Consider the following 54,749-nt stretch of genomic DNA (forward strand, 5'->3'; position numbering starts at 1 on the left):
TGAACCGGCACTTCCTGACCTACCCGCACACCCTGAACCTGGGCTTCGTGGAGTACAAGAACCTGCCGGTGGGGCTGATGCTGCTGGCCGCCATGCTGATTCCCATGCTGGTGTTCTACTTCTGGGCCAGCGTCACGAAACTGCGGGCCGAGGCCGACACCGCCAGGCTGCTGCGCGATATGGAGTCGCTGCGCACCAGCCTGGACAGCCAGGAAGGCAGCCGCTTCCAGCAGCTTCAGGCCCACCTCGATCGCCAGTTCACCGAAATGCAGAGCCGTGAAGCGGGCCGCGCCCTGCCCAGCAGCGCCAGCGAGGTGGCCTCCCTGGCCGCGAAACTGGACGCCATGAAACGCGACCTCGACCTGCAATTCGACCAGATAGACGACTACCTGAAACGCAAACTGGGGTAATTCGCGCCACGTGCCGTTCGTGCGGTAGCCCCATCGCAGCGCCACTTTGCCGGCACTCTTCTGGCCTTCGAGCGCTTCGCTCTTGAAGGTCAACTCGACTCGTTGAACTGCGTCCCATGTCTTGCACCGTGTCCAATGGTTTCGGCGGTGCGCGACTAGAATGCAGCTTAAGGAGATGAGTTCAATGGCCCTAGATCGTTTCTTTCGGCGGCGTCGCCCGCAGCAGCAGCAGACGCAGGTGGACACCCCGGACTTGTGGACGCAGTGCCCCGCCTGCAAAGAAGGCCTGTACAACCGCGAACTGGAGGCGAACGCCTTCGTGTGCCCGAAATGCGGGCATCACCTGCGCCTGAACGCCCAGCAGCGCATGGATGTGCTGGTCGACCCCGGCACCTTCCAGCAGCGCTCGGGGCGCATTCGCCCGACCGACCCGCTGGAATTCAACGATACCGAAGCGTATACCGAGCGCCTGAGCCGTGCCCAGCAGAAAACAGGCCGCCCGGACGCCATTCTGACCGGAACGGCGGAAATCGGCGGCATTCCCGTGACGCTGGCGGTCATGGATTTCGCGTTTTCCGGCGGCAGCATGGGCAGTGTGGTGGGCGAGGAAATCTCGCGGGCGGCCGAGCACGCTGCGCAGGCCGGAACGCCGCTGATCATCGTGTCGGCCAGCGGCGGGGCCAGAATGCAGGAAAGTGCGCTGTCCCTGATGCAGATGGCCAAAACCACGGTGGCGCTGGAACACCTGGCGCAAAAGGGCCTGCCGTACATCAGCATCCTGACCGACCCCACGACGGGCGGCGTGACCGCCAGTTTCGCCACCATCGCCGACGTGATCATCGCCGAACCCGGCGCCCTGATCGGCTTCGCCGGGCCGAGGGTCATTCAGCAGACCATTCGCCAGAACCTCCCGGAAGGCTTCCAGCGCGCCGAGTTCCTGCTGGAGCACGGCATGGTGGACGACGTGCTCGACCGCCGCGAGCACCGCAGCTACCTGGCGAGCCTGCTGGGCCTCCTGACGCGCCGCGAGGCGGCCAGCGCATGAGTGGGCCGTTCATTTCGCGGCTGATGCGGAAGCCCACCAAACCAGCCACTCCATTCCCGGGCCGCTCTTTTCTCCTTCTCACTTCGTTCGGATTGAACCGCCACTTCACAGTTCAACCGGAGGCTTTATGAGCACCTTCAGCGAAGCCCTGCGGGAACTGGAAGCCCGCCTGAAAGACCTGGAAGCCACCGCCCGCAAGACCGGGCAGAACCTGGACGCCATCATTCACCCGCTGCGGGCTGAAGTGGAACGCCAGAAAGAGCAGGAGAACCAGCCGCGCCTGCCGCGGTGGGAGCGGGTGCAGTTGGCCCGTACCAGTGGCCGGCCCACCGCGCTGGATTACGTGGATAGGCTCTGCACCGAGTTCCACGAGTTGCACGGCGACCGCAAGTTCGGGGACGACCCGGCGCTGATCGGCGGCCCGGCCCGCTGGCAGGGGCGGCCCGTCATGCTGCTGCTTCAGCAGAAGGGACGCGACACCAAAAGCCGCCTGAAACGCCGTTTCGGCAGTGCCAACCCCGAAGGTTACCGCAAGGCCATTCGCCTGATGGATCTGGCCGACCGCTTCGGCCTGCCGGTCGTGACCCTGATCGACACGCAGGGCGCGTACCCTGGCCTGGAAGCCGAGGAACGCGGGCAGGGCTGGGCCATCGCCGAGAGCATTCAGCGCATGGTGCGCCTGAAAGTGCCGGCCGTGTGCGTCGTGATCGGTGAGGGCGGGTCGGGCGGCGCGCTGGCCATTGGCGTGGGCAACCGCGTGCTGATTCAGGAAAACGCCTGGTACTCCGTCATTTCCCCCGAGGGGGCCGCCAGCATCATCTGGAAGGACGCCAGCAAAGCCCCGCTGGCCGCCGAGGCCCTGAAACTCACCGCGCCGGATCTGCTCGACATGAAGGTCGTCGAGGAGATGATTCCCGAACCCCCAGGCGGCGCCCACAGAAATATGGACGAGGCCGCCGAACTCCTTGGCCCGGTGGTCAGCCGGCACCTGGACGAACTGAGCCGCCTTGGCCCGGACGAACTGAAAGAGCAGCGAGCAAAACGCTTCAGGGCCCTGGGCGCCTTCACGGAGCAGTAACTGAAGAGCAGTCACTGGGCAGACATTCAAATTCTGCCCAGTTTCTTTATCTGCGGCCCATCCCCAGCGCGTGTGGGCTGAAGCCTACGATGGTGCGGTCTTGTTCCAGCAGGCGGGCGGCAATACGCCATTTGAATCACGCGCCCTGAGCGAAGTGCGCTTAAGCTGGGGCATGAGTGAACCTCGACAAGGTGAGCAGCATTACCTGGATGGCCTGCTGGACATTCTGCGGGAAGCCCTGGAAGGTGGAAGACCGGGTGAGGGAACCTCCTTCGTGGAGAACACGCGTAGCGGCGCGGCGCACGGGCTTTTGCCCACGCTGAGCCGCCTGAGTGCCGCGCAGGCCAGCCGGGATGTTCAGGGCACCAGCATCGCCGGACAGGCGCGGCACGCGGCCTTTCACCTGGAAGTGGCGGTGCGCTGGGATCGGGACGGTGAGCAGGGGCCGTTCGACTGGCCGGGCAGTTTCCTGCCGGAGCAGGTGAACGAGCAGGAGTGGCTTGCTGTTCAGGCCCGCCTGCAACACGCTTATCAGGAGTTCACTGCGTTTGTCGGCACGCAGAAAGACAAGCCTGCCGATAGCGATATTGCCGGCGGCGTGGCGGGCGCACTGGCCCACGCGGCCTACCACCTGGGCGCGGTACGGCAGATGGCGAAAGCGGTGTAGGTTGGCCCGTTCGCGCTGATGAGCCTCAGTGCTTTTGCACGGCGTCGCGCAGCCAGTCCTGGAATTCCGGCGAGGCACGGTCGAATTGCATGGCGATGATTTCCGGCACTTCGTAGGGGTGCAGGGCTTTGATGCGGGCTTCCAGCGCGGGGTACTCTTCGCCGGTGGTTTTAATGAGCAGCAGCGTTTCGGGGTCTTCGGCCACGTCACCCTGCCAGCGGTACACGCTTTGCAGGCCGGGCAACAGGTTCACACTTCCGGCCAGGCGTTCACTGACCAGCGTGCGGGCCAGTTCATGGGCGCGTTCGGGCGGGACGGTGACCATCACAACCAGTGACATACCCGTTCAGGATACCCCGTCAGCGGGGGTGAAGGGGGCTGCCCCAGAAGAAGCCGCAATTCAGGGAAGGCGGATGACCTGGCAGTTCTCGCTGGGCGTGGTGGGGGCGTTCGGCGCGACGATCACCTGTTCTTTCTGGCCCACGAACCCCTGGCAGCGGGCGAGTTGCTCCAGGTAGGCAGGATCGCTGGCGGCCTTCTCGGCGTCGTGCAGCATGTTCACGTCGCGCTGCAGCGCCTGAACGCGGGCGCTGGTCTGGCGGGTGTCCTGCAGCCAGGTGAAGCTGCGGTACACGGTGTGCCCCAGGTGAAAGGTCAGTTGCACGATACCCAGCCCCAGCAACACGCTGGCGATCATCAGGGTCACGGGCAGGCGGCTGAGGGTGCGCCAGCGGCCCGCCCAGGTGCCCCGCACGCCGGGCCAGTCGGTCAGGGCGTGGCCGGTGTCGGGGGTGGGCCTGGCCGCTTCCCCGCTGACCGGGTCATCTGCGCGCGCTGTTTCTTCTGCAACTCCGGTCGCCTCTGCAAGTCCAGTCCTTTCCTGGCTGCCCTGCACCGTACCGCCCTGCGCCGTGCCTCCCTGCACCGTGCCTGACGGGGTTTCTTCCAGGGGGTCAGGGGGAAAAGAAGGGCGGCGCATCAGGGATCAAGGATACGGCACCTACACTGATAGGGATGAGTGAAGCTCCCACCCCCAAACGCCTGCAACACGAGTTCGCCCCGCTCGACTGGTCCAGAGCGCACCGAACCCCCATTCAGATGCGCTACAGCGACACCGACGCGCTGGGGCACGTGAACAACGCCGCTTACGTGCAGTACCTGGAAACGTCGCGGGTGGTGATGCTGGCCGAGCTGCAGGGCGGGTACACCGAGCTGCGTTCGGTGGTGGCGCGGCTGGAGCTGGATTACGTGCGTGAACTGCGGCTGGGGCAGGAGGTGGTGGTGGAGACGCTTATCGGTCACCTGGGCACCAGGTCGATGAGTTTCCTGTCGCGTATCGTGGCGGACGGAGTGCCGTGCGCCTTCGCGCGGGTGATCGGGGTGGGCGTGGACGAGCACAACGCGCCGGTGCCGCTGCCCGCTTCCCTGCGCACCCTGATGGCGCCGTTCCTGGCCGGGGAAAGCGCATGAAGGACGCCAGTTTTGACGACCGGGTGATGTATCAGGGAGACATCTGGGTGCGGATCGACACGCTGCCGCGCCTGCTGGCCGAAGGCTGGCGGCGCACCCTGCGCGAAGGCGGCGTGGTCAGCGTGGTTCGCACGCCGTTTCAATGGGTCATGGCCAGCCCCGTCATCGAGATCGAGACGGGCGGCTACCTGGGCGACGTGGGCCTGTACGTTCCCGAAGTGCAGCTGGAGGAAGCCGTCGCCATTCTGGACGGCCCGGACGGGGAGTAGGGTGGTTCTAAAGTAGCCTGGCCTGAACGCCACAGCAGCGAGCAAACCTCCGTCCATTCTTCTGTACCACGCGCTTTTCCCCACCACCCGCATTTCACAACCCCTACACTGCAGGGCGAGGTTTTCATGACGACAACATCCATGACGGAACCGGTCAGTATCGGCGTTGACGTGGGCGGCACGAAGATTGCGTGCGGGGTGCTGCGCGGGGATCAACTGATTGAAAGGCACCTTCAACCCACGCCCGAGACCGGCTGGGAAGCGGTACTGGACGTCATTGCGGCGCAGGTGCAGGGCTTACAGGAGCGGCACCCGCACGCCCGGCTGGTGGGTGTGGGCGTGCCGGGGCCGCTGAACGCCGACCGGACGCGGGTGAAGTTCGCGCCGAACATCTACGGCTTTACGGATGTGCCGCTGGTCGATGGCCTGCGCGAGCGCCTGGGGCAGCGCATCATCCTGGAGAACGACGCGAAGGCCGCCGCGCTGGCCGAGGCTCACCTGGGCGCGGCGCGCGGCACCGAGAGCAGCATTTACGTGACCGTCAGCACCGGCATCGGCGCGGGCCTGGTTCTGAACGGCCGGATCTGGCGCGGGCGGCACGGCATTGCCGGGGAACTGGGGCACGTGACGGTCATGCCCGGCGGCCCGGTCAGCGGCGCGGGCCTGGACGGTGCCCTCGAAGCCGTGGCGAGCGGCACCGCCATCGCGCGGGACGCCAGTTACGCCCTGAACCGCGACGTGTCGACCGCCGAGGCCTTTGAACTGGCCGAGCAGGGCCACCCGGCCGCGCGGCGCATCGTGGAGCAGGCCCTGAAGCACATCGGCGTCGCCCTGGCGGACTTGCAGAAGGTCATCGACCCCGAAGTGTTCGTGATTGGCGGCGGCGTGGCCAGCGTCGGGGACTTCTTCTTCCGGGGAATCCAGAAAGCCGCCAACGAGTACTCGCAGGGGTTCGCGCCTGTCTCCATTCGCCGCGCCCAGCTCGGCACAGACGCGGGCGTGATCGGCGCGGCGCTGGCCGCCCGGCACGGGTGAGCGATCAGGAGAGCAAGAGGAATGGGCTTTCGGTGAATTCCCAGCAAGTTGAGGGGATCTGTTGAAAGTGGCCATGTTTTTGCCGTTGGTCTTTTTTGCTTAAGGTCAAGCCAATGTCCGTTTAAGGCCGATCAAGGTGAAGGGCATCACCTGACCCAGGAACAGGCATCACACTGCGGGGCAAATGGCAGACCTGAATGGAGTCAAGAACCTGGGCCAGCAGGCCGAGGCCAAGCTGGAAGGGGCGGCGCGGGCCGCCACCCACCGGGCCGCGCCGCAACTGGAGGCGCTGGCACGCTTCGGGTACGCCAGCAAGGGCGTGGTGTACGGCACTATTGGCCTGCTGGCACTGAGCCTGGTTCTGGGGCGCCAGGGCGCGGCCACCGACGCGCAGGGGGCGCTGCTGCGCCTGCAAGACCTGCCGGGCGGGGGCTGGCTGATGTGGCTGCTGGTGCTGGGCCTGATCGGCTACGCGCTGTGGCAACTGATCCGGGCCACGCTCGACCCGGAGCGGCAGGGCACCGGCGGAAAAGGCCTGGTCAAACGCCTGGGTTACCTCGTGAGCGGCCTGGGCAACATGGGCGTGGCGCTGTTCGCGGCGCGGCTGGCGCGGGAAGGCACGGCGGCCCGCGACGCCAACAACGAGCAGGACACCGTGCGCCAGATTCTGGAATGGCCGGGCGGGCAACTGCTGCTGGGTATCGCGGGCCTGGCCCTGCTGGCGGTGGGCGCCAACTCGATTTACAGCGCTTACGGCGCGAAATTCATGAAGCGCATCGCCTTGACCGACCTTGGGGCGCAGTTCAGCGACACCCTCAAGAAAATCGGGCAGGTAGGCCTCAGCGCGCGCGGCCTGGTTCTGGGGATCATCGGCGTGTCGCTGCTGGTCGCCGCTTTCCGTGACCGGAGTGCCAGCGTGCTGGGCAGCGGCGAGGTTCTCACGTGGCTGGGCTACCAGCCCGCCGGGAAAATCTTGCTGGGTCTGGTGGCGCTGGGCACCCTGTGTTACGGCGTGTGGTGCTTCGTACAGGCCCGTTACCGCCGCATTCGTATCGAAGGGTAAACCTGGGAAGCTGAAAAAGGCCGCCCGTGCGCAGGCGGCCCTTTTACATTACTTTTCTCAAGTGGCCCTTTACAGCCAGGGTTTCTTGCCGATCAGGTACTCGCGCTCGAAATCCGTGTCGGACTTCGTGAGGTAAAGGATGCCCTCGATCAGCCCCAAGAGCCCCAGGGCGCTGCTGATCATGGCCGCCAGAGGCAGGGTCAGGCCCAGCCCCACGATGAACATCAGGAAGCCCAGCACGAACGCCACGATCCACGACCCCACGTTGACCCCCAGCATGATGATGCCGGGATTGTTCATGCCCAGGTAGAACTTGTGAACGCCGAAGCTGCCCAGGAAAATCGCCAGCAGGCCCGCGATCAGTTTCTTCTGGGACACGTCTCCACTGCGGTAAGCCTGCTGGGGCGGCGAGTAAGGCACGGGTTGCTGGGCCGGGTCACCCCAGGCGTCCACCGGCCGTGCCTGCGTCTGTACCTGTGTGTGCGTGGGTGGCGGCGCGGCGGTCTGCACCTGGGCCGCTTCCTGGTGGGGGGCTGGCCTGTGCGGCTGGGCCGGCGAGGCGCGGTGGCTGTTCATTTCATTCACGATGGGCCGCATGAAATCCGACAGCACCTCGGAGGTGCTTTGGGTGGGCCGAGGGGCCACGTCCGGCCCGCTGGGCATGGAAGGGGTTTTCGCCGTATTGCCGGTGGCCCGCGCCACCCAGTCGTCACCGGAGGTGGGCACAGTGTATGCGGGCGGGGGTGGAGGCGCAGCTGGACGCGGGTTCGTTTCCGGCAGTTTCAGATCCTGCGGGCCGCTCAGGGGCGCGTGGCCGGGCGCCTGTGTCGGTGCCGGGGCGGCGCGTGATGTATTCAAGACCTCATCCACCCACGAGGGTTCATTTCCCGGCGGTGTCGGGTCGGGTTTCTTGGGATCAGTCATGACTTACATTACGCGCCCAACCCTGAGAAAGTTGCGTCCGCCAAAATTCAGCCCCGCGCACGGAGCCGCCCTTAGCCCGGCTTCACGCCCGACGCCACGATGACCGGCAGGGGAACCTGCATGGGCCAGGGCAGCGTACGTAGGCGCTCCAGGTGCCGGGCCTCCACCTCGGCGCGCCGCCGCAGCGTCAAGTCCCGCAGCGGCAGGCCCTCCAGCCCGGCGGCGATGTCGGCCCAGCGTTCCTGCACACTGCCCAGCACGTAAGGCACCTCGGTGAGGTCGACCTGCACCTGCCCGAATCCCGCCTGTTCCAGCAGTTCCCGCGCCGCGACCAGCGTGGGAATGCGGCCCAGCGGCGGCGATCCCGGTTTCACGCCCTCTGTCGAGAGTTCCTCGCGCCACAGGCCCGGCAAGGCGCCCATAAGGCCCCGGCCGAACGACGAGAACACCGCCCGTCCGCCCGGTTTCAGCACGCGCCGCCACTCCTGGAGGGCCGCGCCCATGTCCGGCATGAAGAACAGCCCCGCCGCGCACACCACCACGTCGAAGTGGCCGTCCTCGAAAGGCAGGGCCGTGCCGTCGGCCACCTGAAAATCGGCTCCGGCCAGGCCATGCGCCTTGTGGCGGGCCAGGGCAATCATCTCCGGCGCAATGTCCACGCCTGTTACCCGCGCGCCCGTTCGCGCCAGCGCCAGCGCCACCACGCCAGTGCCCGTGCCCACGTCCAGCACCCGCTCGCCGGGCTGCACCACCACCTGACGGGTAAAAAAACGCGCCGCGAGGCTCAGGAATCCCAACTGGTCGTACGTGCCGGCCACCCTGCCAAAGACCGCCGCGTTCTCCAGCGAGAAATTGCGCACCGGAGGGTCAGAAGCCATACGCCAGCGTACCCCAAGCCCACGGGCAGGATTCTTTACACTGGCCCACGACGCATGCCCAGGCCGCACCGGAACAAACTCCCCAGAGGGTGCAACTTCTTGTTTCTCCTGTTCATCACGGCCGTTCTGGCGTTCTGGCGTTCTGGTGCTTCCTGGCATCAGGTCAAGCTGGGCGGGCCTGACGCAGCCCAGAATGGTGGTTACCGTAACCCGCAACGAGTTCGTGAATGTCAGCGTGAAACGGGATCAGGAGTAAGAGGCAGGAGCCTCCTTTCGCCTGCGCCGAGGTGAAGAACAAGTTATACACACTGGGTTCAATTCCAGAGGATCGCGGGAAAACGCCGCCATCCTCTTCCATTTCCCGTAGCGCGTCTTTTCTGCTGCTCACTCCGTTCGGGAAATACCGCTCTAAACAGCGCGATTTCCGCAGTTGATCTCATTCGGCAGAAAGTCGACTCCGGGCGCTGCACCGAGCGCACCCAGGCCAGAGAATTTGTGCCCGGACAGCAAATCAGGGTTGACCGGGACGACTGGGACAGTGATCGCCCGAGTTCTGCGGCGTTTGCGGGTATGGAGATGTTGCTTTGGCGGCTGCCCCTGCTGCTGGTTTATTCTCTTGCCGCAGAGGTGAGGCGGCACTGAACCTGCCCCCTTCAGAACAACTCCAGACCGTCGCTGTTGCCTGCCAGCCACGGCGCGTTCAGGCGGGCCAGGGTCACCAACTGCCGCGCCAGCGGGGAAAGGCGCCACGCCTCTCCCCCGTTCGCCCCCATCAGCAGCCCCTGTTGCCCTAACCCCAGCAGGGTCGCGCCCGCCTCGTCGCGTGACCACCCCGGCAAGCGTGCCCCGGCGGGCAGGATGTCGGCGTAAGGGTCAAGTGGATCGAGGGCGCCCACCACCGCCAGCAGCACCCCGAACTCGCGTTCGGAGAGCCCTTCCAGCACACGCATGGTCTGGAATTTATCGACCTGGGGCGCAGGAAAAGTGAGCAGGCACCCCGTCAGCGAACGCGCGATCAGGCGCAGTTTGCCGTCCGACTCGGCCACTTCTGCCGCCCGCACCGCCTGCACCACGTTGGCCCGGAAGGCGTCGGAGCGCAGGTAAGCGTGATCGACCTGCGCCGCGCCCTCCTGCGCCAGCAAGGCCAGTTCGTGCTGGAAGTGTCCGGCCAGCCGCTGGGCTTGCTGCGCGTTCGCGTAAGCGAACCAGCCCGACAGGGACGCGGCGGGCAGCCCCAGCGGTTCCAGTGACCGCAACGCGGGAAACAGGGGCTCCAGGGCATTAACCACACCACAGATCGTCGGTGAAAAGCGCCTCACGGTCAACAGGTAACATCCAGGGACATGAGCCGCCCTGCCTTCCCCGTCACGCTTCTCGCCTTGCTGGGCTTGGCCCAGGCCACACCCGCCCCTACCATCGACACCAGCCAGATGCTGCGCATGACGCCCCAGCGCACCCAACTGACGCTGGAGTACATCCGGCAGCATTACGACGCCAAAGCCAGCAGCATTCAAATTACGCCGCTGATGATCGTCATTCACTGGACGGCCACGGGCAGCCTGAAATCGACGCTGAACACCTTCAAACCCGAGGTGCTGAGCGGCAGAACGGACATTCAGAAAGGCGGAAAACTGAACACGGGGGCGCACTATGTCGTCGACCGGGACGGCACCATCTACCAGCTGATGAACGAAACGGACATGGCGCGGCATGTCATCGGCCTGAACCGCTTCGCCATCGGCATCGAGAACGTCGGGAACAACGACCTGACGCCCGCCCAGTTGAAAGCGAACACGCAACTGGTGAACCACCTGCACGAGAAATACGGCGTGCAGTACCTGATCGGCCACCACGAGTACGGCCAGTTTCGTGGAACGCCCCTGTGGGAAGAAAAAGACCCCACTTACTTCACCGTGAAAAGCGACCCCGGCGCGGCCTTCATGGCGCAACTGCGGGCGGCCCTGAAAAGCGGGGGCGTGACGTTCAGGGCACTGCCGAAGTAAGGCTCCGGGCCACCTGCTGCAGGCGTTCCGGCACACGGCCCCGCACCCACTGGAAGGGCACGCCCCGCGTTTCCAGGTCTTGCAGAATGAACCCCTGCTGCACCGTGCGAACCTCGGTATTGGCACGCCAGCCGTCCTGCTCGTGTGGCAAGTCCGTGTTGCACAGGAACGTGTGCGCGTAGCGGGTCTTGCAGGCGTCCGCCAGGGCGTGCAATTCGTGCAGGGCGGTACCAGTCAGCAGGTAAGACCACATCAGGGTGGTCGCGGCGTTCGTGTCACTGAAGACCCAGCGGTTCACGCCAGCGGAACGGGCGGCCTCGTCCTCCAGCGCCCGGTGACCCAGCGCGATCTCCAGAAAATGCTCCGGGGTTAACGCGCCGTTCTCACGCTCGTACACGTCCCGCCCGTACTCCCGCACCCAGGTCGTCCTGAACGCCTCCCCGAGCGCCTGTGTCAGCGTACTTTTCCCGGTGCTTTCCGCCCCCAGAACGACTATTCGCTGCACGAAATGCGCGTACACGGCGGGGTCAAGGAACTCACGGTACTGGTGAATGTCAGACCGAAGTTGCGTGCCACTGATCGGCACCCCCTCACGCGCCACGTCCACCATCACGTGCGCCGCGCCCAGTTCTGCCGCCAGCGCCTCTCCGTACGCTTCAGAAGTCAGCACCACATCCGGCCACACGCCCCAGCCCCCCAGTACCGAGCGCACATACGCCCGGTGAACCGCGTCCGGCTCTGTGTTCAAGGGCGGGTTGGGAGCGTCCGGCAACAACGCCAACTGCGGAAACAATCGAACCGGGTAGATTTCCCGCACCCAGTTTCGCCGCAAGGGCGATGGCATGGTCGGAAAATCCGGGCGGCTGTACACCCACACACTCACCTGTTCGCAGCGTGCCAGCGCACGGTCGATCAGAAGCTGATGACCCTGATGAAAGGGCGCGAACTTCCCGATGATCAGGCCGTGGCGGAATTCAGGCATACGCCACAGCCCGCGCCTCGTCGCGCCGCCACTCGCGCCAGCCATACACGCTCATGCCTGCCAGGATGAACTGCAAGGCAAACAGCACCCAGTACCCCGTGTGCCAGAAATAAACGGCCTGAACAGCATTCACGACGATCCACACCGGCCATGACCACGACCACTTGCGCGTCGTGCCGAAATTGGCGATCAGCGCCAGCGTGACCGCCGCGAACTGCACCCAGTTCCAAGCCTGCGAGAAATCCGTGACCGCCACCGTGTAAGCGAAAATGGCCAGGCTGGCCACCCAGGTCACGCCGTACCAGGCAGGCTCGTTGAACCTGATTTCGCCCTTTGCCCGCCGCTTCTCCAGGTGCCACAGGTACAGGCCGTGAATACCGAACAGCAGGTAAGTGACCTGCAAGCCCGCCAGCATCCACTGCTTTCCAGACAGAAACAGCAGACAGTAAGGCAGCAGCGACAGGTTCGACCAGTGCCAGTACGTGCTTGACTTCGACCACAGGTAATACAGGCTGACCAGCACGCAGATGCCGCCTGCAAGGTCAAGAGCTAAAGGCGGAATGTTCAGGCCAAACAGGTTCATGGGATGCCCTCCGGTAAGTGCGTGATCGGGTCAATCCGCCCGGTGAATCCCTCGCCCGCGTAATGAGCCATCACGCGAATCTGGCCCACTATCGCGTCGCTGAAAGCCTCCAAGTCCTCCGCCGGAACCCACAATTCCTGATGCCTTTCCCGGGCGCCCACCACCTGAATCTCGTACTTTGTCGCCATATCCGAGCGAACCTCGAACGCGGTCACGAAACCGACGGGCGGGTCGTTACGTTTCGCTTTCCAGTCCCGGGCGATTTTCTCGGCGTACTCGAAGTTCAGCACGGGGTAAAAGAGCGGCTGATCCGGCAAACGCGGCGGCCACAAGCGCCAGCCGGAACCCGCCACCAATTTCAATTCCTGCAAGCCAGTAGGGCGGTACAGCGTGACGGTCTCCTCCACCGCAGGCCAGGGCAGGGTGCGCGCGGCATGGTCTGGAAAAAGAGTTTGGAGCCAGTCGGAACGGGTCATTTCAACTCCAGTGCAGGCTGCTCAGTTTGTCGCCTGTAGCCAGCCAGTACAGTGCAGCGGCTGTCGCCTGAGCTTTTGTCACGGTGCGGTGAAGATCCTCCTGAAAACTGTTGCCTTTAAAACCGTTTTCTGGTGGATTCACGAACGTTTCCGGGAGCTGGGTAATGTCATAAGACACGTGCGGATCGGTAGCGTAATGCTCGCAGTGTTCATCCAGACGCACAAGAGCTCTTTCAGCATTCAGCCAAAGCATCAATGCACCAAGAGATAACGGCCCTCTCTCCCAGGAAGCCTCAATGTAAACAGCGTGTTCCAGTCTCAGGGTCAGAAACGCTTTGGCTTCTTCCGCCCTACAGAGGCCAGTTTGCTCAATACCTGAAGGTCTGTGGACAAAAACGCCGTATTCTTTCGCGTTCGGTTCTTGCTTGAGCTTCCACCCATTCACGCCCGTCCCCTCACCTCTTCCAGCGAATCCCTGACCACCAGTTCGCCGTCTTTGAACACGGTTCGCATCAGTGAGCCGGGGAAGTCGGTGTCGAAGGTGTAATAGGCGCGGGTGGTCATGCGGCCGTCTTCCATCACCAGATCCAACACGCCGTCTTTGCTGCGTTTGCCGGGATCGGTCACGGGGTCTTTGTAGATGCCCCGGTACGCGCCGTCGATGAGACCCGCACTGGCCTTGTAGGCGAAGCGTTGGGTATCGCGGTCTACTTTTTGCAGCAGGGCGCCGCCCATGCCGAACGCGACATTCTCGGCGGAGAAGCCGTCGATCAGGAGGTTTTGCAGAATCTGGCGGATGGTGTCCTCGTTGATGCCGTCGCCCTGGATGACGCGGACGTGGTTGAGAACCTGATAGCCCTTGCTGTTCACGGTGGTGCCGTACTTGGCGGCCAGGGCCTTCACGGCCAGGCGCACCATGGCGGGGGGATCGCCACTGTCGGGGCGGACGACCAGGGTGGCGCCGCTCTCGATGACTTCCTTTTTCAGGGTTTCGCCCCAGTGAACGTTGATGGCGTGTTTCAGGTCGTAACTGTCGCTCACCACGGCGTAGATGCCGCCCTTCTTGCCGAACATCCGGACCATGTTGCGGTACGCTTCGACTTCGTTTTCCTTGCCCCAGCTGGTGATGGTGCTGTGTTCGGCGGCGGGGATGGAGTAACCGGCGATGTCGGCGCCGTAGTGGTTGCGGGCGACGCGCAGGGCTTCGAGGGTGTCGCTGCCCTGGAAGTTCACGAGGTGCGCCAGGCCGCCCAGGCCGGCACTTTCGCGGCTGCTGACGCCGCGGCTGCCGAAGTCGTGGAGCTTGAACGGCAGTTCCTCGGCGGCGCGGTCGCTGGTCTTCTCCAGGGCTTCTTTGATGATCTCGCGGATGGCGTGGCTCTGGGTGCAGACGGTGGTGGGGTACCACACGCGCATCAGCATGGTCTCAAACCAGCCGACCAGCCAGGGCAACTCGGGGTCGGTGTTCGTGCAGCTCATCAGGATGTTGTGGATGGGGACGCTTACGCCTTCGGGGACGGCGCGGATTTCCAGGGGGAGTTTCCCGCCGTGCACGTTCACCACGCGCATCCAGCCCTCATAGGGAAAGGGTTCGCCGTGCGCTTCGATCAGGTCGCGGGCTTCCTCGACCATCTCGGCGGTGACGCGCCGCGTCAGATACCGGTCGAGGATGTACTGCAACCCGAAAAAGCGCGTGGTGGGGTACTTGCCGCCGCGGGATTCCAGGTAGCTGAAGAGGCGCGTGGTGCCCTGGGGGTACTGGAGGTAATGGCTGCTCTTGTAACTGTCGGTGTCGAGGATCAGGTTGTCGTCGCTGAGTTTGACCGGGGTGGCAGGTACGGGCATGGTTCATTCTCCTTTAGCAGGTATGGGTGCGGGCGTAGGTTTCGACGTAGCGGGGCTGATCGGCCTCCACAGCCCTGGGGCTGCGGCAGTGGCGCACGAGGGCTATGGCGTCGTGGGCGTTCAGGCCGCTTTGCACCAGGAGGCATGCGGCGAGCATTCCGCTGCGGCCCAGGCCGCCGAGGCAGTGAATGACGATGGTTTCCCCGTGGCGCAGGCGATCCCTCAGGTCTTGCACCAGCGCGTGAAAGGCCGCGTCGTCGGTGGGGGTCTTCACGTCGGGGATGGGGTGATGACGGACATTCAGGCCAAGGCGGGCAGCCTCGGCGTGGTAGTCGTCCATGTGCCAGCGCTGCATTTCGTCCTGTTCCATCAGGTTGACCAGCAGGGTGACGCCTTTCTCCTTCAGGTGCCCGAGGTCGGTCGTGAGATCGCGGTCATGGCGCAGCTCGTGGCCCTGGCCTTTCTTGCCGGGGGCGATGGTCAGGCCAAGCCGGCCGGGCCAGCGTGGGGGCCCATCTTCTATCCAGGCGATGCGGAGGGGATTCTGGGTACTATTCATCTCAACTCCTTTCTCATAATTTACATTCTTCTTTATTAGTAAAATGAGTCAATAATCCAGTTGGGCAGTCTGATGCAGGAACCAATGCCTGACTCCCCACGTAGTGCCTTACAGTGACCCTACTGTGATGACCAAACCCCCTGAAACGAACGCTTTTCAGTACGCCTGGAAAAGCCCCTGGGTACGCCTGGCGGTGTTTCTGCTGGCCTTCTACCTGCTCTACAGGGTGTTTGGTTCCATCACCAGCGTCGTGGTGGACTTCACGGTGGCGTTCCTGATCGCCTACCTGGCCAACCCGCTGCTGAACTGGCTGGAGAAAGGCCGGGTCAAGCGCGGGCTGGGCGTGGTGTTCGTGCTGCTGCTGTTTCTGGGATTGCTGGCGCTGACCGTCACCCTGATCGTCACGGTCTCGGGGCAATTCGCCCAGCTCATCAAGAACCTGCCCAACCTGGTCAACAACCTGGGCGGCCTCATCGACAACGTGGCAGTGCGCCTCAACAACCTGGGTATTCCCGGCATGGAGAACGTGCAGGAACGCATGACCACCGCCGCGCAGACCTGGGTGCAGAACCTCGACCAGAACCTCGGCCCGATTCTTCAGAACGCCCTGAACTCCACTGGCACGCTGCTGAATTACGTGCTGTCGGTGGGCGGCATCATCGGGCAGATCGTGCTGATCCTGCTGCTGAGCGTGTACCTTATGCTGGATTACAACCGTGTGAACGCCGCCCTGCTGCGGGCTTTCCCGCGCCCATGGCAGCCGCGCGTGCTGGAACTGTCGGCCCTGACCGGGCAGGCGGTGGGCGGGTACGTGCGCGGGCAACTCATCATCGCGTCGTTCATTGGCCTGTTCGTGTGGATCGGTCTGACGCTGGTGGGCATTCCCAGCGCCGCCGCCATTGGCTTTCTGGCAGGTGCTTTCAACATCGTGCCGTACCTGGGGCCGATCATCGGCGCGACCCCGGCGCTGCTGCTGGCGCTGACCATGCCGAACGTGCTGCTGAAAATGATCCTGGTGATCGTGGTGTTTGTGGCCGCCAACCAGATCGAGAGCAACTTCCTGAGTCCATACATCCTGAGCAAGAACACCGACCTGCACCCGGTCACCATTCTGGTCGCCATTCTGGTGGGCGTGGCTTTGATGGGTTTCGCGGGAGCGCTGCTGGCCGTGCCCACGGTGGCCCTGGCAAAATTGCTTCTGGAGAAGTACTACTACCCCAGCCGCGTGTACACCGAGGGGCCATAGCGCAGAAGCTTTCCGCTTGCCGCGTCTGCTGGCGATAACCAGCCAAACACGCTCCTGAGAATAAATAAGCGTTCCATGGTCAACCAGACAGGAAGAAGAAGGCCCGAGTCATAGCCGTTTGCAATGGATCACCATGTCTGCCACCCTCCTCAGGGAAGATAAGAACAGCGCTCCATCTTATCCAGACCATCCAAAAGCGGCTTGAAAGAAAAGCCGCTTTATTTCTCTCTGTGTTTCCTCGATTCCCTGGAAGATGAAGGCCAATGTGCTCCCAGGATATTGAACTCAGGAGGCTGCCTCGTGTCTGACCCGCCCTCCCTACTGTCCCGTGCGCAACTGTTTTGCTTCTTTCTTCCCGTCGTAGGCGTATTGTTCGGCCCACTGTGCAGCGGCCTCCATGTCGTATGCGACACGCCGGAAAGTCACGTTCCAGACACCCTTCTCTCCTTCCAGCAGCGTCCAGCGGGCCAGGGGTGAACCGTCTTTCTGACGGCTGACCGCACCGCAGTTCACGACCGTCAGGTGGCCGAGTTGCCGCACGTGCTCCAGGTGAGAGTGGCCCACAATGACCACGCGGGCGTTTTCGGTGTTTCCCAGGCGTTTGTGCACCTGTTCGTCAGTGGCCCACTGCTTCCCTTCACGCAGCAGGTATTCCCACGGGTCACTGGGCGTGCCGTGCGCGGCGATGACCTCGCCGTGAGCAAGAGTGACGCTGGTGGGCAGACTCGCCACGTATTCGCCGGCGCTGGCGGGCAACACGGCATGCAGCCACTCCAGCATCTCGCGTTTCTCCGTGTCGGGCGTCAGTTGCTCACCCAGGCGCTCGTCGGTGTTGCCACGAATCTCGTGAACGCCATGCTGAGCCTTGAGTTGCTGCTGCAGGTGCCACGCCCCCAGCGGGTCAGCGCCGCCGAAGAGTTGATCTCCCAGGTTGACCCACACGTCCGGCTGCTGGGCTTCAATGTCCTGCACCACCGCTTTCAGCGCGAACTGGTTTCCATGAACATCCCCGAATACCGCTATCTTCATGCTTCAGTCTGCACCTGATTCTTCAATTTCCTGTCAAGTGGCGGCTTCACGCTTCGGCCACCGCCGTCAGAAACGCCTGCCAGCTGGGCCTGGTCGCTGGGTGTATTCGCCAGAGATCCGTTCGGCGTGATGCGGTACAAAGGAGTTCTGCTCATCATCCTCTGCCCCGGTCGCGGGTGAAGTTGTCCAGCCGCACTCCCGGCGCTGCTGGTTGCGGTGGGTTCAGCAGGCTCTCCAGGAGACCCACGCGGCACAGCGCCAGGGGCATTGCTCGACCACGGTTGAGGGCTACAGACCCAACAACAGGAAAGCCCGCCCAACCCATCACTGGGGGGCGGGCATCCGGGATGAAAATTACTCGACGGTCACCGATTTGGCCAGGTTGCGGGGTTTGTCCACGTCCTTGCCCAGAACCGTGGCGGTGTAGTAGGCGAGGAGCTGCATGGCGACCGCGTTCACCACCGGGCTGACCATCTCGTGGGCGCGGGGCACGTAAATCACGTCGTCGGCGTGCTGCGCGTTCTCGGTGTCGCCGTCCGACAGCACCAGGATGACCTTACCGCCGCGTGCCCGAACTTCCTGCACGTTGGAAATGGTTTTCTCCAGCAGGCGGCTCTCGGTGGCGACCACCACCACGGGCAGTTTCTCGTCGATCAGGGCAATCGGGCCGTGCTTCATTTCGCCTGCGGCGTAAGCCTCGGCGTGGATGTAACTGATTTCCTTCAGTTTCAGGGCGCCTTCAAAAGCGGTGGGGCTGTTCACGCCGCGCCCCAGGAACAGGTAATCGCGCGCCTGGGCGTACTTCTCGGCCACCTGCTTGATCTGCTGAACGCGCTCCGGTTGCAGGGCTTCCTCGACCAGGCGCGGCAACTCGCGGGCGGAGGACAGCAGTTCTGCCCCCTCCTGCCCGCTGAGGGTGCCGCGGGCGCGGCCCAGCCACAGGGCCAGCATCAGGAACGCGCTGACCATGCTGGTATACGCCTTGGTGCTGGCCACGCCGATTTCCGGCCCGGCGTGAATGTACAGGGTGTCGTCCAGCTCGCGGGTCATGGAGCTGCCCTTGGCGTTGATGACGCCCAGCGTCTTCGCACCGCCCTTCTTCGCCTCGCGCAGGGCTTCCAGCGTGTCGATGGTCTCGCCGGACTGACTGACGACTATAGCCAGGGTGTTCTCGCTGACCAGCGGATCGCGGTAACGGTACTCGCTGGCCACATCGACCTCAACGGGAATGCGGGCCAGTTGCTCGATCAGGTATTCACCGACCAGACCCGCGTAGAAGGCCGTGCCGCAGGCGATGATGCTGATGCGTTTGAAGCTGGCCGGGTCGAGGTCGATGTCCAGATTCACCTCGCCTGTCTCATCGTGCAGGCGGCCAATCAGGGTGTTGGTGAGGGCCTGCGGCTGCTCGTAGATTTCCTTGAGCATGTACGTGTCGAAGCCGCCTTTTTCGGCAGACTCGGCGTCCCAGTCGATGGTTTCGATATCGCGCTTCAGCTCGTTGCCCTGCAGGTCGGTGACGCGGAAGCCGTCGTCATGCAGCACCACCATGTCGCCGTCGTGCAGGAACACCATCTGGCGAGTGTACGGCAGCAGCGCGGGCACGTCGGACGCCAGGAACATCTCGCCCTCGCCCACACCCATGACCAGCGGGGACACCGTGCGGGCGGCCACGATCTCACGGTGATCGACATGCGTCACCACGATTCCGTAAGCGCCGCGCACTTGCCCCAGTGCTGTGCGGACGGCTTCATACAGGTCACCTTTGTAGGCCTCCTCGATCAGGTGGGCCAGCACCTCGCTGTCTGTCTCCGACTTGAAGGCGTGCCCGCGCTGAAGCAGCCCTTCTTTCAGGTTCAGGTAGTTCTCGATGATGCCGTTGTGAACGATAACAATCCGGCCGTCCTCGGTCGCGTGCGGGTGTGAATTGGTGTCGTTCGGCAGGCCGTGCGTGGCCCAGCGAGTATGCCCGATGCCCAGCGTGCCGGGCAGCGGCTGGGCTTCCAGTTCACCGCTCAGGTTCGCCAGTTTCCCGGCCTTCTTGCGCACGTTGATGCAGGCGCCGTCCCCGATGGCCACACCCGCGCTGTCATAGCCCCGGTACTCCAGCTTCGAGAGACCGGAAATAAGAACGTCCTGCGCCTGCTTCGGGCCAATGTAACCAACGATTCCGCACATAATGCTCCTTCAGGACGCGAACGGCTGAGAGCTCATGGCTTCTGGCACAGACCAGGCCAGAAGTCAAGGCAAAGGCCAGAGAAAGGCCTGGGCCATCCGCATCCAGGTGTCCAGAGAAGTTGTGTGCATCGTACTCCGCTTTATATCCGTGTTGCCACGGGGGTTATGGCGGGGTTTCACGTCAATCGCTTGACGTCGGGTAGGCCCTGCATGCTGGCCTGGAAGCATCCGCAGAACGTCGCTCACTTCCACCTCGTATCCCCAACCTTCAAGGCTGGGGCCTTGCGCTGCCCTGTTTTGTGTGAACCGGACACCAACGGTTCGGGAAGGAAGATAGCATTAAAAGCCCCTCAGGTGAGTACGCTACTCAACCGTTAAGGGACTGGAGCCAGCGGGCCGCTTCCCCCGGGCTTTTCAGGCGCACCAGCCTCAGATGGGGAAACCCCGCCACAAGTTCCGGAATTTCACGCCGCCTTTTCCAGTGCGTGCGCCAGAACCAGCGCAGCGGCGCTTCCGGGTCGAGCAGGGCACCCCGCCACGTTTCACGGTTCCCGTTCCAGAGTTCCTGCCGCGTGACCACGCGCCGCAAGGTGCGCCGCACAATGCGCGGGTACACCACCCACGCCGGGTAATCCAGCCACACCAGCGTCTGTGCCCGCGCCCAGCCGATGTCGCGGGCCTTGCTGTAATTGCCGTCCATCACCCACGACTCCTGCGCCGTGAACAGGCTGACCTGCGCACGAAACTGCGCCAGCGGGGCCACCTGCCAGTCCGGCTGATGGTTCCAGGCATCCTGCTCGCCGTGCGGCACACCCAGCCGGTGCGCCAGTGCCCGGGCAAAGGTTGTTTTCCCACTTCCCGTCGTGCCGATGACAATGACGCGCTGCATTCGCGCAAGTGAAGCACAAAGTGACACAAACAGGCATCGGCCAGAACGCCTACGGGCCATCTTGACAAGTCCAACCCGAAGAAGGGTTTCTCTTTTTTACTATCCCACCCAGCAAATTCACCGTTCAATCAGACCGAGGCCGTCGGGCGCGGAGCGCACGGGCCTGGGAAAAGCAACTGGACGATCAGCACACCCAGCCCTGCCGGATGAAAATCTCTCCCAGAGCCAATAAAAGCTCATTTTCCCGACTTGCCTGGTGCTAACGAAAGCTCCCCTGCCCTCTGAGTAGGGGGCGGGGGGGGTGGGCTACTTCACCCTTCATTCAGTACAAGTCAAATCTTTCCTAGCGCCTGCCTCACGTCCGCGATCAGGTCGGCGCTGTCCTCGATGCCCACGCTGAGGCGCACCAGTCCGGGCGTGATGCCCTGGCGCGCCAGGGTTTCCTCGCCGAGAAGCTGGTGGGTGGTGCTGGCGGGGTGGCTGGAGAGGCTTTCCACGTCGCCAAGGCTGACCGCCTGAGTGAACAGCTTCAGCGCGTTCAGGAAAGTGAAGGCGTTGTCCTGCGTGCCCAGGTCGAGGCTGACCAGCCCGCCGAATTTGCCGTTCATCTGGCGGGCGGCGAAGGTGTGGCCGGGGTGGTCGCTCAGGCCGGGGTAATACAGGTGCTTGACGGCAGGATGGCCTTGCAAGGCTTCGGCCAGGGCAGCGGCGTTCTGGCAGTGCTTCTCCATGCGCAGGGGCAGGGTTTTCACGCCGCGAATGAGCAGGTACGCCTCGAACGGCCCCAGGGCGGCGCCAATGTGCCGCAGGCCATGACCGCGCAGGGGTTCGGTGAGTTCGGCGCGGGTAGCGACCACGCCCGCGATAACGTCTCCGTGGCCGCTGAGGTACTTGGTGGCCGAGTGCATCACGATGTCCACGCCGTGCTCGGTGGGGCGCGTGAGGTAGGGGGTGGCGAAGGTGTTGTCGACCACCATCAGGGCACCGACGCTGTGGGCCAGCTCGCTGGCAGCTTGCAGGTCGATGATGCCCAGCGTGGGGTTCATGGGCGTTTCCAGCCACACGAGCTTTGTTCTTTCGCTCAGCAGACCGCGCAGTGCGTCCAGATCGTGCGCTTCGCGGATGGTCACGCCGAACTGCGTCATCACTTCGTTCAGCAGCCCCTCGGTACCGCCGTACAGCGGGCCGACGAAGGCCACTTCATCCCCACTTTTCAGGAAGGTCAGGGCGATGGCGCTGGCAGCCCCCATGCCACTGGCGAAGGCGACGGCATCCTCGGTGCCTTCCAGATTGGCGACTTTTTCCTCGAAGGCGCGGACGGTGGGGTTCAGGACGCGGGAATAGAAGAAGCCGGGTTCCTCACCGGCAAAGAGCCGGGCGCCGCGCTGGGCGTCGAAGTAGCCGAAGGTGGAGGTGGCGTAGATGGGAACGGCGTGAGCCCCGGTCTGCGGGTCGACCCGGTGTCCGGCGTGAACGGCGCGGGTACCGAATTCAGCCTGCTGATTTTGAGTGGACATGCCGCAGTTTAACGCCATAGGGCCGCCAGTGCGGCGTTTCCTGAGCACGGCTCCGCGACATCGGGCATGAACAGGCGCACGCAACGAACCGCCCCAGCAGAGCACCCCAGTGGGGCGGTGCCAGCAGCGACGCTCTGCGCGCGGACAGAAGGAACCAGGACTCCTGTCTCCCCTGGCGGCACCCCGGAGCATGACCGCAGCTCCGCTTCATCTCCAGAATTCGGGATGAGCAGCGCGGTAAGGGATGTTCAGTTTGCCGGGCGGATTTGTGGGCTAGGATGAGGCGAGGAGAAGCTTTTCACAGGGTGTCCTGCGGCATTCTTCTCTTTTTTCTTCTGGAGACCCCTGCTTTCATGCCCACTTACCTTTACAAGAACCTGGAAACCGGCGAAATTTACGAACTCGTGCAGAGCATGCGCGACGACCCTTACACCACCCACCCCGAGACGGGTGTGCCCGTCAAGCGTATTCTGGCGCGGCCCGCCATCGCTTTTAAAGGCGGTGGGTTTCATGCCAACGACTACCGCCCACCCGAGTCAAAGGCCAGGGAGCCGAAAGCCAAGGAGCCGAAATCGGGGGGCGGCAGCGAGTGAACGCCCTGCGCGTCCTGGGTCTCACGGCCCTGCTGCTGGGAACCGGGGCCGTGCTCTACGCGGCAGGTCGGGCCGACGCCCAGCCGGCGCTGGTCACGAACGACGAGGTGAACACCGTCCAGGTGAGCCAGGGGGCGCTGCCGGCGGTGGTGCGCATCGACAACCGCCTGCGTCAGGAGGTGCTGCAGCAGGGTGACGATCCGCTGGAAGTCGGCACCGGGTTTTTCATCAAGAAAGACCTGATCGTCACGAACTATCACGTGATCCGGGACGCCAGCTCGCTGACGGTCACGCTGTTCAACGGGCGGCGGGCCTCGGTGAAGGTCGAGGGAATCGATCCAGGCATCGACATCGCGCTGCTGCGCGTGTCCGGCGTGACCGCCCCGAAGACCCTGAGTTTCGGCAACAGTGCCCGGCTGATTCCAGGGCAGAAGATGATCGTGATCGGTACGCCGCTGCGCTTCCAGAACTTCATCAGCACCGGCGTCTACAGTGCGGCGGCCAGCCCACGTGACGTGCCGCGCAACGACGGGGTGGGCCAGGAGATCGGGCAGTACTTCATGACCACCGCCAGCATTCAGGGCGGCAACAGTGGCGGCCCCATCCTAGACTCGCGCGGGCTGGTGGTGGCGGTCGCGGACGCCAACGCGGCGGCCAGCATGCTCTCTGCGGCAGTGATCGGGGTGGCCATTCCGGGCGATATCGTCAGGCAGAGCGTGGACGACCTGATCAAGATCGGGGTGCCTCAACGCGGCACGCTGGGCGTCACGCTGCATGATCTGGACAACCTCGACCCGGCGCTGCGGCAACTGGCGGGCCTGAGCAGCAGCGAGGGTGCCCTGGTGTGGGACGTGCCCGCCGGGAGTGCGGGGGCGCGCGCGGGCCTGCGCGGCAGCCTGCGCAACAGCAAGGATCAGCTCCTCTCGCCACTAGGCGACGTGATCGTGGCCGTCGACAACCAGCGCGTGCAGAACTCCTTCGATGTGGCGCGGCTGGTCGCCACCCGGCGCCCCGGCGACACGGTGAACCTGAAGGTGTGGCGCAACAAGAAGGCTGTCAACGTGAAGGTCACGATTCTGAAACGCACCGTGAGGTGAAATTTACGCGTACTGCCTGCACCAGAAAAGGGAGACCCGCTGAGCCAGTCTCCCCTTTTTGTGGTGCTCTGCGCCGGGTCAGATGACGCGGCGTTGCGTGATCTCGTTCGCGGCCCGCAGGCCAGCCAGCATGCTGCTCAGGCGCTGCATCTCGGCCCGGGTCAGGTGCAGGCCGTGGCGCATCAGCAGCGAGTGAATTTCATTTGGGGCACTGACCACGTCCTGAAAAATAGCGGGCGGCGCGAGCAAGCGGCGCAGCCAGCTTCCGCGAATAGGGGTGGCACGGTAATAAGTGACACGCCAGCCCTGGCGGCCCGCGTGAATGACGATGCGGTCTTGATTGGCACGGTGAAAGGTGTGTTCGTTCATGAGGGGCACCTGTAGTCTGGTCAGAGGCTCGTAAGGGGACAGCCGCCAGGTTGAAATGTAATGGTCACAGTGTATACACACGCAGGCAGTTAGCGTTGTAAGAAACCTGATAGTACCCCCGGCGTGGGGGAGCCCCCTCCACTTTGGTAAAGATGACCACCATAAGGAACAACACCTGAGCAGATATTCAGATATACTGGGGTATGTCGAGACCCGGCTCACCGGCTACCCCCCCGCATGGCGAAACGCTGACTTACTTTGTGGACGGCATGGACTGCGCCTCCTGCGTGCAGAAGGTCGAGAAAATGGTGGACACCCTGCCCGGCACCGGGGCGGTGAAAACCAGTTTCACGAAGCAGACGCTACAACTGACGCTGGACGAATCGCAAACGCCAAGGGGCACGCTGGAGGGCAACCTGCGGGCGCTGGGGTATACGCCCGCCCTGCGGGGGGACGCGGACGGACAGGTTCAGGGTGCGGCGAACACGCAGGGTCACACGCACGAACCCAGGGGCGCGAACCCCTGGTACACCACGAACATCGGTCGACTGGTGCTGCTGACGGGCAGCCTGCTGGCCGCGGCCTACCTGCTGGGGTTCCTGGCCCCGGCGTTCGCCCAGTCTTTCTACATGGTCGCCGCCTTGATCGGCGTAGCTCCTTTCGCGCGCAAGGCGTGGGTGGGGGCGCGGCTGGGCGATCCGTTCAGCATCAATATGCTGGTCACCCTGGCGGCCCTCGGGGCGCTCCTGATCGGCGAGGCCCCGGAAGGTGCGGTCGTCGTGTTCTTCTTCGCTATCGGCGAGTTGCTGGAGGGCGTGGCGGCCGGCAGGGCGCGGCAGGGCATTCAGGCGCTGGTGGCGCTGACGCCGAAAACCGCTTTACTCGTGCATGAAAGTCATGCCCACGAAGTGCCCGCCGACTCCTTGAAAGTCGGTCAGGTGGTGCAGGTGAATCCTGGCGCGCGCGTGCCCACCGACGGCACGATTCTGACTGGAACGTCCGACCTGGACGACAGTCCTGTGACCGGGGAGAGCATCCCCGTCATGAAAACCGTGGGCGACAGCGTGTATGCCGGGAGCATCAATGCAGGCGGCGTGCTGACCGTGCGCGTGGAGAAAACTGCTGCGGACAACACCATTGCCCGGATGATTCACCTGGTGGAGGAGGCCGAGGGCAGCAAAGCGCAGGCCGCCCGGTTCATCGACCGCTTCAGCCGCGTTTACACGCCGCTGGTGGTGCTGGTGGCCGCGCTGGTGGCCGTGGTGCCGCCTCTGCTGTTCGGGCAGGCGTGGCACGAGTGGCTGTACAAGGGCCTGGCGCTGCTGCTGATCGGCTGCCCGTGCGCCCTGGTGCTCAGCGTACCCGCCGCCATCACGTCCGGCATCAGCGCAGGCACCAGGCGCGGCCTGCTGATCAAGGGCGGCGCGGCGCTGGAAACCATCGGCTCAGTCAGCACCATCGCCTTCGATAAGACAGGAACGCTGACCGCCGGCAAACCCCGCGTGACGGACGTACAACCCGTGAACGGTACGCGCCAGGAGGTGCTGCGCCTCTCGGCGGCGGTGGAGTCCGGCAGCAGTCACCCGCTGGCCAGGGCCATTCTGAAAGCCGCGCAGGACGAGCAACTGAGCGTGCCCTCAGCACAGGATGCACAGGCCCTCGCCGGGCAGGGCGTGAGCGCCAGCGTGGAAGGCCGCACGCTGCTGGTCAGTTCACCGAGGCACGCCGCCGGGCAGTTTGCCCTGAACGCTGAGCAGGCTACACAAATTGCCGCTTTCGAGGCGCAGGGCAAAACCGCTGTGATCCTGCACGACGGTCAGGTGCCGCTGGGGTTCCTGGCCATTCGCGACGAACCGCGTGACGACGCCCGCGCTGCCCTGGCAGAACTGCGCGCGTTGGGCATCAGCACCGTGATGCTCACCGGGGACAACGCCCGCACTGGACAGGCCATCGCGCAGGGCCTGGGCATTGACGTGCAGGCCGAACTGCTTCCCGAAGACAAACTCCGCGTTATTGACCAGCTGAAGACTCGCGGCGCGGTGGCGATGGTCGGAGACGGCATCAACGACGCGCCCGCGCTGGCCCGCTCGGACGTGGGCATCGCCATGGGCGGCGGCACCGACGTGGCGTTGGAAACTGCCGACGCCGCCCTGCTGCGCGAGAAGGTCACGGGCGTCAGTGAACTGGTACAACTTTCCCGCGCCACCATGAACAACATCAGACAGAACATTTTCTTTGCCTTGAGCCTGAAAAGCGTGTTCCTGGTCACGACCCTGCTGGGGTACACCAACCTGTGGATGGCGATTCTGGCCGACACGGGCGCCACCGCCATCGTGACCGCCAACGCCCTGCGCCTGCTGGGCTGGGGCCGTCACCTGAAACCCCGAACCGCTGACCCCCAGGCCGCCTCTCAGGCGCAGGTGGCCCGATGATCCGCGCGACCACGCCAACCACGCTGGACGATACCTGCGAAATCACGTGCGTTCACCCACAGGCCGTGCAGACGGCCCGCGCTGCCCTGCCCGACGACGACTGCGTGACGCGCAGCACGGCTTTCCTGAAACTGGTGGCCGACCCCACCCGCCTGAAAATCCTGAGTGCCCTGAACGCCACCGAGCTGTGCGTGTGCGACCTGGCCGCCGTGGTCGGCATCAGCGAGAGCGCCGTCAGTCACCAGTTGCGCCTGCTGCGCACCGGGCGCGTCGTGACGTACCGCAAGGAAGGCCGCGTCGCCTACTACCGCCTGCTGGATGGACACGTGACCACCCTGATCGAGAACGCGCTGGAACACGCACGCGAGTAGCTGGCCGCGCCCGACACGATTGCTGGACAGAATGCCTTTCATTTTGAAGCCCGGCGTTAAGCTGGCCTGATGAAGAATGTTGCTTTGATCGCTGCGCTGCTCGCGTCTGGCGCCTCTGCGGCCGGGACGCTGGTGGTCGCCGGCAGTGGTGAGCCGGTGACGCTGGAATCCGGGAACGCGCACGATTCCGTTTCGATGCTGGTGCAGCGCCAGATTTATGACCGCCTGATTACGGTGAAACCCGGCACCACGGAACTTGCGCCGGGGCTGGCCCTCAGCTGGAAGCCCAACCGGGACGCCACCAGCTGGACGTTCAACCTGCGCCGGGGCGTGAAGTTTCACGACGGCACGCCGTTCAACGCGGACGCCGCTGTCTTCAACCTGCGCCGCTGGTGGGACAAGAGCGACCCCAACGGCCTGCGTGAATTCGGGCGCGTGTTCACGGTGGTGCCGGACTTCCTGGGTGGCTACAAGGGCGAGAAAAACGCCGTTGTCAAGGACATCGTGAAGGTGAACGACTACACCGTTCGCGTCGACCTGACCCGCCCGAACACCGTGTTCCCGGTGCAGATGAGCGCCTCTTACTGGGGTATGGCCAGCCCCGCCGCCGTGAAGGCGCAGGGCGCGAAGTACGGCACCCCCGCCGGCACCGCCGTGGGAACCGGCCCCTTCGTCTTTGGTCGCTGGGTGGGCGGAGACCGCGTGAACCTCAGCGCGAACAGGACCTACTGGGGCGTCAAGCCCAAAGTGGACGCGCTGGTTATCCGCAACATCAAAGACCCCAGCCAGCGACTGAACGAGCTGAAAGCCGGAACAGTGGACATTGCCAGCGACCTGCAACCCGACGACCTGAAAGCCATTCAGGCCGACAAGAACCTGGTGCTGTACAAGCGCCCCAGTTTCAACCTGGGATACATCGGCCTGAATAACCGCAACGAGTACCTCAGAAGCCAGAAGGTTCGGCAGGCCATCAGCCTGGCGATCAACCGCCGGGCCATCGTGGACAGCTTCTGGTATGGCCTGGGCGTCACGGACACCAGCATCGTGCCCCCGCCCCTGAAGTGGGCCACCAGCGCTGACGTTCCCGCCGATTACCGGTTCGACCCAGCCGCCGCAAAGAAACTGCTGGCGGAAGCGGGTTACCCGAACGGGTTCTCGATTGACCTGTGGTACATGCCCATCACGCGCAGCTACTTTCCGAACCCCAAGGCCAGCGCCGAGGCCATGGCCGCCGACCTCGCGGACGTGGGCATTAAAGTCAACCTGAAAACCGAGGACTGGGCCAAGTACCTGGAAGACCTGTTCGGCGGCAAACTTTCGATGTACCAGATTGGCCTGATCGGTGATTACGGCGACCCGGACTACTTTTACGGCGCGCTGTACAACCCCACCAGCACCAACGACATCGGCTGGAACGCCCCCGAAGTCGGGCAACTGCTGGAACAGGCCCGGGCCGGCCTGACCCGCGAAGCGCGCGCCCGGCTGTACGCCCAGGTTCACGAACTGACGTACAACGCTGCCTACCGCCTGCCCCTGGTGCACAGCCAGTCGGTGGCCGCCGCCCGCAGCTACGTGAAAGGCTGGGTGCTCAGCCCCTTTTCGGGCGAACCGTACAACACGGTGTCCCTGGTCGGGAAGAAGTAATAAGAATTCCGGCCCTTCAGTTATGAAATCACTGGGCAACCCGACTGGAAGGAGAAGAAAAAGCGTCCAGAAGCGCGCCGTCCCAGGCTGACTTTGCCCTGTGGGCGCCAGCGTACACTACAGGGCATGAGTGATCTGCTTGATGTCGTGCGTGGCCTCTCGAAAAAAACCGACAGCAAAATCGTGCTGGTGGTGCTGGACGGCGTGGGCGGCCTGCCGCTGGAACTGAACGGTGAAACCGAACTGGCCACCGCCAGAACCCCCAACCTCGACGCCCTGGCGGCAGAATCGCAACTGGGCCTGGTGGAACTGGTCGGCGCGGGCATCACGCCCGGCAGCGGCCCCGGTCACCTCAGCCTGTTCGGGTACGATCCCCTGAAGTACGTGGTGGGGCGGGGGGCCCTGAGCGCGGTGGGCATCGGCGTGAAGTTGAACGCGGGGGACGTGGCCGTGCGCGGGAACTTTGCCACGCTCGGCACTGACCGGATCGTGGACGACCGCCGTGCCGGGCGACCCACCGACGAGAAGAACGTGGAGATCGTGGCGAAACTGAAGGCCGCCATTCCCAGCATCGACGGCATTCCGGTGGAGATCTACACCGAGTCCGAGCACCGCTTCGTGGTGGTCTTCCGTGCCCAGAATGGCGAGGCGCTGGGCGCGAACATCGGGGACGTCGACCCGCAGGTGACCGGCGTGCAGCCCATGACCGCCACCGCGCACGACCCCGCCAGCGAGAAAACGGCGGCGCTGGTCAACGCTTTCGTGGGGCAGGCCGAGGCGACTCTGAAAGACGAACCTCAGGTGAACGGCGTGCTGTTCCGTGGCTACAGCGACGTGCCGCACTTCCCCAGTTTCGCGGACGTTTACAAGCTGAACGCCGCCTGCATCGCCAGTTACCCCATGTACAAGGGCCTGGCCAGCCTGGTGGGCATGGACGTCCTGCCAGTCGAAGGTCACGAGGACGCGCTGGAAGGCAAAATCCAGGCCCTGACCGAGAACTGGGCCAGGTACGACTTCTTCTTCCTGCATATCAAGAAAACCGACAGCACCGGCGAGGACGGCAACTTCACGGAAAAAGCCCACAAGGTCGAGCTGTTCGACGAATTGCTGCCTGCCATCCTGGCCCTCAAACCCGACGTGCTGGGCCTCGTGGGCGACCACAGCACACCCAGCAAACTGCTGAGCCACAGCTGGCACCCGGTGCCGTTCCTGATCCACGGCGGCCACGGTCGTTTCGACCCGGCTCAGCGCTTCACGGAAACCGAGGCCCTGAAAGGCACGCTGGGCCTGCGCCGGGGCACCGACGTGATGCCGCTGCTGATGGCCAACGCTCTGAAACTGAACAAGTACGGCGCTTAAGCCCAGGAGCTGGCGCCTTTCCTCAATTCTTCATGATGCCGTGTTCAGCCCCGGGTCAGCTTCGGGCGGCAGGGTGAGAGTATGCGTAAGTTCCTTCTTCTCGCCGTCCTGACGGCCGCGCCAGCCTCGGCGCAGACGCTCAGCGTGAATATCGACGCCAGTGTGCAGTTTCCGCCGGTGGTGCAATCGGCGGCCAACCTGGTGAACCTGCTGTCGCAGGGGGTGCAGGTGTCTTTCCTGACGCCCACCGCGCAGCCCGCCGCCACCCTGAACCAGACGGGCGGAATCCGTATTACGGGCGTGTCCCCGCAGGCGGCCCCCCTGACTCAGGTGCAGGTCGCGACGCCCATTCCCGGCACCACGCAGTACGTCAAGGAAATTTACCCGCTGGCCCAGCCGCTCAACACCGCTCAGCCCCTCGCGGCGCAAAGTATCGTGGTGAAAGCCGCCGATGGGCAGAAGGTGCCGCTGGTGAACGTCATGGGCCGGCAGGCCGCGTGGGCCAAAGCGCCCGGCCTTCAGAAAAAACTGGGCGGCATGCCCCCGGGGCAGTTGAAGCAACTGTGCAAAAAAGAGCCCCGGAATGCCCTGTGCCGGCAGCATCCCGACCCGCACCAGAACCACGGCAAGGGAAAAGGCAAACACTGAACACTGCGTCGTGAAAGCCCCGCTCTAAGCGGGGTTTTTTCATGGCTGAAGTTCCAGTTCTCGTGCCTGCCCTGCTCTACACTTCCCGCCATGCTGCCCACGGATCTCGCCGCCTTTCGCACGGCCCTCCTGAACTGGTTCGGCGCCGCCGGGCGTGACCTGCCGTGGCGGGCCGGCGCAGAGGGCGCGCGTGACCCCTACCGCGTGTGGGTGTCGGAAATTCTGTTGCAGCAGACCCAGGTGGCGCGCGGGCTGCTGTACTACGAACGTTTTCTGACCGCCTTCCCGACGGTGCAGGCCCTGGCCGCCGCGCCTGTCGAGGACGTGCTGAAAGCCTGGGAGGGCTGCGGCTATTACACCCGCGCCCGCAACCTGCACCGCGCCGCAAAACAGGTGGCGCAGCAGGGTTTCCCCACCACTTACGAAGGCTGGCTGGCCTTGCCGGGTGTGGGGCCTTACACGGCCGCGGCCATCAGCAGCCTGTCATGCGGGGAAAAAAGAGCCGTGAACGACGGCAACGTCCGGCGCGTCCTGGCCCGCCTGTATGGCGAGAAGACCCCGACGGAAGCCTGGGTGCAGCAGAGGGCCGACGAGCTGCTCGACCCGGATCGGCCCGGCGCGTGGAACGAAGCGGTCATGGATCTGGGCGCGACCACCTGCACACCGAAGAAACCGCGCTGCCCCGAGTGTCCAGTGAGCGCTTTGTGTACGGCGTTTCAGTCGGGTGAACCCACCGCCTACCCCGCCCCGAAAGCCCGGGCCGCCGTTAAGGAACTCCGGGCGGTGGCCCTCTTGATCGGTGATGACCAGGAAGCGGTGCTGGAGCAGCGCAGCGGAACCCTGCTGGGCGGCCTGTTCGGGCTGCCGCTGGAGGAAGTGAAGGGCAGCGAACAACCGGAGGCGGCCCTGTCGCGCCTGCTGACACGGCTTCATGCTCAGGAACCTGCGCTCCTGGGCACCGTGACGCACACCATGACGCACCGCCACATCCGTATGGACGTGTACCGCGCCCGGGCCCAGTCGCCCCGCGTGTGCGTGCAGGACGCCGCCCTGTCGCGCCTGGATCACAAGGCACTGGCACTCATGAAGGCACGGCAGGAAAGCCTGTTCAACTTCGACTCCTGAAGGCCGTGGTCAACACGCATAGCCTTGACCTGGCCCGCATAACGCGCTATAGTTTCTGACATCACCGCCCAAGAGGCGGATTTTTTATTGTTAGTTTCAGTCAACGTGCCTCATGCGCCTTCCGCTAGGCTGCTGGGGTGACTGTTCCCGCCACTCCCTCCGCTCCTGAGTCTGCTGGGCCGGTGCGTGACCGCTCCCCGCTGCCCGACGTGCTGCGCGGGCTGGCCCTGGCCGGCATCCTGATCGTGAACATGCAGGATTTTGCGGGCTTCCGGGTATGGCGCCAGTCCGGCCTGGACGGCATTGCGCAGACCCTCACGGACGTGCTGGCCAACGGGCGCTTCATCAGTATTTTTGCCATGCTGTTCGGGTGGGGCGCGGCGGGGTTGCTGGCGCGGCACGGCGCAGGGCTGTTCGTCAAGCGGCACCTGATCCTGCTGCTGATCGGCTCGCTGCACTTCGTGCTGGTGTGGCACGGGGACATCATCAGCAATTACGCCCTGCTCGGCCTGTCACTGCTGATGTTCGGTTCGCTCGGGGTCAGGGCGCTGCTGAGCGTCGCGGGGGTGTCGGGCGGGTGGTGGCTGGTGGAAAAATCACTGGACGCCGCCCGCTCTTTCGCCTATCAGCCCCTGCCACGTTCCGCGAACCTGCCCGACCTGGCCCCCGGCATCACCTACCCACAGGTGTTGAGCGAAAGAGCCCGTGAATTCCTGCCTGATCTGCTTGGCGGCAGCCTTTACAACGGGTTCTGGCTGCTGGCGCTGTTCTGCCTGGGGGCGGCGGCGTACAAAACTGGGCTGCTGACCCGCCCGCAGCAGCATGTACCGCTGCTCAGGAAACTGGCCGTCTGGGGCACCCTGGCTGGTGGGATCCTGGGCATGTGGCTGGCTTACCTGAACACGCGGCCAGATTTCGCCAGCGCCCTGCTGGGCATTCCCGTGCGGATGGGCGGCGGCCTGGCGGGCGCGCTGGGGTACGTGGGCATCATCGGTCTGCTGACCGTGCAGGGCCGCCTGGGGTGGCTCAAGCAGTTTGCCAACAGTGGCCGCATCGCCATGAGCAACTACCTGGCCCAGAGCCTTGTGATGACCACCCTCTTCTACCCTTACGCCGGAGCGCAGTGGGGTAGGTGGGGTGCGGCGTCCACCCTGGCCCTGGCGCTGGCCTTCAGTGCCGGGCAGGTGTGGCTGAGCGGCCTGATCGTGCAGCGGTACGGCAGCGGCCCTCTGGAGAGACTGGTGCGGCGTATCGTGTACGGGTCAAGGAAGGAACACCATGCGTAGACGATCCCTTTTCCTCCTTGCTGTGGCGAGCGTTTTGTTCTTGACCTCGTGCGATACGGCCCGTTACCTGTGGCAGGCGGCTGGTGGACAGCTTTCGCTGCTGCGGAACGCCAGGCCCATCCCGGAGGTGCTGGCGAACCCCGGAACATCTCCCGAAGTGCGCCGCAAACTGGCGCTGGCCCAGCAGGTGCGGCAATTTGCCCTGACCGAACTGGGCCTCCCGGATCACGGTTCCTTCCGTTCGTTCGTTGACCTGGGCCGCCCGCACGTGGTGTGGAACGTGTTCAGTGCCCCGGAATTCAGCCTCGAGTTGCGGACGCGCTGCTTTCCGGTGGTGGGATGCGTGGCGTACCAGGGATTCTTTCGTGAAGCCGACGCCCGTCAGGAAGAACAGAAACGCCGCGCAAACGGCGACGATGTGATGGTGGGGGGCGTGTCGGCGTACAGCACCCTGGGCTACCTGAAAGACCCGGTGCTGTCCAGCATGTTCACCAACAGTGACGCCTGGCTGGTGCGCACCATCATTCACGAGCTGTCTCACCCGGCGCTGTACGTGGCGGGCGACACGGTGTTCAGCGAGTCCTACGCCACCACCGTCGAGAACGAGGGGATGAAGCGCTGGCTGGAGCGGTACGGCACACCGGAATTGGCCGCCCAGGACGCCGCCGAACGTCAGCGCAACGAGCAGTGGCAGGCGCTGTCCCTCGGTGCCCGCCGGCAACTGGCGGAACTGTACGCGCAGTCCCTCCCCGAGGCCCAGAAACGCCAGCGAAAAGCAACCATTCTGGATGACCTGCAAAGTCGCGCCACCGCCCTGCGCCGCGAGTGGTTCGGCCCGGAGGCCAGCCCCGCCGCACGCCAGAACAACGCCTCGCTGGGGGCGGTGGCCGCCTACGCCGACCTCGTGCCTGATTTCGAGACGCTCCTGGCCCGCGTTCAGGGGGACATTCCCAACTTCATTCAGGAAGCGGAGAAGTGCGCCCGGAAACCGAAAGATGAGCGGGTGGCTTGCCTGCAAGGCAAGTAAAAAGCAGGGGCCTCACGCCCCCGCTCTTTGCACATGCCGCTTGCGGCTATCCCCTGTCCTGTTCGTCCTCGTCGAAGTACTCGAAACGGAACGTGCCGATCTCCACGGTGTCGCCTTCGCGTGCTCCGGCGCGTTTCAGGGCGTTGTACAGACCCTGGCGCTTGAACAGGTTGCCCAGGTACTCGGCAGCTTCCTCCATGTACCGCGAGAAGCGCACCAGTTTCTCCTGAAACCCGCCGCCGTGAACTTCCCACACGCGCTCGGGTTGCCCGTCGTTGATGATCCCCACGCCTTTGGCGGCCGGATCGATGCGGAAAGTGATGCTGAGCGGCGCCTCGATGACCTGATCGGGCTCCAACTCCAGCGCGTTGCGCTCGGCCCACAACTCGAATTCGGGCAGCATCTGGAAAAGGGTTTCCTTGAGTTCGGGCAGCCCGTGGCCTTCCCTGGCGCTCACCTTCAGCACAGGCAGGCCAGAGTGAACCAGGTCGTCCTCGACCATACTGGCCAGTTCCTCGTCGACCAGCTCGATCTTGTTCAGCGCGATCACGGCCACATTTTCCAGCAGCGTGGCGTCGTAGGTTCGCAGCTCGGCCTGAAGCTGGCGCAGTTCTTCCACCGGGTCGCGGGTCACGTCCAGCACGTAAATAAGCAGGCGCGTGCGGCTGATGTGCCGCAGGAATTCCAGGCCCAGCCCCTTGCCCTCGGACGCGCCCTCGATGATGCCGGGAATGTCGGCCATGGTGAAGCGTTCATCGGCGTTTTCGCGCTGCACCACCCCCAGGATGGGCGACAGGGTGGTGAACGGATAATCCGCGATGGCCGGGTTGGCGCGGGACAGGGCTGCCAGCAGGCTGCTTTTCCCGGCGTTCGGATAGCCCACCAGGCCCACGTCGGCAATCAGGCGCAGTTCCAGCCGCACGCGGCGCTTCTGCCCCGGCACGCCCAATTCAGCAAACCGCGGGGCCTGACGGGTACTGCTGGTAAAGGTGCTATTGCCACGCCCCCCCGCGCCCCCCCGCGCGATGACCTTCTCCTGGCCCACCGCCACCAGATCGGCAATGACCTTGCCGCTGTCCTCGTCGAACGCCGTGGTGCCCACCGGAACGTCGATAAACACGTCCTCGCCATCGGCCCCCTGCCGCAGACGGCCCTCGCCGTAGCCGCCGTTCGGGGCCTTGAACTTGCGCTTGCCCACCAGGCGCTCCAGCGACTCCACGCTCTGGGTGGCCCGCAGGATGATGTCGCCGCCCTTCCCGCCGTGACCGCCGTCCGGGCCGCCCTTCTCCATGTACTTCGCCCGGTGGAAACTCATGCTGCCGTCGCCACCATTCCCGGCAGCCACCTCGATATTCAGGACGTCTCTAAATGCCATAACTGGCTCCTTCTGGATTTAGGCTTGCCGCTTATGCCGGGGGTTCGTGGAAAGAAGCCCCTTCCAGATCACAAGCTACACGCTACAAGTCAATAAAAGAACGCCCCACCTTGCTGGCAGGGCGCAGGGTCACGCCGGGGTTCAGTCGGCAGCAGCTTCGGTCTGGGGGGCCTGAACGCTGATGAAGCGTCCGCTGCGGCCACGGTTCGTGAACACCACGTTGCCGTCCACCAGGGCGAACAGCGTGTGGTCACGGCCCATCCCGACGTTCGGGCCAGCCTTGAACTTGGTGCCGCGCTGGCGCACCAGGATGTTGCCGGCCAGGACTTTCTCGCCGCCGAACTTCTTCACGCCCAGGTACTTGGGTTGGCTGTCGCGTCCGTTCTTGGACGAACCTACGCCTTTCTTGTGAGCCATTTCAATTCACCTTACCCTTTGATTCCCAGAATCTTGATCGCCGTGTAGTCCTGACGGTGACCGGTGCGGCGGCGGTACTGAATGCCGCTCTTGTACTTGCGGATGTAGATTTTCTTGCCGCGGCCGTGCTCGACCACTTCGGCGTTCACGGTGAACTTACCGGCGTCGTCGCCGAAAACCACCTGGTCGCCACCCACGAAGATGGGTTTCAGGTCGAGTTTATCGCCCGCTTCGCCTTTGAGGCTCTCGACACGGATCACGTCGCCTTCGGAGACGCGGTACTGCTTCCCGCCCGTTTGAATGATTGCAAACATGATTTTGCTCCTGTTCTTGCCGCCGCGCCCCGAAACGCTGCCAGGGGGACGTGCTTTTTTCGCTGCTCGCGTTCAGCGCCCGCAGAGACGCCGATCACCAAGCGAAGAGTGTAACACATTCGGGGTGTGTTGGGAACATGCCCGAACCGGAAGAAACAGAACCGGAACGGGTCAAAAGCAGGCAACAGTCGCCCTGCCGGGCGAAGTCTGAGTTGCGTGCCTGTTCCCGTTCTCTCAACGTGTCCTTGCGGTACACGTGGACTCGATTGACGCGAGTCATATTCCCTGAACCTCCAGGCGGCTTGCCCTGAAACAGGGTGCGCCGCTGCGAACACGGATTATAGCAGGCTGACGGTCGCTGGCGGTCAAGGGAGAGCGCCGAGACTTCTAAACACAGGTCGCTGGAGGAAGTGGCGTCGTCCTTCCAGGCGAGCAGCGCGAGCCACCGGCTGGCGTTCTGAAGTGACAGGTCACGCAGCACACCAGTCTTCTCTGGCTTCGTCAGCCTGTTTCTGGCAGTTGAGGGCCGTTCCAGGCCCATCCACAACCGTATAAGACGCCGCCCTGGCCCTCGACTGGTACAGGCAGCCGAAGACCGGCTCAACGGGTACCCTCCTGCGCTGGGGCACCCGTTTGCCGGTCTGTGGAAAGCCGTGACTCAGGTTATTTCTTGCGCAGGTCCTTCCACAGCACGCCGCCCGGGGAGGTCAGCATGGGGTTGAAGTTTTCGGCAGAGATGCCCACCAGATTGTTGCGGAAATGCACGAAGCGCGTGGCGGCAGCCATGTTGATGGCGGGGGCCGTGTCGTAGGCACGCTTGCCGAGCTGCGAGTACCACTTGCTGCGCTCCACGGGGTTGCCCGTCTGGCGGGCCTGTTGCAGCAGGATGTCCATGCGTTCGTCGCGGTAGTTGGACACGCTGGAATAGAACCCGTCACTGGCGTAGTAGGTGTACAAGAAGTTGTCGGGGTCGGCGTAATCGGGAATCCAGGTGATCAGGAACAGCGATTCCTTGCCGAGTTTGCTGTCGCTGATCAGGTCGCTCCACTGCTTGGGCTGAAGGACGATCTTGAATTTCGGGTTGATCGCCTCGATGCTTTTCTTCAGCAATTCAAAGTTCGTCTGTGCCCCGACACTGCCTGCGCGGTAATTCACGACGAGCTTGAAACCCTTGTTCCACAGTTCGCCCTTGTACGCTTGCTTGAAGAAATAGGCGGCCTGCGCGGGGTTATAGGTGTACATCTTGATGCTGTCGTCGTATCCGAAGAAGGCGTCAGGCATCAGCATGGTGCGCTGTTTGCCCTTGCCGTTGAGCAGGACATTGATCGCCTCAGGGTAGTTGTATGCGTAACTGAAGGCCTTGCGGACGTTGATGTTGGCAAAGAAGTCCGCCGGGATGCCCTGTCCGTCCAGTTTGCCACTGCCGATCAGGCGCGGGTCTTTGATGCTGTTGTTCATCAGAATGGCCGCTGCGGTGACGTTCGGCAGGTCGTCGACCCAGCCCACACCCGGCTTGCCTTTGATCTGTTCCTCGTCCACAGCGCGGCTGCCACCCTCGATGAAGTCGGCGTCGCCTTTCAGGAAAGCCTGAATGCGCACAGCTTGATCCGTCACTTTGCGGCGCAGTACGCGGTCGATGGGCGCCTTACCGCCCCAGTAGGCAGGAAAGGCTTCCAGCAGGATGCTGCCGGCGTCCATGCGTAAGAAACGGTACGCGCCGGTGCCGTTGGGTGCCCTACTCAGTTTCGAGTCGGTCAGGTCTTTGCCCACCCAGTCGCGCCAGTCCTTCTCGGTGCCGCTCCATTCGCCTATTTTGGCGCTGTAGGCGCGTTCCACGATGCCGTTACCGTAGAAGGCCAGCTTGGCCAGAAAGGTACCGTCTGGTTTGGGCATGTTGAAAACCAGTTGTCCGGCCGCGTTGCACTCTACCGCCTTCTGAATCCGTGCCCAGGTAATGGTTTTGTCTTTCCAGGCGTTGTCCTGCGTACCCAGCAGGCTTTCGGAAAGGAACCAGTTGCCACTGTTGCTGTTGTTGGTCACCAGGTTGCGTTGGAAGGTGTAGCGGGCGTCCGCGCAGGTAAAGGGCGCGCCGCTATGGAATTTCACCCCTTTCCGCAGGTCGAAGGTGTAGGTCTTGTTGCCGTTGCTGATGGCCCATTTGGTGGCCAGCATCGGCTCGAACTGGCGTATGGACGACCCTTTGTACCCCACCAGCCTTTCGTACACGTTCTCGACGATGCTACCGGAGCTGTCGTCGTAGGCGGCCCCGGGATCCAGGGTAGGGATGTCGGCCCCCTGCATGATGACCAGGGTGTCCTGAGGAGCGGCGGCCTGGGCAGCGCCCAGCAGCAGCCACGAAAGCAGCAGCAACTTCTTCATGTTGAATATTCTTGCCTGGTGCTCCCTACATTCTTCTTACATCTCGTGTTCATGCTCACCCGAACTTTACCTTTATTTATACGCAGTTCAGTCTGTATAAAGATAAATCACACACTGAACTTATCCGGAAAAATAGGTGCCACTCAAGCATAAGGGGGTGTCCCAAAGCAGGAAAGCAACCAAAAAGAAGACCCGCACTCAAGGTAACATTATTCATACCGGGCTCAGCTGATACGCGGCAGTTGCGTGTATCCCAGAAGCTTGATCAAGGGTGGGTTTCCGGTGGTGGTCGGGTGGGGTGTACCCCCTTGGGGGCCGTAGTCTAAAAAACTGGCACTGTTGAGCCCGCAGTCTCCTGAGCCACTGGTAAGCCTGGTGTGCCCTCTCCTTCGTGACTTTGGAAAGATTGCTCGAATCCACCCGGCACCGCCTGGAACAGTCTTTTCTTTCCTACACCTGGGGAAATAGATTCCCCACTCTCCTTGACAGAGCCAGCTGAGGTACCCGCAGCGCAGCCCCCGCCAGCATGAACGACTTCCAGTTCATCAGGCTTCGGAAGTGCTAGGGGCGCTTGGGTTGCGTCGGCGGGTTCAGGAGGTCACCGGCCTGTGTCTGGGCCGCCTCGTCGAACCCGCCGATCACGTACACCGCTTCCATATTCGGTGTGTACAGCACCGTGGCCACGTTCTGGCGCACCAGTTCCTGAAGGGCCATGTCGGCTTCCTGCACCGTACAGCGGGTATTCAGGGCCACCTCGGCCACGCTCAGGCGGCCTCCGCTGCGGCGGGCATAGGCTAGAATTTTCTGTTCCAGACGCCGGTTGACGCCCAGGGTGGTCGGCGCACGGCGCAGACGCCGCAGCAGCGCCAACACCGCGCCCGCCGCCAGCCACAGACCCAGCGTGACCCACACGCCCGCTCGCAAGTCCTGTACGCCCGGAAACGCTTCTCCCGGATCGAACAGCACCAGGAACAGAAAGTAAAGTCCAGCCCCGCCCAGCGCCAGAAACAGCACCAACAGCAGCCACCACAGCCACTTCATTTCCGGAGTCCCAGGGCCTCTAGCGCCTCCTGCACCTCGTTCCACGGAATGGTTTCCGTAGCGCGTTCCAGCGTGTCCTCGGGGCCTTTGCCGGCCAGCAGCACCGTGTCGGCCGCTTGTGCCTGCTGAAGAATGTGCCGGATGGCCTCACGCCGATCTCCAATACTGCTGAAGTTGCGGCGGCCCGCTTCTCTCGCGCCCCGTTCCATCTCGTTCAGGATGTCCTGCAGGGGCGTGTCGCGGCTGTCTTCCTCGGTAAATACCGCCTGATCGGCCAGCCGGGTGGCGACCTCACCCAGTGGCGCGCGCTTGTAAGGATCACGCGGGCCGCCGGCCGAACCCAGCAGCACCCACAGTTTGCCGCGCGTGGTGGTGCGCAGGGTGCTCAGGGCTTTTTCCAGGCTGGGCGGTGTGTGCGCGAAATCCACGATGACACGCGGCGCATCGTCTGCACCCGGCACCAGTTCCATGCGCCCCGGCACGCCCCGGAACGAAGCCAGGCCCGCCACCAGTTGCGCCGGCGTGGCCCCCAGCTGGTGCGCCACCGCCATCCCCGCCAGGGCGTTGGCCACGTTGAAGCGCCCGATCATGGGCAGGTGCGCGTCGAATTCGGCCGTGGGCGACACCACCTGAAAATGTAGCCCTGTGGCGCGTTCCTCGATTCTGCTGGCCTGCCAGTCCGCCGCCTGGCCCTCCATGCTGTAGGTCGTTTCCGCCGGGGCAATGCCGGACAGGTGCGCCGTCCACGGATCGTCGGCGTTGAGCACCGCAAAGCGCGCCCGCTCCACCAGTTTGCGTTTGTCGGCAAAGTAGTTCTCTACCGTGCCATGAAAATCCAGGTGCTCACTGCTCAGGTGCGTCCACACCGCCACGTCCCAGTCCACGGCCCGTACGCGGTGCAGCGCCAGGGCGTGACTGCTGGCCTCCAGCACCACCGCCTGCGCCCCCGCGCCCAGCATGTCCCGTAAAGTCTCCTGCACCTGCGGGGCTTCCGGCGTGGTGAAGTGTGCCGGAAAGTGCCGCAGCGCCCCGTCCGGCAGTTCGTAGCCCACCGTGCTCAGCAGGCCCGTGGAAAGGCCCGCCTCGCGCAGCAGGTGACGGGTCAGCCAGCTGGTGGTGGTCTTTCCGTCCGTTCCGGTCACGCCTACTACCTTCAGCGCCCGGCTGGGGTGCCCGGCCAGCGCCGCCGCCGCGTCTGCCAGGGCTTCACGCGCGTTCGGCACAGTCAGGTAAGGCAAGGGCGAGGACTGACCGTCTGGAAGTCCCTCACCGATTACCGCTACCGCGCCCTTCTGCGCGGCTTTCTGCAGAAACGAATGCCCATCGAACTTCGCCCCACGAATCGCCACGAACGCTAACCCCGGCTGCACCCAGTCCGCATTGTGGGTCACACCCACCACCTCCAGCCCCTGTGGCGGCAGGTCACGGGCAGACACGTTCAGGGCGGCGGCAAGGTCGGCAAGGCGCATAGGGCGAGGGTAGCAGAACAGCAAAACCCACCGCGCAAATACGGTGGGGAGAGCGGGCCGAGGGCTTAATTCCTGTTTGAATGCAGGAAGGACTCGGCGAAATTCTTCAGCGTTTTCCCGGAAAAGCTTTGCTGGGACATTCCCCCGGCCAGATCTATAGCCACAGCGCTGGTCAGCACCCAGTTGTTCGTGGGCAAGGTGCCGCTGGTCATGGTCACTGCCGTGCTCTGGGCCACCATTTCAAAAGAGTCGTACTCAACGGTACTTTTCATGATCAGGGTGGCCTTGTTCCAGCCCTTCACATAGTTGATGTTCGTATTCAAACTCACTGTAAATGTTTTGTCTGCTGTACAGGCGAGGTTGCCGGATGTCTTGACCGCTTGATCGGCATAGACCAGTGCCCCGGTCGCCACCGTGATGGTCGCCGTCCCCGTTCCGGTTGTCTTGTTGACCTGGTCGTCGGTGATGATGGTGACGGGCGCGATAGTTCCATCTTGATTGGCATCCACGCTCACGTCCAGACCACTGATCTGCGCATTGGGGTTGCTGACCGTGATTTTTCCGGTGCACCCACTGGAAGTTTCCGGAGCCGTCACTTTTTTCAGGGCGGCCGCCGAGGGCACTGGCAGGCTGGCGGTAAAGGAACCGTTCGCGTTCAGGTCGCCCAGTTTCGTTTTCTGTCCTGCGTCGTCCGTCCCATAGATGCTGCCCGCACCGCCCGTCCAGGCTCCTGTGGTCAGCTTCAAGGTCTCATCGAGACTGGCGTCCATCACCTGACCACTGATACTGGTGAAGTCACTTCCCGAACTGGGCGGACTGGGCTGCGGGCAGGAAACCAGGGTGACCAGACCAGCGCCGAAAATCAGAGCCATTCTTCTCTTCATGGTGGTCATGCTAAACCTGGCTGGCCTCAGCGCGGCGCAGATTTGCCGGGCCGGAACCCAGGCCCCACAATGCAGGCATGCCGAACACCAGCCTGCTTCCCCTGCCCGCCCTGGGTCTGCTGTTCCTGAGCGCCTGCGTGCCCACGCCGAATGCGGCCTCCAGCAGCGCCCCAACGGCCACCTACGCCGGGCCGCTGCTGCCGCAGAACCAGACTGCCCGGCTGTACTGCGACCGCAACCTGCTGGTGAAGGCGGTGGACGGCAACCCGGCGTACCAGCGGAACCTGAACGCTTACTGCAATTTCTCGCTGAGGCCGGGGATGCACCTGATCACGCTGAGCGGCGTGCGTGGGCCGGAATTCACGTTCCCGTTCCAGGCCGAGGAAGGCAAAACGTACACCTTGCGGGCGCTTTACACCGGAAGCACCGTGACGAGTGCCGCGCTGAAGGTGCTGCCGAACGACGCGGCATTTAACAGCAACGAGGCCACCAACCCGCAACCCTGATTCCGCTACTTCAGCGCAGCAGCGGCAGCCCGAACCCCTGGGCCTGCACACGCCCGCACACCCACTCGAAAGCCTGTGGATCGTGCACGAAATCCAGCTTGTTGCCGTCGACCCGCACCACCGGACAGTCGCCAAAGCGGGCAATCCAGTCGTCGTACAGCACATTCAGGCCACTCAGGTAGGCGTCCGGGATGTCCTGCTCGTAGGCGCGGCCGCGCAAGGCGATCCGGCGCCTCAAGGTGGGCAGCGAAGCGTCGATATGAATCAGCAGATCCGGCACGCGCAGGGCCGGCAGGATGCCGCTGTACAGGCCCCAGTACGTCTCCCAGTCGCGCTTTTCCATGTTGCCCTGCTGGTACAGGTTGCGCGCGAAAATGTTGGCGTCCTCGAACACGGTTCTGTCCTGAATGACGTAGCGCGCACCCGTCACCAGGTTCAGGTGCTGCTCCAGCCGCCGGCTCAGGAAGTACACCTGAGAGTGAAACGAGAAGCGCCGCATATCGGCGTAAAAGTCTTCCAGGTAAGGGTTTTCGGCGTAAGGCTCGTACACCGGACGCAGCCCGTAGCGCTCCGAGAGCATCCGCGTCAGGGTGCTCTTGCCACTGCCGATATTGCCGGAAATGGCTAGGTACATGGGTGACCCGCTGCGCTCCTGGCGGTGTGGTGGCGGACGTGGGACGTGTGGAAAGCCCCTCCCGCACCCCATACCCCACGTTCTCCGTTCCCGACCATCAGTCGGCGGCCCTTCCGGCGTTCAGGGCCTCGTCGATGCGGGTCAGCAGGGCCTGTTCATCTTCGGGGCGTTCCACGAAATCGTACCCGGCGGCGTCGATGATCAGGTGCGGGTGGGGATAGGTACGGAAATAATCGTCGTAACGGGCGGTCAGGTCGGCCAGGTACTCGGCCTTCATGTCGTCCTCGAAGGAACGGCCCCGTTTCTCGATGCGGCGCAGCAGCTCGTCGGTGTCGGCCCGCAGGTACACCACCAGGTCCGGCACCGGCAGGCGCGGGGACAGGTGGGTGTACAGGTCCTGATACAGCGCGAACTCGGCGTCCTTGAGGTTCATGGCCGCGAAGATGAAGTCCTTGTCGAACAGGTAGTCGCTGACCACGTTGCCGCTGAAGAGTCCCGGCTGCGCGAGCGCCGAAAGCTGCTTGAAGCGCGAGAGCAGGAAAAACACCTGCACCTGAAACGAGTAGGCGTCCGGCTGCTGGTAGAAGTGGGCCAGAAAGGGGTTTTCCTCCACGATCTCCAGGTTCAGTTCAGCACCGTAACGCCGGGCCAGGCGGCCGGCCAGACTGGTTTTTCCCACCCCGATGGGGCCTTCGACGACAAGGTACATAGACGGCTCAGAGCATAGCGTTCCCGCCTGGCGGGCGGGTTAGTGCCCAGTACCCGTGCCCAGGCCCAGACATGAAAAAAGCCACCTCCAGAACGGAAGTGGCCAGTATGGAAGTGACCCCGATATGCCCCGAATCAACGCCTGTCTGAGGGCAGAGGCGGGCTGAGCTCTTCATCTGTTTCGGAGAGGTCGGTGCCTTCAAGGTGGGCCAGGCGCTCGGCTTCCTCGTCGCTCATGGCGGGTTTGCGGGTGGCCAGGAAGGAACCGATGATGGCAATGGCGGCCATGACACCCCAGAAAAGGGCGCTGGGCATGTGCCAGGTCGGCACCGAGGGATACACCTCGTGCGCGGCTTCCAGCGTTTCCACGCCCAGTTTCACGGCAATCCAGCCCACCAGCGCGTAAGCCACCGTATCGAAGGCCGGGTACTTGTTCAGCAGCTTCAGGAACAGCGTGGCGGCAATACGCATCAGGATCAGGCCGATGATCCCGCCGATAATCACGATGGTCAGACCCTGGTTGCTGGGCATGCCGCGCGGAATCAGGGCCACGCCCGCCAGGATGCTGTCCACGCTGAAGGCCAGGTCGGTCAGGTTCAGCATCACCACCGTCATCCAGAAGCCCATTTTGCGCCCGCCGCCCTCGGCGTGGTGGTCTTCTTTCTTGGTGAAGTGACTGATCGCCAGGTAAGCCAGGTACAGGGCCCCGAACGCCCTGAGCCACCAGTACTCCAGCACGAAACTGGCCAGCAGCACGCCCAGGACGCGCAGCACGACCGCCCCGCCGATGCCGTAGGCCAGGGCTTTGCGTTGCAGGTCGCCCTTCAGGTGACGCACCATGACCGCCAGCACCAGCGCGTTGTCTGCCGAGAGCAGGCCCTCCAACAGCACCAGCGTGCCCAGAATGGCCCAGAACTCCGGCGTCAGGGGCGGCATTTCCAGCCCGAACATCAACGAACCTCCGTACGGGTCGGCTTCCAGAAAACAGGTTTGTTCAAAGTGGTTCCCTCTGGCCCCACAACGTCCTCCAGGGACGTTCAAGAGGCGCGGTTGCAGGGATCAGTTTAACGGCTCGCAGTGAATCGCGCACGCCGCAGGAGTACACAATGCACGAAAAGCCCGCCGCAAAAGGCGGGAATCGCCGCTGAGGGGCAGGTAAGCCCCATTACCTCAGAATGGAGAGGTAAGCCTGCCACGGCCCCACCGCCTCGCGGTAGTTTCCGGCCAGGGTGCGCGAAATCTGCACCAGGTGCGCATGGTCGTGAACCGTCCAGGTGCTCAGCAGTTGCGCCAGCGTGACTGTTCCGAACTCCGGGTGCTGCCCGGTGCGGTTCAGGTCGGCGGGCGTGAGGTTAAGGGCCTGTAAGGCCTGCAAGTTGGCCCCGCGCACAGCCTGAAATTCACTCAGGAGCTGAACGGTGGACACGTCCGGCGACCTTTGCAGATGGGCAAAACGGTCGAACGGTGGGAAGGCCCCACCCTGCTCCAGAATGGCCCGGACGCGCGGCAGCCAGTTGTGGTGTTCGGCCAGGATCAGGTGCGCCACCACCTGATGCGGACTCCAGGTATCCGCGCCTTCGTTGGTGTGCAGCCACTCACTGCTCAGGCCTGTCAGCAGGCCGATCAGGGTGGCCGGGGTGCGGCGCAGCAGCAGCAGGGCATCGTCCAGGTTGAATTCCATGTCGGTGGTCTCCTTGGGGGAGTGCGCTGGCTTCAGGAGATGATCTGGCCCGTTTCGTCGAGGGCGGGGTAGGCTTCGCCGCGTTCGCGGTAGGCGGGGGCAAGATCAGGGTAGGCCCATTCGAAGGCCAGGGCGGCCAGGTCAGCCGGCGCGAGTTGCGGCGCGGCGTACATCCCGGCCGCCAGCCGTTGCCGCTGTGCCTCGAACAGGATGGTGGCGGCGGCCACCGACACGTTCAGGCTCTGCACCATCCCGAACATGGGAATGACGATGTTGTGATCCGCCGCCTGCGCCGCCCCGTCGCCCACGCCCCACTTCTCCGCGCCCAGCAGTACGCAGGTGGGCCGCGTGTAATCGACCTCGCGGTAATCCACGCTGCGCTGCGAGAGGTGCGTGGCGAGCACCTGAAAGCCGCGCCCCTGCAACTCGCGCACGGCCGCCAGGGCGTCAGTCTGTTTGTTCACCTTGACCCATTTGTGGGCGCTGCCGCTGGTGGCGTCGTAGGTATGCCCCTCGAACTCGGCCAGTTTCCCGCCGCTGGGCGGCACGGCGTGGGCCTCCAGCACGCCCACGGCGTCGCAGGTGCGCACGATCGCCGAGAGGTTGTGGGGCTTGTTCACCTCGTCCATCAGGACGGTCAGGGTCGGCTGGCGCTTTTGCAGCACGCGCAGGATCTTCGCAAATCGTTCAGGGGTGGGGGCCATCGCCAGGGCAGTGTAAACCCAACCCGTTCAGACGGGCGGCCTGACCGACCACGCCGGCCTGTTTCCTGGGATGCCGATGGCACCCTCTTCTGGTCAATCGACCGGGCGCGACAGGGGCGTCAGGCCCAGAATCAGGCCGTACCGTTTCGGGCCGCTGCGCCCTTCGTAGCGCTGGTAAAGGGTGTCCAGTTCAGCGGCAAGTTCCTCGGCCTCGGCGGGCGTCAGGTACAGCGCCGCCGACTGCGTGAAGTACGCGGCGGGATGTTCGGGGCGTTCGGGAAGCTCATCGGCGGTGCCCCAGATCAGCGCGCCGGCACTGTTCAGGCTCACCTGCACGGTGCGCTGCTCGTCAGTGCCCGTGAGGCGCTCCAGTTCCTCCATGAATTCCCGCAGCCACGCCTTCCCCAGCGAGAGTTCCTGAAGGGCCTCAGGGCTGAGCAGGTCGGCCGAAAAGACGAAGGCGGTGGCCACCGCCTCGTAGAGTTTCAGGGGGCGGCCCCGGCGCGGCACCTCGCCCACCACCCGCAGCAGCCCGGCGCGCCGAAGCTGCTGCACGCGGTAATGCAGGGTTTCCACACGCATATCCTGCGCCTGCGCGACTTGCGACAGGGTGCGCGGGCCGCGCATGAACGGCTTGAGCAGGCGGGCGACGTCGGGCCGGGCCAGCAGGTTCGCCGCTTCCGGGGTGGTGATGGAATAAGGCGTCATCCCAACCCCCTCTGCTTCGTGGGCCTTCCGCAAACTACCGGCGGTTCGGCTCCCGTCACCAGCCCAGGATGGCCGGTTCTGCCCCCGGTCGGGTTCGCCTTCGATTCACCTGAAGCGCCGCTCACCCTTCTACTTTAAATGGCTTATTTCCTCTGAAGTAGAGAAGCTTCACCATAAGCCCATGCCACTCTTGACTGGTCTGCGCGGTTACACCGTCATCTGGGCCGGGCAACTCGTCGGCGTGCTCGGATCGTCCATCACACGTTTCGCCATTCCGCTGTGGGTGTGGCAGGAAACGCACAGCGCCACCGCCATGGCCTACATGGGCCTGTTCGCCATGCTGCCTTTGCTGCTGTTCTCCCCGCTGGCGGGCGCGCTGGTCGACCGCTGGAGTCATCACCTCAAGCGCGTGATGATGATCTCGGATGTCACGAATTTCCTGAGCGGCCTGCTGCTGCTGTTGCTGCTCGGCACCAACCATCTGGCGTTGGGCTGGATTTACGCGCTGATGGCTTTCCAGGCCCTGGCCGAGTCGTTCCAGTGGCCCTCCTACTCGCTGGCGTCCACCGTGATGCTGCCCAAGGAGCAGTACCAGCGGGCCAGCGCCATGCAGGGCACGGTGCTGTCGGTGGCGGGCATCGCCGCGCCCATGCTGGGTGCTTTGCTGTACGCACAGGTCGGCCTGACGCGCATCGTCGAACTTGACCTGATCTGCGCCGCCATCGCCATTCTGGCCCTGCTGCCCGTGCTTGTTCCGCGCCCGCCGCGCAGTGAAACCGGGCAGCAGGCGCAGGGAAACCTCTGGAAAGAAGCAGTGTACGGGTTCCGGTTCATCGCCTCGCACCCCAGTCTGCTGGCCCTGCAGGGCGTGTTCCTGCTGGGCAACCTGCTGAGCAACCTGTTCGGCAGCCTGCACGCCCCCATGATCCTGGCCCGCACTGCCAGCAACGCGAAGGCGCTGGCGGCGGTGGAAATGGCCGGGGGGATCAGCGCCCTGGTGGCGGGCGTGCTGCTGAGCGCCTGGGGCGGCCCGAAAAAGCGGATTTACGGCGTGCTGATCGGCTGGATGATCGCCCTGAGCGGCACCCTCATTCTGGGGCTGGGGCAGAGCGTGCCGGTGTGGATTCTGGGGGCGGTCATCGCCTCTTTCTCGGCCCCGCTGACCAACAGCAGCAACCAGGCCATCTGGCAGATGAAAACCCCGCCGGACGTGCAGGGCAAGGTGTTCGCGGCGCGGCGCGTGATCGCCTGGGGGGCCACGCCCCTGGCCACGCTGATCGCCGGGCCGCTGGCGGACAGGTGGCTCAACCCCGGCATGGCGGCGGGCGGGTCGCTGGCGCCTATTTTCGGCCCGCTGGTCGGCACGGGCCCCGGCGCAGGCATCAGCCTGCTGGGCGTGTTCGTGGGCGTGTTGGGGCTGGTCATCATGGGCCTGATGTTCAGCGTGGAGCGCGTTCGGGACGTGGAAACCCTGGTGCCCGACTTCGACGAAACAGACGCGAAGGCCGCCCAGCCCGCATAGGTTTGACGTGGCCTGCATAACGCGCTATAGTTTTTGACATCACCGCCCAAGAGGCGGTTTTTTTATGGCGTGTTGTACGGACGGGCTGAACGTGCAGGCTTTGCCGCACTTCAGGCGGGAGATTCATGCGCGTTTCGCCGGGTGAGGCGGAAAAACCGCCAGACCAGGGCCGCCGCGGCGAAAGTCAGTCCAGCGGTCAGACCGAACCACAGACCGCGAGAACCAAGGCCCAGCCCAAAGGCGAGCAGACTGCCGGAACCCAGGCCGAGCAGCCAGTAGGCCACCAGCGAGACGATCAGCGGCAGGCGGGTGTCGTGCAGGCCGCGCAGGGCGCCGTTGGCGGTGACCTGCAGGCCGTCCACGGTCTGAAAGAAGGCCGCGATGGTCAGGAAGCCCGTGGCGGTGGTGATCAGCGCGGCATTGCGGGGATCGTGGACGTTCACGAACACGCCCAGGATGCTCTGCGGCGCCAGCAGTTCCAACGTGGCAAAACTGAGCATGACGGTCACGGCCAGGGCCAGCCCGATCAGCCCGGCGCGGCGTGCCCCGGCGTGGTCTCTGGCGCCGGCGTTGTGCCCGACGCGCACGCTGGTGGCCGAGGCGAGCCCCAGCGGGATCATGAACATGGCGTTAATGGCCTGCAAGGTGATGTTGTGCGCCGCCAGCGTTTCCGGGCCGAAGCGGGCCATCAGCAGGGTGGTGACGGTAAACATGCCGCCTTCTGCGCCCAGCGTCAGGCCGATGGGCCACCCGAGTCTGAACAGGGCGCGCAGTTCGGTGGACAGACCCGGGGGCACCGCGCGACCGGCGCGTTTCAGGGCGCTGGGCCACAGCACGGCGGCCATCAACCAGGCGGCGCTGACACTGGCACCTGCAGCTCCCGCCACCCCCAGCGCCGGCAGCGGCCCCCACCCGAAGGTCAGGGCCGGGCTGACCAGGCCCGCGCACGCCAGCCCCAGGAAGGCAGTCAGGGTGACGGGCCGGGGCTTTCCCGTGCCCTCCAGCGTGCCGCGCAGGGCCATGAAAGCCAGGGTGGGCAGCATCCCCAGCGAGTACACGCGCAGGTACGTGGCGGCCAGGTCGCTGCGAATATCGGCCGGGGCCAGGTGGGGCAGCAGCGCCGCCACGCCCCAGACCACCGGCAGCATCACCGCGCTGAGCAGCAGCGCCAGCCGCAGGCCCGCGTGCAGGGCGCGGGTCACGCCCGCCGTGTCCCCCGCCCCGTGCGCCTGCGAGACACGCGGCGCGACCGACAGCATGACGCCCACCAGCATCATGAATACCAGGTAGTAGGCGGCGTTCGCGTAAGCGGCGGCGGCCAGTTCCGCGGCGCCCAGCCGTCCGATCACGGCGGTGGCGATCAGGGCCAGCGCGTTCGACGCGAATTGAGACAGGATGACCGGCCCCGCCAGCCTCAGCAGCGACAGCAGTTCCGTTGTCCACACCCTATTCATTGAAGTCATCAGCATCCCGTTTATTTCGTTCCCCCTCTGGAACAACGCCAGAGGGCTTACGGCACGCCCGGGACGCTTGTTGTTCCTGTTCGCTTCGCTCGGCTGGCCAGTGATTTCATAACCGATCAACCGGAATTCTTGTCAGCGCCCCCCATCACCCGCTCGGGGCTGCCGTGACAGTGTAGGCCAGGGCTCCCCCCATCCCGTTCGCAACTCTATTGCGCAAATCCGAGAACAACACCCGAATTTGCTCCACGCCGTTCAGAACAGAATTTTTCTCTTACTCACGCCGTGCGGAAAAGAGAACGGACAATCATATAGAGCGGCTCACTCCATTCGGGTCGAAGTGGCGGGCCCGACGTACCGGGCGCGGGGCCGGATCATCTGCCCGGTCATGACGGTCTCGATGGCGTGGCCCAGCCAGCCGACGCTGCGGGCCAGGGCAAACAGCGTCAGGATGTCCCCGGCCGGGCGGCCCAGCGCGTGAATCAGGGCCGCCAGGGCGAAATCAATGTTGATGCGTTCGCCTGTCTCGGCCTGTACGGCGGCCCTGATTTCCTGCGTGACGTGCACCAGCTGGGCGTCCGGGACAGCCGTCTCCAGGGCTTCCAGCAGAACCGAGGCGCGGGGGTCGCCGTCCGGATACAGCGAGTGGCCGAAGCCGGGCGGGCGACTGTAGCGGCGCGTGGCGTCTCGCAGGGCGGATTTGGGGCCGTCCCGGCGGGCCAGCGAGATCAGGTCGTGGGCGTCCAGCGAGGCCAGGCCGTGCCTGGGGCCTTGCAGGGCGCACAGGGCCGCCAGGGTGGCGTGGTGCAGACTGGCGCCGGAACTGGCGGTCACGCGGGCCGCGAAGGTGCTGACATTGAGTTCGTGATCCGCCAGCACAATCAGCGCACGGCGCAGGAGGTCAGCCTGCGCCGGCACCCCCCAGGCGCGCGCCAGACGCTGGTGGAAAGGCAAGTCAGGCGCACCGGGAAGGCTCACGTGGCGCTCCAGCGTGGCGTACAGCAGGTTCACCACGCGGGCCGCCTGCCTGGGCAGCGCGTCCGGGCGGGCGTCGAGCGCGGTCACGTCGTGCGTTCCGGCGTGGGTCAGCGCGTACCCGAAGGCCTCGGCCGGCAGCAGGGCACGTGGGTGGGCCTGAAGGTTGAGCCGCGCCCGCAGCGGCAACTCGCGCCAGCCGTGCAGATCACCCGTCCACAGCAGCGCCGCCACTTCCTCCACGCTGGCCGTGTCCGCCAGCAGACTGACCTCCTGGCCCCGGTAACTCAGGGTGCCCTCCGAGATGTGCGTCAGGGCGCTCTCCAGAATGGGCGAACCCCAGTTCAGGGCCGTGCCGACCGCTGCCTGTACGGCATTTTCCGGGTTGCGGCGCACCGACTGCCGCCCGATCAGGGCCTGCACGTCCTGCGCGTTGTAGCGTTTCTCCCGCGTTCCCGCTGGCCCGACCTCCGAGCGAATCAGGCCGCGTGACACGTAGGCGTACAGCGTGGCGGGCTTCACACCCAGCAGGCGCGTGGCCTCCGCCGCCGTCAAGGCGATGGGTTGCCCGGTCAAGCCCCTTCACCGAACCAGTCAGCGTGTCTGTCCGGCAAGGTGGCTGGTTCAATCTTTCTCTGGGGCGTGCTGAAAAGCCAGTGCATATCCACAAGAGCAACGCCATCAAGAGTCATACTTCAATCTAACATTGATTCTTTAATCAAGATTGACGACATTGATAAACCCCCGTACCTTGCCGGTATGACCAGTGAATTTTCGGTGCGTGACGTTCCTGAACCTGACCTCTTCCCCACCGCTTTTCCCGCTGAGGCGTTCCCGCAGTTCGTGTGGCAGGGCGAGAAGCCGCCGCACCTGCCCGCGCAGGCGTGGACGACCGAAACCACGCACCGCGACGGGCAGCAGGGCGGACTGCCCCTGACGGCAGATGACGGCCTGCGCATTTACGAGCTGATGGGCGAATTCACCGGCGAGTCCGGGGCCCTGCGGCAGGCCGAGTTCTTCGTGTACCGCCCTGCCGACCGCGCCATGCTGGAAGGCGCCCTGGAACGCTGGAGGGGTGGTCACCCGGTGGAGCCGACCACCTGGATTCGCGCCACGCGCAAGGACGCCGAGCTGGTGGCGCACCTGGGCGTGCGCGAGACGGGCATGCTCGCCAGCGCCAGTGATTACCACACCTTCCATAAGTTCACGCCGGGCGGACGGGCGCAGGCGGCCCGCATGTACCTGGACGCCGTGCAGGCGGTGCTGGACGCGGGCTTAAGGCCGCGCCTGCATCTGGAGGACGCCACCCGCGCCCCGCGTGAATTCATTCTGCCGTTCGTGCAGGAGGTGCAGCGCCTGTCGCAGGCTTACCCGGAAAGCCAGGCCCCGCGCTTTCGCATCTGCGACACGATGGGCGTGGGGCTGCCGCTGGAGGGCGTGGCGTGGCCGCGCAGTGTGCCGGGCATGGTGCGCGAACTCATGGAGGCGGGCGTGCCGGGCGAGCTGCTGGAGTTCCACCCGCACAACGACACGCACCTGATCGTGGCGAACTGCCTGGCGGCGGTCATGGCGGGGTGCGCGGCCATCAACGGCACGCTGCTCGGCAAAGGCGAACGCAGCGGCAATGCCCCACTGGAGGGCGTGCTGCTGCACATGGTGGGTATGGGGCTGTCGGCCATGCCGAATTTCAAAGCACTGAACGAACTGGAAACCCTGTACGCCGGGCTGGGGCAGGGGGTTCCGGCCAAGTACCCGCTGTACGGACGGGACGCGCACCGCACCCGCGCAGGTATTCACGCCGACGGACTGAACAAATTCTGGCCCATGTACGCACCGTTCGACGTGCCGAAACTGCTGGGCCGCCCGCTGGAAGTGAGCCTGACGAAGGACAGCGGCCTGGCGGGGTTGATTTTCCTGATCAAGCAGCACACCGGCCACGAACTGCCCAAAGACCACCCTGGCCTGCAACAGTTGCACGCCGACCTGAGCGCCGAATTCGATGGCGGGCGGCAGACGGCGGTGGAATGGGAAGAAGTCGCTGGGCGGGCCGAGAAGCTGTCCCTTGCCTGACCGCTAGCCAGAGCGGAAAACACTGAAGGCCGGGAGATCAGGCGGGTTTGTTCGCCCCCATTGACCTTCCGGCTCTCGATGACGCTGTTTAGAGCAGGTATGCGAATTCCGTTGTCAATGCTCTCAAAGTGTGTCTATGCCTGCTTGCTGTTCTGGCTGATGCTGGCGCTCATGTTCTGGAAGGTGCGGGAAATCATTTTCTGTCCCTGTTCCTCGGCCATTTTTCCGGCCATGTTCGCCAGCGGGCCGCGCATGTCGGCACTTCCCTGCCAGTCGAGGGTGGTGGTGCCGTCGCCATTGTCCACCACGTTGGCGCTGGCGATCAGTTCCAGGGCGCTGCCCAGGCCGCCTCCGGTGACCTTCACGTTCACGCGGTTCTGCGTGGAGTCGGGCACCACTTCAATATTCAGTTTGATTTTGCTTTTCATGAAGCCCGAGCCCATGCTGACGTGCCCCTGCAGGTGCGTGGCATCGATCACGCGCACGTCCTCTATGCGCGGCAGGCACCGCGCCACCTGCGCGGGGTCGCTGATAAAGGCCCACACGGCGGCGGGCGGCGCTTGCACTTTTTCCTGTCCGGAGTAACTGAGGTTCACGCCCGACACTATAGGCAGCGTGCAGAAGCGCGTGCTGAGGCTGGCCTCATGGAAAATACGGTTCACGTTGATTTCAGGCTGCTTTCCAGCGTGATGAGGCGCTCCTGCACGAATGTCAGCAGATCCTCTTCCTGATTCCAGTCCTGCATTTGCTACAGCGGGAACGGCTGCGCTTGAGGACGCGTGGCGTGACGCTGCACGGTTTCCTCGAAAGGCAGCCGCAACCTCCGCGCCGTGCCTTATCCTCACCGCTTTTGCCGTCGGACTTGACGCACAGAACAGCCAGAATGGGTTATCAGCCATTTCTAAAGTGTCCTTCTTAAACCCTGGGAGCCTCAGGCCCTTAGACTCGTGCTCATGAAAACTGACCAGTACCGCGTGAAAAAAGGCAAGAAAGCCAGACTGAGCGACTGGAACACCGACGACAACGGCGGACTCACCAAAGAGGAGGCGCCCGCCCTGGACGCCGAACTCAGCGAGGAGCTGTTCGAGTGGCAAGAACGCCTGTTCGCCGAGGGGAAACAGGCCCTGCTGATCATCTTGCAGGCGCGGGACGCTGCCGGGAAGGATGGCGTGGTGAAAAAAGTCATCGGGGATTTCAACCCGAACGGCATTCACATCGCCAACTTCAAGGTGCCCAGCGAGGAAGAGCGCGCCCATGACTTCCTGTGGCGCATTCACGCGCAGGTGCCGAAAAAGGGCATGGTGGGCGTCTTCAACCGCAGCCACTATGAAGATGTGCTGGTCACGCGCGTGTACGACATGATCGACGACAAGACCGCGCACAGCCACCTGGAGCACATCGTGAACTTCGAGAAACTGCTGACCGATACGGGCACCCGCATCCTGAAGTTCTATCTGCACATCAGCCCCGATGAGCAGAAGGAACGCCTGCAGGCCCGGCTGGACGAACCCGGCAAGAACTGGAAATTCAACCCCGGTGACCTGAAAGACCGCGAGCACTGGGACAGCTTCACGGACGCCTACCAAGACGCCCTGACCACCAGCACCGACGCCGCCCCCTGGTACGTGATTCCCGCCGACCGCAAGTGGTTCCGCGACCTGGTGATCAGCCAGGTCATCCTGGACACCCTGAAGGACATGAACCCGCAGTACCCCGAGATCGATTACGACCCGAAAAGCGTGGTGATCAAGGACTTGAAGTAGACGGTAAGCCGTCCCCGGCTGGCGTCAAGTCCAGCAGCGTGATTT

General features: G+C 64.2%; 58 protein-coding genes (2 of these 58 only partly in view). 24 read left to right on the plus strand and 34 right to left on the minus strand.

The window, feature by feature from the left end; all coding sequences use genetic code 11:
• The 4 genes from E5Z01_RS07655 to E5Z01_RS07670 all read left to right on the plus strand — a co-directional run.
• On the plus strand, positions 1-410 hold the 3' portion of the coding sequence (locus E5Z01_RS07655; RefSeq protein WP_119764453.1) for a LapA family protein. The gene continues 55 nt to the left of window position 1, outside the view; the window shows 410 of its 465 coding nt (coding positions 56-465); its start codon lies beyond the left edge, outside the window; the stop codon is at positions 408-410.
• A 184-nt stretch (positions 411-594) separates the two neighbouring features.
• Complete coding sequence (gene accD / locus E5Z01_RS07660; protein ID WP_135228831.1) at positions 595-1,455, plus strand: acetyl-CoA carboxylase, carboxyltransferase subunit beta; 861 nt, start codon at positions 595-597, stop codon at positions 1,453-1,455.
• 127 nt (positions 1,456-1,582) lie between these two features.
• On the plus strand, positions 1,583-2,533 hold the full coding sequence (locus E5Z01_RS07665) for an acetyl-CoA carboxylase carboxyltransferase subunit alpha (protein WP_135228832.1): 951 nt from the start codon (positions 1,583-1,585) through the stop codon (positions 2,531-2,533).
• Between the two features lie 172 nt (positions 2,534-2,705).
• Positions 2,706-3,200, plus strand: coding sequence for a DinB family protein (locus E5Z01_RS07670; protein ID WP_135228833.1), 495 nt, complete (start codon positions 2,706-2,708; stop codon positions 3,198-3,200).
• 25 nt (positions 3,201-3,225) lie between these two features.
• Here the strand turns inward: E5Z01_RS07670 and cutA are convergent, their stop codons facing one another.
• Positions 3,226-3,540 (minus strand): divalent-cation tolerance protein CutA, encoded by a 315-nt coding sequence (cutA, locus tag E5Z01_RS07675; RefSeq protein ID WP_135228834.1) that lies wholly within the window; start codon positions 3,538-3,540, stop codon positions 3,226-3,228.
• Between the two features lie 60 nt (positions 3,541-3,600).
• A complete protein-coding gene (locus tag E5Z01_RS19935) occupies positions 3,601-4,179 on the minus strand; it encodes a hypothetical protein (RefSeq protein WP_240738233.1) in 579 nt (192 codons plus the stop codon).
• A gap of 35 nt (positions 4,180-4,214) precedes the next feature.
• On the opposite strand from E5Z01_RS19935, the gene E5Z01_RS07685 reads away from it, so the two are divergent.
• From E5Z01_RS07685 to E5Z01_RS07700, 4 genes are all read left to right on the plus strand, one after another.
• Entirely contained in the window at positions 4,215-4,670 is a 456-nt protein-coding gene (locus tag E5Z01_RS07685) for an acyl-CoA thioesterase (RefSeq protein WP_119764443.1), read from the plus strand.
• Positions 4,667-4,939 (plus strand): hypothetical protein, encoded by a 273-nt coding sequence (locus E5Z01_RS07690; protein ID WP_135228835.1) that lies wholly within the window; start codon positions 4,667-4,669, stop codon positions 4,937-4,939. Before E5Z01_RS07685 ends, E5Z01_RS07690 begins: the two co-directional genes overlap by 4 nt.
• A 126-nt stretch (positions 4,940-5,065) precedes the next feature.
• A complete protein-coding gene (locus E5Z01_RS07695) occupies positions 5,066-5,974 on the plus strand; it encodes an ROK family protein (RefSeq protein WP_119764439.1) in 909 nt (302 codons plus the stop codon).
• Positions 5,975-6,158: 184 nt separating this feature from the next.
• The gene (locus E5Z01_RS07700; protein ID WP_135228836.1) at positions 6,159-7,037 is read left to right on the plus strand and encodes a DUF1206 domain-containing protein; all 879 of its coding nucleotides are present in this window, start codon (positions 6,159-6,161) and stop codon (positions 7,035-7,037) included.
• Between the two features lie 69 nt (positions 7,038-7,106).
• Here the strand turns inward: E5Z01_RS07700 and E5Z01_RS19940 are convergent, their stop codons facing one another.
• The 3 genes from E5Z01_RS19940 to E5Z01_RS07715 form a co-directional block, all read right to left on the minus strand.
• Positions 7,107-7,961 carry a TM2 domain-containing protein gene (locus tag E5Z01_RS19940; RefSeq protein WP_135228837.1) on the minus strand — a complete coding sequence of 285 codons (855 nt, stop codon included), beginning with the start codon at positions 7,959-7,961 and terminating at the stop codon, positions 7,107-7,109.
• Between the two features lie 71 nt (positions 7,962-8,032).
• On the minus strand, positions 8,033-8,839 hold the full coding sequence (locus tag E5Z01_RS07710; protein ID WP_240738234.1) for a class I SAM-dependent methyltransferase: 807 nt from the start codon (positions 8,837-8,839) through the stop codon (positions 8,033-8,035).
• 653 nt (positions 8,840-9,492) lie between these two features.
• Complete coding sequence (locus tag E5Z01_RS07715; protein WP_135228838.1) at positions 9,493-10,128, minus strand: hypothetical protein; 636 nt, start codon at positions 10,126-10,128, stop codon at positions 9,493-9,495.
• 54 nt (positions 10,129-10,182) lie between these two features.
• On the opposite strand from E5Z01_RS07715, the gene E5Z01_RS07720 reads away from it, so the two are divergent.
• A complete protein-coding gene (locus E5Z01_RS07720; RefSeq protein WP_135228839.1) occupies positions 10,183-10,842 on the plus strand; it encodes an N-acetylmuramoyl-L-alanine amidase in 660 nt (219 codons plus the stop codon).
• On the opposite strand, the gene E5Z01_RS07725 is transcribed toward E5Z01_RS07720, so the two are convergent.
• From E5Z01_RS07725 to E5Z01_RS07750, 6 genes are read right to left on the minus strand one after another with little or no spacing between them, the layout of a single operon-like run.
• Positions 10,823-11,824: an AAA family ATPase gene (locus tag E5Z01_RS07725; RefSeq protein ID WP_135228840.1), complete on the minus strand. Its 1,002-nt coding sequence runs from the start codon at positions 11,822-11,824 to the stop codon at positions 10,823-10,825. The two genes, E5Z01_RS07720 and E5Z01_RS07725, sit on opposite strands and share 20 nt — an antisense overlap.
• The gene (locus tag E5Z01_RS07730; protein WP_135228841.1) at positions 11,817-12,407 is read right to left on the minus strand and encodes a nicotinamide mononucleotide transporter family protein; all 591 of its coding nucleotides are present in this window, start codon (positions 12,405-12,407) and stop codon (positions 11,817-11,819) included. Before E5Z01_RS07730 ends, E5Z01_RS07725 begins: the two co-directional genes overlap by 8 nt.
• Positions 12,404-12,883, minus strand: coding sequence for a hypothetical protein (locus tag E5Z01_RS07735; RefSeq protein ID WP_135228842.1), 480 nt, complete (start codon positions 12,881-12,883; stop codon positions 12,404-12,406). The genes E5Z01_RS07730 and E5Z01_RS07735 overlap by 4 nt, the downstream gene beginning before the upstream one ends.
• A 1-nt stretch (position 12,884) precedes the next feature.
• Positions 12,885-13,328, minus strand: a complete 444-nt coding sequence (locus E5Z01_RS07740; protein ID WP_135228843.1) for a hypothetical protein — start codon at positions 13,326-13,328, stop codon at positions 12,885-12,887.
• A complete protein-coding gene (locus tag E5Z01_RS07745; RefSeq protein ID WP_135228844.1) occupies positions 13,325-14,728 on the minus strand; it encodes a nicotinate phosphoribosyltransferase in 1,404 nt (467 codons plus the stop codon). Before E5Z01_RS07745 ends, E5Z01_RS07740 begins: the two co-directional genes overlap by 4 nt.
• Positions 14,729-14,741: 13 nt before the next feature.
• Positions 14,742-15,287 carry a cyclin-dependent kinase inhibitor 3 family protein gene (locus E5Z01_RS07750; RefSeq protein ID WP_135228845.1) on the minus strand — a complete coding sequence of 182 codons (546 nt, stop codon included), beginning with the start codon at positions 15,285-15,287 and terminating at the stop codon, positions 14,742-14,744.
• A gap of 127 nt (positions 15,288-15,414) precedes the next feature.
• Between E5Z01_RS07750 and E5Z01_RS07755 the strand changes: the two genes are divergently transcribed.
• Positions 15,415-16,533 (plus strand): AI-2E family transporter, encoded by a 1,119-nt coding sequence (locus E5Z01_RS07755; protein WP_135228846.1) that lies wholly within the window; start codon positions 15,415-15,417, stop codon positions 16,531-16,533.
• 318 nt (positions 16,534-16,851) lie between these two features.
• On the opposite strand, the gene E5Z01_RS07760 is transcribed toward E5Z01_RS07755, so the two are convergent.
• The 4 genes from E5Z01_RS07760 to E5Z01_RS07775 all read right to left on the minus strand — a co-directional run bounded on the left by E5Z01_RS07760 (position 16,852) and on the right by E5Z01_RS07775 (position 22,143).
• Positions 16,852-17,562, minus strand: coding sequence for a metallophosphoesterase family protein (locus tag E5Z01_RS07760; RefSeq protein WP_119764415.1), 711 nt, complete (start codon positions 17,560-17,562; stop codon positions 16,852-16,854).
• A 354-nt stretch (positions 17,563-17,916) separates the two neighbouring features.
• Complete coding sequence (gene glmS, locus E5Z01_RS07765) at positions 17,917-19,737, minus strand: glutamine--fructose-6-phosphate transaminase (isomerizing) (protein ID WP_135228847.1); 1,821 nt, start codon at positions 19,735-19,737, stop codon at positions 17,917-17,919.
• A 367-nt stretch (positions 19,738-20,104) separates the two neighbouring features.
• A complete protein-coding gene (locus E5Z01_RS07770) occupies positions 20,105-20,626 on the minus strand; it encodes a P-loop NTPase family protein (RefSeq protein WP_135228848.1) in 522 nt (173 codons plus the stop codon).
• Positions 20,627-20,958: 332 nt separating this feature from the next.
• Positions 20,959-22,143, minus strand: coding sequence for a trans-sulfuration enzyme family protein (locus E5Z01_RS07775; protein WP_135228849.1), 1,185 nt, complete (start codon positions 22,141-22,143; stop codon positions 20,959-20,961).
• Between the two features lie 353 nt (positions 22,144-22,496).
• Between E5Z01_RS07775 and E5Z01_RS07780 the strand changes: the two genes are divergently transcribed.
• Together E5Z01_RS07780 and E5Z01_RS07785 are read left to right on the plus strand one after the other, a co-directional pair.
• Positions 22,497-22,736, plus strand: coding sequence for an FmdB family zinc ribbon protein (locus E5Z01_RS07780; protein WP_135228850.1), 240 nt, complete (start codon positions 22,497-22,499; stop codon positions 22,734-22,736).
• Positions 22,733-23,833 (plus strand): S1C family serine protease, encoded by a 1,101-nt coding sequence (locus tag E5Z01_RS07785; RefSeq protein ID WP_119764405.1) that lies wholly within the window; start codon positions 22,733-22,735, stop codon positions 23,831-23,833. The genes E5Z01_RS07780 and E5Z01_RS07785 overlap by 4 nt, the downstream gene beginning before the upstream one ends.
• 78 nt (positions 23,834-23,911) lie before the next feature.
• On the opposite strand, the gene E5Z01_RS07790 is transcribed toward E5Z01_RS07785, so the two are convergent.
• Complete coding sequence (locus tag E5Z01_RS07790) at positions 23,912-24,202, minus strand: hypothetical protein (RefSeq protein WP_135228851.1); 291 nt, start codon at positions 24,200-24,202, stop codon at positions 23,912-23,914.
• A 203-nt stretch (positions 24,203-24,405) separates the two neighbouring features.
• Here E5Z01_RS07790 and E5Z01_RS07795 point away from each other — a divergent pair, with 203 nt between their 5' ends.
• From E5Z01_RS07795 to E5Z01_RS07830, 8 genes are all read left to right on the plus strand, one after another.
• Positions 24,406-26,634, plus strand: coding sequence for a heavy metal translocating P-type ATPase (locus E5Z01_RS07795; RefSeq protein ID WP_135228852.1), 2,229 nt, complete (start codon positions 24,406-24,408; stop codon positions 26,632-26,634).
• Complete coding sequence (locus E5Z01_RS07800; RefSeq protein ID WP_135228853.1) at positions 26,631-27,005, plus strand: ArsR/SmtB family transcription factor; 375 nt, start codon at positions 26,631-26,633, stop codon at positions 27,003-27,005. The genes E5Z01_RS07795 and E5Z01_RS07800 overlap by 4 nt, the downstream gene beginning before the upstream one ends.
• A gap of 69 nt (positions 27,006-27,074) precedes the next feature.
• Positions 27,075-28,649 carry an ABC transporter substrate-binding protein gene (locus E5Z01_RS07805; RefSeq protein WP_135228854.1) on the plus strand — a complete coding sequence of 525 codons (1,575 nt, stop codon included), beginning with the start codon at positions 27,075-27,077 and terminating at the stop codon, positions 28,647-28,649.
• A gap of 126 nt (positions 28,650-28,775) precedes the next feature.
• On the plus strand, positions 28,776-30,008 hold the full coding sequence (locus tag E5Z01_RS07810; RefSeq protein WP_135228855.1) for a 2,3-bisphosphoglycerate-independent phosphoglycerate mutase: 1,233 nt from the start codon (positions 28,776-28,778) through the stop codon (positions 30,006-30,008).
• 81 nt (positions 30,009-30,089) lie between these two features.
• Entirely contained in the window at positions 30,090-30,656 is a 567-nt protein-coding gene (locus E5Z01_RS07815; RefSeq protein WP_135228856.1) for a hypothetical protein, read from the plus strand.
• A gap of 90 nt (positions 30,657-30,746) precedes the next feature.
• On the plus strand, positions 30,747-31,781 hold the full coding sequence (gene mutY, locus E5Z01_RS07820) for an A/G-specific adenine glycosylase (protein WP_135228857.1): 1,035 nt from the start codon (positions 30,747-30,749) through the stop codon (positions 31,779-31,781).
• Between the two features lie 137 nt (positions 31,782-31,918).
• Positions 31,919-33,067 (plus strand): DUF418 domain-containing protein, encoded by a 1,149-nt coding sequence (locus E5Z01_RS07825; RefSeq protein ID WP_240738235.1) that lies wholly within the window; start codon positions 31,919-31,921, stop codon positions 33,065-33,067.
• A 22-nt stretch (positions 33,068-33,089) separates the two neighbouring features.
• The gene (locus E5Z01_RS07830) at positions 33,090-34,094 is read left to right on the plus strand and encodes an aminopeptidase (protein ID WP_167757824.1); all 1,005 of its coding nucleotides are present in this window, start codon (positions 33,090-33,092) and stop codon (positions 34,092-34,094) included.
• A gap of 46 nt (positions 34,095-34,140) precedes the next feature.
• Here the strand turns inward: E5Z01_RS07830 and obgE are convergent, their stop codons facing one another.
• The 8 genes from obgE to E5Z01_RS07870 form a co-directional block, all read right to left on the minus strand.
• Positions 34,141-35,469 (minus strand): GTPase ObgE, encoded by a 1,329-nt coding sequence (gene obgE, locus E5Z01_RS07835; RefSeq protein ID WP_135228859.1) that lies wholly within the window; start codon positions 35,467-35,469, stop codon positions 34,141-34,143.
• 141 nt (positions 35,470-35,610) lie between these two features.
• Positions 35,611-35,886: a 50S ribosomal protein L27 gene (rpmA, locus tag E5Z01_RS07840; RefSeq protein WP_119764385.1), complete on the minus strand. Its 276-nt coding sequence runs from the start codon at positions 35,884-35,886 to the stop codon at positions 35,611-35,613.
• A gap of 11 nt (positions 35,887-35,897) precedes the next feature.
• Entirely contained in the window at positions 35,898-36,200 is a 303-nt protein-coding gene (rplU, locus tag E5Z01_RS07845) for a 50S ribosomal protein L21 (protein ID WP_119764383.1), read from the minus strand.
• Between the two features lie 94 nt (positions 36,201-36,294).
• On the minus strand, positions 36,295-36,681 hold the full coding sequence (locus E5Z01_RS07850) for a hypothetical protein (protein WP_135228860.1): 387 nt from the start codon (positions 36,679-36,681) through the stop codon (positions 36,295-36,297).
• A 182-nt stretch (positions 36,682-36,863) separates the two neighbouring features.
• Positions 36,864-38,579 carry an ABC transporter substrate-binding protein gene (locus E5Z01_RS07855; protein WP_135228861.1) on the minus strand — a complete coding sequence of 572 codons (1,716 nt, stop codon included), beginning with the start codon at positions 38,577-38,579 and terminating at the stop codon, positions 36,864-36,866.
• A gap of 561 nt (positions 38,580-39,140) precedes the next feature.
• A complete protein-coding gene (locus tag E5Z01_RS07860; RefSeq protein WP_135228862.1) occupies positions 39,141-39,620 on the minus strand; it encodes a hypothetical protein in 480 nt (159 codons plus the stop codon).
• A complete protein-coding gene (locus E5Z01_RS07865) occupies positions 39,617-41,089 on the minus strand; it encodes a UDP-N-acetylmuramoyl-L-alanyl-D-glutamate--2,6-diaminopimelate ligase (RefSeq protein WP_135228863.1) in 1,473 nt (490 codons plus the stop codon). Before E5Z01_RS07865 ends, E5Z01_RS07860 begins: the two co-directional genes overlap by 4 nt.
• 65 nt (positions 41,090-41,154) lie before the next feature.
• Positions 41,155-41,973 carry a hypothetical protein gene (locus E5Z01_RS07870; protein WP_135228864.1) on the minus strand — a complete coding sequence of 273 codons (819 nt, stop codon included), beginning with the start codon at positions 41,971-41,973 and terminating at the stop codon, positions 41,155-41,157.
• 77 nt (positions 41,974-42,050) lie between these two features.
• Between E5Z01_RS07870 and E5Z01_RS07875 the strand changes: the two genes are divergently transcribed.
• On the plus strand, positions 42,051-42,479 hold the full coding sequence (locus E5Z01_RS07875) for a hypothetical protein (RefSeq protein ID WP_119764373.1): 429 nt from the start codon (positions 42,051-42,053) through the stop codon (positions 42,477-42,479).
• A gap of 10 nt (positions 42,480-42,489) precedes the next feature.
• On the opposite strand, the gene E5Z01_RS07880 is transcribed toward E5Z01_RS07875, so the two are convergent.
• From E5Z01_RS07880 to E5Z01_RS07905, 6 genes are all read right to left on the minus strand, one after another.
• Positions 42,490-43,113: a deoxynucleoside kinase gene (locus tag E5Z01_RS07880; RefSeq protein WP_135228865.1), complete on the minus strand. Its 624-nt coding sequence runs from the start codon at positions 43,111-43,113 to the stop codon at positions 42,490-42,492.
• 97 nt (positions 43,114-43,210) lie between these two features.
• Entirely contained in the window at positions 43,211-43,822 is a 612-nt protein-coding gene (locus E5Z01_RS07885) for a deoxynucleoside kinase (protein WP_135228866.1), read from the minus strand.
• 134 nt (positions 43,823-43,956) lie between these two features.
• The gene (locus E5Z01_RS07890) at positions 43,957-44,772 is read right to left on the minus strand and encodes a TerC family protein (RefSeq protein WP_135228867.1); all 816 of its coding nucleotides are present in this window, start codon (positions 44,770-44,772) and stop codon (positions 43,957-43,959) included.
• Between the two features lie 214 nt (positions 44,773-44,986).
• The gene (locus E5Z01_RS07895) at positions 44,987-45,502 is read right to left on the minus strand and encodes a DinB family protein (protein WP_135228868.1); all 516 of its coding nucleotides are present in this window, start codon (positions 45,500-45,502) and stop codon (positions 44,987-44,989) included.
• Between the two features lie 32 nt (positions 45,503-45,534).
• Positions 45,535-46,206, minus strand: a complete 672-nt coding sequence (gene trmH, locus E5Z01_RS07900; RefSeq protein ID WP_135228869.1) for a tRNA (guanosine(18)-2'-O)-methyltransferase TrmH — start codon at positions 46,204-46,206, stop codon at positions 45,535-45,537.
• A gap of 93 nt (positions 46,207-46,299) precedes the next feature.
• Entirely contained in the window at positions 46,300-46,914 is a 615-nt protein-coding gene (locus E5Z01_RS07905; RefSeq protein ID WP_135228870.1) for an ArsR/SmtB family transcription factor, read from the minus strand.
• 181 nt (positions 46,915-47,095) lie between these two features.
• On the opposite strand from E5Z01_RS07905, the gene E5Z01_RS07910 reads away from it, so the two are divergent.
• A complete protein-coding gene (locus tag E5Z01_RS07910; protein ID WP_135228871.1) occupies positions 47,096-48,436 on the plus strand; it encodes an MFS transporter in 1,341 nt (446 codons plus the stop codon).
• A gap of 110 nt (positions 48,437-48,546) precedes the next feature.
• Here E5Z01_RS07910 and E5Z01_RS07915 read toward each other — a convergent pair whose 3' ends face one another.
• Together E5Z01_RS07915 and E5Z01_RS07920 are read right to left on the minus strand one after the other, a co-directional pair.
• The gene (locus E5Z01_RS07915; RefSeq protein ID WP_135228872.1) at positions 48,547-49,899 is read right to left on the minus strand and encodes an MATE family efflux transporter; all 1,353 of its coding nucleotides are present in this window, start codon (positions 49,897-49,899) and stop codon (positions 48,547-48,549) included.
• Positions 49,900-50,217: 318 nt separating this feature from the next.
• The gene (locus tag E5Z01_RS07920; protein ID WP_240738236.1) at positions 50,218-51,447 is read right to left on the minus strand and encodes a citrate synthase family protein; all 1,230 of its coding nucleotides are present in this window, start codon (positions 51,445-51,447) and stop codon (positions 50,218-50,220) included.
• Positions 51,448-51,630: 183 nt separating this feature from the next.
• Here E5Z01_RS07920 and E5Z01_RS07925 point away from each other — a divergent pair, with 183 nt between their 5' ends.
• The gene (locus E5Z01_RS07925; protein ID WP_135228873.1) at positions 51,631-52,941 is read left to right on the plus strand and encodes a pyruvate carboxyltransferase; all 1,311 of its coding nucleotides are present in this window, start codon (positions 51,631-51,633) and stop codon (positions 52,939-52,941) included.
• Between the two features lie 134 nt (positions 52,942-53,075).
• On the opposite strand, the gene E5Z01_RS07930 is transcribed toward E5Z01_RS07925, so the two are convergent.
• Positions 53,076-53,603, minus strand: coding sequence for an SRPBCC family protein (locus tag E5Z01_RS07930; protein ID WP_240738237.1), 528 nt, complete (start codon positions 53,601-53,603; stop codon positions 53,076-53,078).
• A 291-nt stretch (positions 53,604-53,894) separates the two neighbouring features.
• Here E5Z01_RS07930 and E5Z01_RS07935 point away from each other — a divergent pair, with 291 nt between their 5' ends.
• Positions 53,895-54,704, plus strand: coding sequence for a polyphosphate kinase 2 family protein (locus tag E5Z01_RS07935; protein ID WP_135228874.1), 810 nt, complete (start codon positions 53,895-53,897; stop codon positions 54,702-54,704).
• Here the strand turns inward: E5Z01_RS07935 and E5Z01_RS07940 are convergent.
• Positions 54,688-54,749, minus strand: partial view of a metallophosphoesterase gene (locus E5Z01_RS07940; protein ID WP_135228875.1) — the end only. 853 nt of this gene lie beyond the right edge of the window; only the last 62 of its 915 coding nucleotides appear in the window; the start codon falls outside the window, past its right edge — the gene reads right to left on this strand; it ends in the stop codon at positions 54,688-54,690. The two genes, E5Z01_RS07935 and E5Z01_RS07940, sit on opposite strands and share 17 nt — an antisense overlap.

Origin of the sequence: Deinococcus fonticola (assembly GCF_004634215.1) — a bacterium.
GTDB classification, from domain to species: Bacteria; Deinococcota; Deinococci; order Deinococcales; family Deinococcaceae; genus Deinococcus; species Deinococcus fonticola.

Bases quoted from the DNA above. Each gene is read 5' to 3' on its own strand.
- accD (WP_135228831.1), top strand. From the start codon at position 595: ATGGCCCTAGATCGTTTCTTTCGGCGGCGTCGCCCGCAGCAGCAGCAG.
- E5Z01_RS07665 (WP_135228832.1), top strand. From the start codon at position 1,583: ATGAGCACCTTCAGCGAAGCCCTGCGGGAACTGGAAGCCCGCCTGAAA.
- E5Z01_RS07670 (WP_135228833.1), top strand. From the start codon at position 2,706: ATGAGTGAACCTCGACAAGGTGAGCAGCATTACCTGGATGGCCTGCTG.
- cutA (WP_135228834.1), bottom strand. From the start codon at position 3,540: ATGTCACTGGTTGTGATGGTCACCGTCCCGCCCGAACGCGCCCATGAA.
- E5Z01_RS19935 (WP_240738233.1), bottom strand. From the start codon at position 4,179: ATGCGCCGCCCTTCTTTTCCCCCTGACCCCCTGGAAGAAACCCCGTCA.
- E5Z01_RS07685 (WP_119764443.1), top strand. From the start codon at position 4,215: ATGAGTGAAGCTCCCACCCCCAAACGCCTGCAACACGAGTTCGCCCCG.
- E5Z01_RS07690 (WP_135228835.1), top strand. From the start codon at position 4,667: ATGAAGGACGCCAGTTTTGACGACCGGGTGATGTATCAGGGAGACATC.
- E5Z01_RS07695 (WP_119764439.1), top strand. From the start codon at position 5,066: ATGACGACAACATCCATGACGGAACCGGTCAGTATCGGCGTTGACGTG.
- E5Z01_RS07700 (WP_135228836.1), top strand. From the start codon at position 6,159: ATGGCAGACCTGAATGGAGTCAAGAACCTGGGCCAGCAGGCCGAGGCC.
- E5Z01_RS19940 (WP_135228837.1), bottom strand. From the start codon at position 7,961: ATGACTGATCCCAAGAAACCCGACCCGACACCGCCGGGAAATGAACCC.
- E5Z01_RS07710 (WP_240738234.1), bottom strand. From the start codon at position 8,839: ATGGCTTCTGACCCTCCGGTGCGCAATTTCTCGCTGGAGAACGCGGCG.
- E5Z01_RS07720 (WP_135228839.1), top strand. From the start codon at position 10,183: ATGAGCCGCCCTGCCTTCCCCGTCACGCTTCTCGCCTTGCTGGGCTTG.
- E5Z01_RS07725 (WP_135228840.1), bottom strand. From the start codon at position 11,824: ATGCCTGAATTCCGCCACGGCCTGATCATCGGGAAGTTCGCGCCCTTT.
- E5Z01_RS07730 (WP_135228841.1), bottom strand. From the start codon at position 12,407: ATGAACCTGTTTGGCCTGAACATTCCGCCTTTAGCTCTTGACCTTGCA.
- E5Z01_RS07735 (WP_135228842.1), bottom strand. From the start codon at position 12,883: ATGACCCGTTCCGACTGGCTCCAAACTCTTTTTCCAGACCATGCCGCG.
- E5Z01_RS07745 (WP_135228844.1), bottom strand. From the start codon at position 14,728: ATGCCCGTACCTGCCACCCCGGTCAAACTCAGCGACGACAACCTGATC.
- E5Z01_RS07750 (WP_135228845.1), bottom strand. From the start codon at position 15,287: ATGAATAGTACCCAGAATCCCCTCCGCATCGCCTGGATAGAAGATGGG.
- E5Z01_RS07755 (WP_135228846.1), top strand. From the start codon at position 15,415: ATGACCAAACCCCCTGAAACGAACGCTTTTCAGTACGCCTGGAAAAGC.
- E5Z01_RS07760 (WP_119764415.1), bottom strand. From the start codon at position 17,562: ATGAAGATAGCGGTATTCGGGGATGTTCATGGAAACCAGTTCGCGCTG.
- glmS (WP_135228847.1), bottom strand. From the start codon at position 19,737: ATGTGCGGAATCGTTGGTTACATTGGCCCGAAGCAGGCGCAGGACGTT.
- E5Z01_RS07770 (WP_135228848.1), bottom strand. From the start codon at position 20,626: ATGCAGCGCGTCATTGTCATCGGCACGACGGGAAGTGGGAAAACAACC.
- E5Z01_RS07775 (WP_135228849.1), bottom strand. From the start codon at position 22,143: ATGTCCACTCAAAATCAGCAGGCTGAATTCGGTACCCGCGCCGTTCAC.
- E5Z01_RS07780 (WP_135228850.1), top strand. From the start codon at position 22,497: ATGCCCACTTACCTTTACAAGAACCTGGAAACCGGCGAAATTTACGAA.
- E5Z01_RS07790 (WP_135228851.1), bottom strand. From the start codon at position 24,202: ATGAACGAACACACCTTTCACCGTGCCAATCAAGACCGCATCGTCATT.
- E5Z01_RS07795 (WP_135228852.1), top strand. From the start codon at position 24,406: ATGTCGAGACCCGGCTCACCGGCTACCCCCCCGCATGGCGAAACGCTG.
- E5Z01_RS07800 (WP_135228853.1), top strand. From the start codon at position 26,631: ATGATCCGCGCGACCACGCCAACCACGCTGGACGATACCTGCGAAATC.
- E5Z01_RS07805 (WP_135228854.1), top strand. From the start codon at position 27,075: ATGAAGAATGTTGCTTTGATCGCTGCGCTGCTCGCGTCTGGCGCCTCT.
- E5Z01_RS07810 (WP_135228855.1), top strand. From the start codon at position 28,776: ATGAGTGATCTGCTTGATGTCGTGCGTGGCCTCTCGAAAAAAACCGAC.
- E5Z01_RS07815 (WP_135228856.1), top strand. From the start codon at position 30,090: ATGCGTAAGTTCCTTCTTCTCGCCGTCCTGACGGCCGCGCCAGCCTCG.
- mutY (WP_135228857.1), top strand. From the start codon at position 30,747: ATGCTGCCCACGGATCTCGCCGCCTTTCGCACGGCCCTCCTGAACTGG.
- obgE (WP_135228859.1), bottom strand. From the start codon at position 35,469: ATGGCATTTAGAGACGTCCTGAATATCGAGGTGGCTGCCGGGAATGGT.
- rpmA (WP_119764385.1), bottom strand. From the start codon at position 35,886: ATGGCTCACAAGAAAGGCGTAGGTTCGTCCAAGAACGGACGCGACAGC.
- rplU (WP_119764383.1), bottom strand. From the start codon at position 36,200: ATGTTTGCAATCATTCAAACGGGCGGGAAGCAGTACCGCGTCTCCGAA.
- E5Z01_RS07855 (WP_135228861.1), bottom strand. From the start codon at position 38,579: ATGAAGAAGTTGCTGCTGCTTTCGTGGCTGCTGCTGGGCGCTGCCCAG.
- E5Z01_RS07860 (WP_135228862.1), bottom strand. From the start codon at position 39,620: ATGAAGTGGCTGTGGTGGCTGCTGTTGGTGCTGTTTCTGGCGCTGGGC.
- E5Z01_RS07865 (WP_135228863.1), bottom strand. From the start codon at position 41,089: ATGCGCCTTGCCGACCTTGCCGCCGCCCTGAACGTGTCTGCCCGTGAC.
- E5Z01_RS07870 (WP_135228864.1), bottom strand. From the start codon at position 41,973: ATGAAGAGAAGAATGGCTCTGATTTTCGGCGCTGGTCTGGTCACCCTG.
- E5Z01_RS07875 (WP_119764373.1), top strand. From the start codon at position 42,051: ATGCCGAACACCAGCCTGCTTCCCCTGCCCGCCCTGGGTCTGCTGTTC.
- E5Z01_RS07880 (WP_135228865.1), bottom strand. From the start codon at position 43,113: ATGTACCTAGCCATTTCCGGCAATATCGGCAGTGGCAAGAGCACCCTG.
- E5Z01_RS07885 (WP_135228866.1), bottom strand. From the start codon at position 43,822: ATGTACCTTGTCGTCGAAGGCCCCATCGGGGTGGGAAAAACCAGTCTG.
- E5Z01_RS07890 (WP_135228867.1), bottom strand. From the start codon at position 44,772: ATGTTCGGGCTGGAAATGCCGCCCCTGACGCCGGAGTTCTGGGCCATT.
- E5Z01_RS07895 (WP_135228868.1), bottom strand. From the start codon at position 45,502: ATGGAATTCAACCTGGACGATGCCCTGCTGCTGCTGCGCCGCACCCCG.
- trmH (WP_135228869.1), bottom strand. From the start codon at position 46,206: ATGGCCCCCACCCCTGAACGATTTGCGAAGATCCTGCGCGTGCTGCAA.
- E5Z01_RS07905 (WP_135228870.1), bottom strand. From the start codon at position 46,914: ATGACGCCTTATTCCATCACCACCCCGGAAGCGGCGAACCTGCTGGCC.
- E5Z01_RS07910 (WP_135228871.1), top strand. From the start codon at position 47,096: ATGCCACTCTTGACTGGTCTGCGCGGTTACACCGTCATCTGGGCCGGG.
- E5Z01_RS07915 (WP_135228872.1), bottom strand. From the start codon at position 49,899: ATGACTTCAATGAATAGGGTGTGGACAACGGAACTGCTGTCGCTGCTG.
- E5Z01_RS07925 (WP_135228873.1), top strand. From the start codon at position 51,631: ATGACCAGTGAATTTTCGGTGCGTGACGTTCCTGAACCTGACCTCTTC.
- E5Z01_RS07935 (WP_135228874.1), top strand. From the start codon at position 53,895: ATGAAAACTGACCAGTACCGCGTGAAAAAAGGCAAGAAAGCCAGACTG.